54 protein-coding genes, 1 tRNA gene and 2 pseudogenes (2 of these 57 running past the window's edge) are annotated in these 56,532 nt (G+C 62.4%); 29 read left to right on the top strand and 28 right to left on the bottom strand.

Annotated features, from left to right (window positions below; all coding sequences use genetic code 11):
• On the top strand, positions 1 to 752 hold the 3' portion of the coding sequence (locus QMK32_RS07810; RefSeq protein ID WP_283474709.1) for an MMPL family transporter. It extends 1,243 nt beyond the left edge of the window; only the last 752 of its 1,995 coding nucleotides appear in the window; its start codon lies off the left edge, out of view; the stop codon is at positions 750 to 752.
• Positions 753 to 757: 5 nt separating this feature from the next.
• Positions 758 to 1,384 carry a lipocalin family protein gene (locus QMK32_RS07805; protein ID WP_502943553.1) on the top strand — a complete coding sequence of 209 codons (627 nt, stop codon included), beginning with the start codon at positions 758 to 760 and terminating at the stop codon, positions 1,382 to 1,384.
• Positions 1,385 to 1,461: 77 nt separating this feature from the next.
• Here QMK32_RS07805 and QMK32_RS07800 read toward each other — a convergent pair whose 3' ends face one another.
• Complete coding sequence (locus QMK32_RS07800) at positions 1,462 to 1,962, bottom strand: MarR family winged helix-turn-helix transcriptional regulator (RefSeq protein WP_283474156.1); 501 nt, start codon at positions 1,960 to 1,962, stop codon at positions 1,462 to 1,464.
• Positions 1,963 to 2,035: 73 nt separating this feature from the next.
• Here QMK32_RS07800 and QMK32_RS07795 point away from each other — a divergent pair, with 73 nt between their 5' ends.
• From QMK32_RS07795 to QMK32_RS07775, 5 genes and pseudogenes are all read left to right on the top strand, one after another.
• Entirely contained in the window at positions 2,036 to 3,415 is a 1,380-nt protein-coding gene (locus tag QMK32_RS07795; RefSeq protein ID WP_502943552.1) for an FUSC family protein, read from the top strand.
• Positions 3,416 to 3,487: 72 nt separating this feature from the next.
• Entirely contained in the window at positions 3,488 to 4,375 is an 888-nt protein-coding gene (locus QMK32_RS07790; RefSeq protein WP_283474704.1) for a neutral/alkaline non-lysosomal ceramidase N-terminal domain-containing protein, read from the top strand.
• Between the two features lie 15 nt (positions 4,376 to 4,390).
• Positions 4,391 to 4,693 (top strand): annotated as a pseudogene (locus tag QMK32_RS07785) (neutral/alkaline non-lysosomal ceramidase C-terminal domain-containing protein); the annotation flags it as partial.
• Between the two features lie 158 nt (positions 4,694 to 4,851).
• On the top strand, positions 4,852 to 5,331 hold the full coding sequence (locus QMK32_RS07780) for a DUF6764 family protein (RefSeq protein WP_283474703.1): 480 nt from the start codon (positions 4,852 to 4,854) through the stop codon (positions 5,329 to 5,331).
• A 141-nt stretch (positions 5,332 to 5,472) separates the two neighbouring features.
• Entirely contained in the window at positions 5,473 to 5,943 is a 471-nt protein-coding gene (locus tag QMK32_RS07775) for a MarR family winged helix-turn-helix transcriptional regulator (protein WP_269301289.1), read from the top strand.
• Positions 5,944 to 6,175: 232 nt separating this feature from the next.
• On the opposite strand, the gene QMK32_RS07770 is transcribed toward QMK32_RS07775, so the two are convergent.
• Together QMK32_RS07770 and QMK32_RS07765 are read right to left on the bottom strand one after the other, a co-directional pair.
• Positions 6,176 to 7,183, bottom strand: coding sequence for a hemolysin family protein (locus QMK32_RS07770; protein ID WP_283474155.1), 1,008 nt, complete (start codon positions 7,181 to 7,183; stop codon positions 6,176 to 6,178).
• A complete protein-coding gene (locus tag QMK32_RS07765) occupies positions 7,180 to 8,592 on the bottom strand; it encodes a hemolysin family protein (protein WP_283474154.1) in 1,413 nt (470 codons plus the stop codon). The genes QMK32_RS07770 and QMK32_RS07765 overlap by 4 nt, the downstream gene beginning before the upstream one ends.
• A gap of 150 nt (positions 8,593 to 8,742) precedes the next feature.
• Here QMK32_RS07765 and QMK32_RS07760 point away from each other — a divergent pair.
• The 6 genes and pseudogenes from QMK32_RS07760 to QMK32_RS07735 all read left to right on the top strand — a co-directional run.
• Positions 8,743 to 8,937, top strand: a pseudogene (locus tag QMK32_RS07760) (LLM class flavin-dependent oxidoreductase); the annotation flags it as partial.
• Between the two features lie 74 nt (positions 8,938 to 9,011).
• Positions 9,012 to 9,479 carry an SRPBCC family protein gene (locus QMK32_RS07755; RefSeq protein ID WP_283474153.1) on the top strand — a complete coding sequence of 156 codons (468 nt, stop codon included), beginning with the start codon at positions 9,012 to 9,014 and terminating at the stop codon, positions 9,477 to 9,479.
• 136 nt (positions 9,480 to 9,615) lie between these two features.
• The gene (locus QMK32_RS07750) at positions 9,616 to 10,836 is read left to right on the top strand and encodes an alkane 1-monooxygenase (RefSeq protein WP_283474702.1); all 1,221 of its coding nucleotides are present in this window, start codon (positions 9,616 to 9,618) and stop codon (positions 10,834 to 10,836) included.
• Entirely contained in the window at positions 10,836 to 11,003 is a 168-nt protein-coding gene (locus QMK32_RS07745; RefSeq protein WP_269301293.1) for a rubredoxin, read from the top strand. The genes QMK32_RS07750 and QMK32_RS07745 overlap by 1 nt, the downstream gene beginning before the upstream one ends.
• Before the next feature lies 1 nt (position 11,004).
• Positions 11,005 to 11,190 (top strand): rubredoxin, encoded by a 186-nt coding sequence (locus QMK32_RS07740; RefSeq protein ID WP_269301294.1) that lies wholly within the window; start codon positions 11,005 to 11,007, stop codon positions 11,188 to 11,190.
• Positions 11,191 to 11,213: 23 nt separating this feature from the next.
• On the top strand, positions 11,214 to 11,828 hold the full coding sequence (locus tag QMK32_RS07735; RefSeq protein WP_349307550.1) for a TetR/AcrR family transcriptional regulator: 615 nt from the start codon (positions 11,214 to 11,216) through the stop codon (positions 11,826 to 11,828).
• Here the strand turns inward: QMK32_RS07735 and QMK32_RS07730 are convergent.
• From QMK32_RS07730 to QMK32_RS07690, 9 genes are all read right to left on the bottom strand, one after another.
• Entirely contained in the window at positions 11,784 to 13,964 is a 2,181-nt protein-coding gene (locus tag QMK32_RS07730; RefSeq protein WP_283474152.1) for a thiamine pyrophosphate-dependent enzyme, read from the bottom strand. The two genes, QMK32_RS07735 and QMK32_RS07730, sit on opposite strands and share 45 nt — an antisense overlap.
• A gap of 8 nt (positions 13,965 to 13,972) precedes the next feature.
• Positions 13,973 to 14,764, bottom strand: a complete 792-nt coding sequence (locus QMK32_RS07725) for a TauD/TfdA dioxygenase family protein (RefSeq protein WP_283474151.1) — start codon at positions 14,762 to 14,764, stop codon at positions 13,973 to 13,975.
• Positions 14,764 to 15,798: a D-alanine--D-alanine ligase family protein gene (locus QMK32_RS07720; protein ID WP_283474150.1), complete on the bottom strand. Its 1,035-nt coding sequence runs from the start codon at positions 15,796 to 15,798 to the stop codon at positions 14,764 to 14,766. Before QMK32_RS07720 ends, QMK32_RS07725 begins: the two co-directional genes overlap by 1 nt.
• Positions 15,798 to 17,108: an ATP-grasp domain-containing protein gene (locus QMK32_RS07715; protein ID WP_283474149.1), complete on the bottom strand. Its 1,311-nt coding sequence runs from the start codon at positions 17,106 to 17,108 to the stop codon at positions 15,798 to 15,800. The genes QMK32_RS07720 and QMK32_RS07715 overlap by 1 nt, the downstream gene beginning before the upstream one ends.
• A gap of 5 nt (positions 17,109 to 17,113) precedes the next feature.
• Entirely contained in the window at positions 17,114 to 17,929 is an 816-nt protein-coding gene (locus QMK32_RS07710) for an O-methyltransferase (protein WP_283474148.1), read from the bottom strand.
• A complete protein-coding gene (locus QMK32_RS07705; RefSeq protein WP_283474147.1) occupies positions 17,926 to 19,140 on the bottom strand; it encodes a sedoheptulose 7-phosphate cyclase in 1,215 nt (404 codons plus the stop codon). The genes QMK32_RS07710 and QMK32_RS07705 overlap by 4 nt, the downstream gene beginning before the upstream one ends.
• Entirely contained in the window at positions 19,137 to 19,805 is a 669-nt protein-coding gene (locus QMK32_RS07700; protein WP_269301302.1) for an HAD-IA family hydrolase, read from the bottom strand. The genes QMK32_RS07705 and QMK32_RS07700 overlap by 4 nt, the downstream gene beginning before the upstream one ends.
• A 449-nt stretch (positions 19,806 to 20,254) precedes the next feature.
• Positions 20,255 to 21,814, bottom strand: coding sequence for an MFS transporter (locus QMK32_RS07695; protein WP_283474146.1), 1,560 nt, complete (start codon positions 21,812 to 21,814; stop codon positions 20,255 to 20,257).
• Between the two features lie 151 nt (positions 21,815 to 21,965).
• Positions 21,966 to 22,577, bottom strand: coding sequence for a TetR/AcrR family transcriptional regulator (locus QMK32_RS07690; RefSeq protein ID WP_283474145.1), 612 nt, complete (start codon positions 22,575 to 22,577; stop codon positions 21,966 to 21,968).
• A 407-nt stretch (positions 22,578 to 22,984) separates the two neighbouring features.
• Here QMK32_RS07690 and QMK32_RS07685 point away from each other — a divergent pair, with 407 nt between their 5' ends.
• The 4 genes from QMK32_RS07685 (at position 22,985) to QMK32_RS07670 (ending at position 29,141) form a co-directional block, all read left to right on the top strand.
• The gene (locus QMK32_RS07685) at positions 22,985 to 24,649 is read left to right on the top strand and encodes an FAD-binding dehydrogenase (protein ID WP_283474144.1); all 1,665 of its coding nucleotides are present in this window, start codon (positions 22,985 to 22,987) and stop codon (positions 24,647 to 24,649) included.
• Positions 24,650 to 24,760: 111 nt separating this feature from the next.
• On the top strand, positions 24,761 to 26,002 hold the full coding sequence (locus tag QMK32_RS07680) for an ATP-grasp domain-containing protein (protein ID WP_283474143.1): 1,242 nt from the start codon (positions 24,761 to 24,763) through the stop codon (positions 26,000 to 26,002).
• Positions 25,999 to 28,065, top strand: a complete 2,067-nt coding sequence (locus tag QMK32_RS07675; protein WP_283474142.1) for a hypothetical protein — start codon at positions 25,999 to 26,001, stop codon at positions 28,063 to 28,065. The genes QMK32_RS07680 and QMK32_RS07675 overlap by 4 nt, the downstream gene beginning before the upstream one ends.
• 71 nt (positions 28,066 to 28,136) lie before the next feature.
• Positions 28,137 to 29,141, top strand: coding sequence for a DUF3089 domain-containing protein (locus tag QMK32_RS07670; RefSeq protein ID WP_283474141.1), 1,005 nt, complete (start codon positions 28,137 to 28,139; stop codon positions 29,139 to 29,141).
• 5 nt (positions 29,142 to 29,146) lie between these two features.
• Here QMK32_RS07670 and QMK32_RS07665 read toward each other — a convergent pair whose 3' ends face one another.
• The 5 genes from QMK32_RS07665 to QMK32_RS07645 form a co-directional block, all read right to left on the bottom strand.
• On the bottom strand, positions 29,147 to 29,362 hold the full coding sequence (locus tag QMK32_RS07665; protein ID WP_283474700.1) for a hypervirulence associated TUDOR domain-containing protein: 216 nt from the start codon (positions 29,360 to 29,362) through the stop codon (positions 29,147 to 29,149).
• Between the two features lie 93 nt (positions 29,363 to 29,455).
• Positions 29,456 to 31,102 (bottom strand): ArnT family glycosyltransferase, encoded by a 1,647-nt coding sequence (locus QMK32_RS07660; RefSeq protein WP_283474140.1) that lies wholly within the window; start codon positions 31,100 to 31,102, stop codon positions 29,456 to 29,458.
• Positions 31,099 to 32,622, bottom strand: a complete 1,524-nt coding sequence (locus QMK32_RS07655) for a glycosyltransferase (protein WP_502943551.1) — start codon at positions 32,620 to 32,622, stop codon at positions 31,099 to 31,101. The genes QMK32_RS07660 and QMK32_RS07655 overlap by 4 nt, the downstream gene beginning before the upstream one ends.
• Positions 32,592 to 34,154, bottom strand: a complete 1,563-nt coding sequence (locus tag QMK32_RS07650) for an AEC family transporter (protein WP_283474138.1) — start codon at positions 34,152 to 34,154, stop codon at positions 32,592 to 32,594. The genes QMK32_RS07655 and QMK32_RS07650 overlap by 31 nt, the downstream gene beginning before the upstream one ends.
• Positions 34,151 to 36,136: a hypothetical protein gene (locus QMK32_RS07645; protein ID WP_283474136.1), complete on the bottom strand. Its 1,986-nt coding sequence runs from the start codon at positions 36,134 to 36,136 to the stop codon at positions 34,151 to 34,153. The genes QMK32_RS07650 and QMK32_RS07645 overlap by 4 nt, the downstream gene beginning before the upstream one ends.
• Positions 36,137 to 36,469: 333 nt before the next feature.
• Between QMK32_RS07645 and QMK32_RS07640 the strand changes: the two genes are divergently transcribed.
• From QMK32_RS07640 to QMK32_RS07630, 3 genes are all read left to right on the top strand, one after another.
• Positions 36,470 to 37,594, top strand: coding sequence for a beta-mannosidase (locus QMK32_RS07640; RefSeq protein ID WP_283474135.1), 1,125 nt, complete (start codon positions 36,470 to 36,472; stop codon positions 37,592 to 37,594).
• A gap of 75 nt (positions 37,595 to 37,669) precedes the next feature.
• The gene (locus QMK32_RS07635) at positions 37,670 to 39,094 is read left to right on the top strand and encodes an MFS transporter (protein ID WP_283474134.1); all 1,425 of its coding nucleotides are present in this window, start codon (positions 37,670 to 37,672) and stop codon (positions 39,092 to 39,094) included.
• The gene (locus QMK32_RS07630; protein ID WP_283474132.1) at positions 39,091 to 39,510 is read left to right on the top strand and encodes a MarR family winged helix-turn-helix transcriptional regulator; all 420 of its coding nucleotides are present in this window, start codon (positions 39,091 to 39,093) and stop codon (positions 39,508 to 39,510) included. The genes QMK32_RS07635 and QMK32_RS07630 overlap by 4 nt, the downstream gene beginning before the upstream one ends.
• A 15-nt stretch (positions 39,511 to 39,525) precedes the next feature.
• Here the strand turns inward: QMK32_RS07630 and QMK32_RS07625 are convergent, their stop codons facing one another.
• The gene (locus QMK32_RS07625) at positions 39,526 to 40,473 is read right to left on the bottom strand and encodes a YihY/virulence factor BrkB family protein (RefSeq protein WP_269301772.1); all 948 of its coding nucleotides are present in this window, start codon (positions 40,471 to 40,473) and stop codon (positions 39,526 to 39,528) included.
• Between the two features lie 172 nt (positions 40,474 to 40,645).
• Between QMK32_RS07625 and QMK32_RS07620 the strand changes: the two genes are divergently transcribed.
• Entirely contained in the window at positions 40,646 to 40,933 is a 288-nt protein-coding gene (locus tag QMK32_RS07620; protein ID WP_283474131.1) for a hypothetical protein, read from the top strand.
• A 67-nt stretch (positions 40,934 to 41,000) separates the two neighbouring features.
• On the top strand, positions 41,001 to 42,005 hold the full coding sequence (locus QMK32_RS07615) for a TIGR03617 family F420-dependent LLM class oxidoreductase (protein ID WP_283474130.1): 1,005 nt from the start codon (positions 41,001 to 41,003) through the stop codon (positions 42,003 to 42,005).
• A 12-nt stretch (positions 42,006 to 42,017) separates the two neighbouring features.
• Here QMK32_RS07615 and QMK32_RS07610 read toward each other — a convergent pair whose 3' ends face one another.
• On the bottom strand, positions 42,018 to 42,977 hold the full coding sequence (locus tag QMK32_RS07610; protein WP_283474128.1) for a DUF389 domain-containing protein: 960 nt from the start codon (positions 42,975 to 42,977) through the stop codon (positions 42,018 to 42,020).
• A gap of 96 nt (positions 42,978 to 43,073) precedes the next feature.
• The gene (locus QMK32_RS07605) at positions 43,074 to 43,664 is read right to left on the bottom strand and encodes a TetR/AcrR family transcriptional regulator (protein ID WP_283474126.1); all 591 of its coding nucleotides are present in this window, start codon (positions 43,662 to 43,664) and stop codon (positions 43,074 to 43,076) included.
• Positions 43,665 to 43,747: 83 nt separating this feature from the next.
• Here QMK32_RS07605 and QMK32_RS07600 point away from each other — a divergent pair, with 83 nt between their 5' ends.
• From QMK32_RS07600 to QMK32_RS07590, 3 genes are read left to right on the top strand one after another with little or no spacing between them, the layout of a single operon-like run.
• Positions 43,748 to 45,478, top strand: a complete 1,731-nt coding sequence (locus QMK32_RS07600; protein WP_283474124.1) for a cholesterol oxidase substrate-binding domain-containing protein — start codon at positions 43,748 to 43,750, stop codon at positions 45,476 to 45,478.
• Positions 45,475 to 46,641: an NADH:flavin oxidoreductase gene (locus QMK32_RS07595; RefSeq protein ID WP_283474123.1), complete on the top strand. Its 1,167-nt coding sequence runs from the start codon at positions 45,475 to 45,477 to the stop codon at positions 46,639 to 46,641. The genes QMK32_RS07600 and QMK32_RS07595 overlap by 4 nt, the downstream gene beginning before the upstream one ends.
• Positions 46,642 to 47,385, top strand: a complete 744-nt coding sequence (locus tag QMK32_RS07590; protein ID WP_283474122.1) for a glucose 1-dehydrogenase — start codon at positions 46,642 to 46,644, stop codon at positions 47,383 to 47,385. It begins immediately after the preceding gene.
• Positions 47,386 to 47,452: 67 nt separating this feature from the next.
• Here QMK32_RS07590 and QMK32_RS07585 read toward each other — a convergent pair whose 3' ends face one another.
• The 3 genes from QMK32_RS07585 to QMK32_RS07575 are packed head-to-tail and all read right to left on the bottom strand — an operon-like array spanning position 47,453 to position 50,024.
• The gene (locus QMK32_RS07585; protein WP_283474121.1) at positions 47,453 to 48,241 is read right to left on the bottom strand and encodes an SDR family NAD(P)-dependent oxidoreductase; all 789 of its coding nucleotides are present in this window, start codon (positions 48,239 to 48,241) and stop codon (positions 47,453 to 47,455) included.
• A 59-nt stretch (positions 48,242 to 48,300) separates the two neighbouring features.
• Entirely contained in the window at positions 48,301 to 49,284 is a 984-nt protein-coding gene (locus QMK32_RS07580; protein ID WP_283474120.1) for a phytanoyl-CoA dioxygenase family protein, read from the bottom strand.
• Positions 49,275 to 50,024 carry a class I SAM-dependent methyltransferase gene (locus QMK32_RS07575; protein ID WP_283474119.1) on the bottom strand — a complete coding sequence of 250 codons (750 nt, stop codon included), beginning with the start codon at positions 50,022 to 50,024 and terminating at the stop codon, positions 49,275 to 49,277. The genes QMK32_RS07580 and QMK32_RS07575 overlap by 10 nt, the downstream gene beginning before the upstream one ends.
• A gap of 133 nt (positions 50,025 to 50,157) precedes the next feature.
• Here QMK32_RS07575 and QMK32_RS07570 point away from each other — a divergent pair, with 133 nt between their 5' ends.
• Positions 50,158 to 51,018 (top strand): class I SAM-dependent methyltransferase, encoded by an 861-nt coding sequence (locus QMK32_RS07570; protein WP_283474117.1) that lies wholly within the window; start codon positions 50,158 to 50,160, stop codon positions 51,016 to 51,018.
• A gap of 33 nt (positions 51,019 to 51,051) precedes the next feature.
• Here QMK32_RS07570 and QMK32_RS07565 read toward each other — a convergent pair whose 3' ends face one another.
• From QMK32_RS07565 to QMK32_RS07555, 3 genes are all read right to left on the bottom strand, one after another.
• Entirely contained in the window at positions 51,052 to 51,450 is a 399-nt protein-coding gene (locus tag QMK32_RS07565) for a VOC family protein (protein WP_283474116.1), read from the bottom strand.
• A 323-nt stretch (positions 51,451 to 51,773) separates the two neighbouring features.
• Positions 51,774 to 52,196, bottom strand: a complete 423-nt coding sequence (locus tag QMK32_RS07560) for a phosphate acetyltransferase (RefSeq protein WP_283474114.1) — start codon at positions 52,194 to 52,196, stop codon at positions 51,774 to 51,776.
• Positions 52,197 to 52,398: 202 nt separating this feature from the next.
• A tRNA-Thr gene (locus QMK32_RS07555) sits at positions 52,399 to 52,470 on the bottom strand.
• Between the two features lie 90 nt (positions 52,471 to 52,560).
• Here QMK32_RS07555 and QMK32_RS07550 point away from each other — a divergent pair.
• On the top strand, positions 52,561 to 54,069 hold the full coding sequence (locus tag QMK32_RS07550) for a threonine/serine exporter family protein (RefSeq protein ID WP_283474111.1): 1,509 nt from the start codon (positions 52,561 to 52,563) through the stop codon (positions 54,067 to 54,069).
• Here the strand turns inward: QMK32_RS07550 and QMK32_RS07545 are convergent.
• Positions 54,039 to 54,293, bottom strand: a complete 255-nt coding sequence (locus tag QMK32_RS07545; RefSeq protein ID WP_084347229.1) for an MbtH family protein — start codon at positions 54,291 to 54,293, stop codon at positions 54,039 to 54,041. The genes QMK32_RS07550 and QMK32_RS07545 overlap by 31 nt on opposite strands.
• 104 nt (positions 54,294 to 54,397) lie before the next feature.
• Positions 54,398 to 55,207 (bottom strand): alpha/beta fold hydrolase, encoded by an 810-nt coding sequence (locus QMK32_RS07540; RefSeq protein ID WP_283474110.1) that lies wholly within the window; start codon positions 55,205 to 55,207, stop codon positions 54,398 to 54,400.
• 173 nt (positions 55,208 to 55,380) lie between these two features.
• Between QMK32_RS07540 and QMK32_RS07535 the strand changes: the two genes are divergently transcribed.
• A complete protein-coding gene (locus QMK32_RS07535; RefSeq protein WP_283474109.1) occupies positions 55,381 to 55,935 on the top strand; it encodes a general stress protein CsbD in 555 nt (184 codons plus the stop codon).
• A 17-nt stretch (positions 55,936 to 55,952) separates the two neighbouring features.
• Positions 55,953 to 56,532, top strand: partial view of a hypothetical protein gene (locus QMK32_RS07530; protein WP_283474108.1) — the 5' portion only. Its footprint extends 71 nt past the window's final position; 580 of the gene's 651 nt are visible here — the first part of the coding sequence; its start codon is at positions 55,953 to 55,955; its stop codon lies off the right edge, out of view.

Below are 56,532 nucleotides of genomic sequence, written 5' to 3'. Positions count from 1 at the left end.
TCACCTCGTTCACCCGTGGCGCCGACTCCGGCACCGGCCTGACTCGATGGTCCGTCGTATCCGACTCGCCGCCCGCATCCGAGGAAGCGTTCGCCGTCATCGAGGACCTACGAGGTGCACTGAAGGACATTCCCGATGCCGAGGCGCTCGTCGGCGGCAGTGACGCCCAAGCCCTCGACACCAGTGACGCCGCCGCCAGGGACCGTCTCGTCGTAGTGCCCGCCATCCTGATCGTCGTTCTCGCCGTGCTGCTCGTGTTGCTACGCGCAGTCGTCGCCCCGCTGGTACTCGTCGGCACGACGGTTCTCAGCGCACTCGCGGCCTTGGGCATCGGGAGCTGGGTGAGCCTGCACATCTTCGGATTCCCGGCTCTCGACGACAACGTTCCGCTGTTCGCCTTCCTGTTCCTGGTCGCCCTCGGCGTCGACTACACGATCTTTCTCGTCACGCGTACCAGGGAAGAGACGCCCGGCCACGGAACGCGTTCGGCCATCGTGCGCGCGGTGGGCGCCACCGGTGGTGTCATCACGAGTGCGGGCATCGTGCTGGCCGCAGTGTTCTGCGTGCTTGGCGTCCTTCCGCTCATCACGCTGACGCAGTTGGGCATCATCGTCGGCCTCGGCATTCTGCTGGACACCTTCGTGGTGCGCACGTTGGTCATTCCAGCCCTGTTCACCCTTATCGGCCCGGGGATATGGTGGCCGAACACATTCGATTCCAGCAGTACCGAACTGGTGGGACAAAAGGAGTGAAATCCATGAAGGTACATTCGATGCTCACACGCGCGCTCGTTGCCGGCGCGTGCGCCACGGGGATGCTGCTCGCCGGCGGAATCGCTCAGGCAGCACCTGCCCCGTCCGGTTCGGCCGGATTCGTACCCCTCGCCCCCATCCCGTCCCTCGATGTCGATCGCTACCAGGGCACCTGGAATCAGATTGCCGCTGTACCGCAGCCGTTCAACCTCGAGTGCGCGCGCGACACACAAGCCAAGTACACGCTGACCGATCCAGCGAATGTGCGCGTCGAGAACACCTGCACCACCTGGAACGGGGAGCAGAACAACATCGTCGGCAACGCCCGCGTCAATGACACGGTGACGAATGCCCAGCTGCACGTGAGCTTTCCGGGTGTTCCCACCCAGGAGAACCCCGAAGGGCCGACCAACTACATCGTCGCCTACATCGCGGACGACTATTCCTGGGCGTTCGTCGGAGATCCGTTCCGGACTTCGGGTTTCGTCCTGTCCCGCTCATCAGAAGCGAGCCCGGAGAAGTTCCGTGAAATCCGTGCCGTCGCAGAATCGCTCGGCTACAACTCGTGCCTGATCCTCACCTCGCCGACACCGGGCGGAGCGGCGGGGATACAGCCTCTCTGCACCGTCTAGGGCTTCGCATGTGGGTGGAATCAGCTCTCGGCGAGGGCGTTCCACTCACATGCGATCAGTCGCATCACTCGACCGCATTACTCGACGTTGAGCGCGACCTTCCGCAGCAGGTGCGCCAACGCCTCTGTTTCCTCCCGGTTCAACCCGTCGAGCAGTTCACGATCACGCGCGAGTCGTAACGGAAAGACGGTATCGACCAATTCGATACCGTCAGCGGTGAGTTGCAACAGCACAACTCGCGCATCGCGGTCCAGGCCGAGTCGCTCGACCAGACCTTCCTTCACCAGACGTTCCGAGATCTTGGTGGTGGATGCCCCACTGAGCATTGTCACCGAGGTCACTTCGCTCGCTCGTAGTGGTCGTCGGGCTCGGCGCAGCGCGCTCAAGACGTCGAACTCGGCCCTCGACACTCCACTCGGCGCGAGTGTGGAATCGAGTAGGTGGTTGGCCTGGGCGGCAATCCTTCCGATTCGCGCGAGAACCTCGATCGGCGAGGTATCGGTGTCCGGAAAAAGGGCGACCCACTCGCGCCGAACCTGGTCCACGAAGTCTCCGCCAGATTGCTGCACCGAGGTCATGCCATCCACCTTACGGCCCAGGTCACAGGCGGCAGCATTTACTTCACTAGTAAAATACTTATAAAGTATCCGGGTGCCTGTTTCCGATACCCGACTCGCCCACACCCGTTCTGCGCTCGCCCACGCCACTTCCCGAGCGGCCTGGCGCCAGGCGATGACGCTCGGGCAGGCCGATGCGACTATCGCTCCAGCCCTGCGCGTCGGCGCCGCCATCGCCGTCGTCCTCGTCGGTGGAGGCATTCTCGGCAGGCCCGAACTTGCCGGGTTCGCCGCGCTGGGCGCCCTGTGCAGTGCCTTCGCACGACACGAGCCGTACCCACGGCGCGCAGGAAAGTTGGCGCTCGTCGGCGGCTCGATAGTTCTCTGGGCGACGCTGGGCGCCGCGCTGGGCACGATGACGGACTCCTCTACCCTCGAGATAGTCGCAATCTCCCTGACGGCCGGAGTCGCGGCACTCGTCCTGTCGGCCTTCTCGATAACCGGACCCGGCCCTGTCATCCTCGTGTTCGCTTCGACCGCTGCTGTCGGGTTCGCGAGCGCAACCGGGGACGCGGCCGAAGTGTTCGTTTCGGTGTCCATCGGTGCTGCCATCGGATGGGTGGCAGCAATGCTCCCGGCATTGCTGCATCCGGTCGGGCCCGGTCAACTCGCGGTCGCCCGCGCTCTCGCGGCCACCGACTCCAGACAAGACGGCATCGCCCGAGCATCGATCGAACGCGCTCGCGTGATCGTCGCACTCAATGCCCGGCCGACCTCGCGCGCACACAGCCTCGGACTGACTGCTCTCCTCGACGACGCCGAGCACCTGCTCGACGCCTGGGCACGCGACGAAGATCCCACTCATGCAGCGGAACTCCTCGCTCACGAGCGCGCGCTGCGAAAGATGCGCAGGTACGACGCGTTACCGATGCGCGCTGCCGAGCTCGCCACTACACCTGAAAACTTCTTTGCCGTCGGCGTACGCATGTTGACCTCACGTGCACTTGTGATCAATGCAGCACGCATCGCCGTGGCATCATTGTTGGCCGCTTGGTGCGCAACTGCTTTCGGCTTCGAGCATCCGTTGTGGGCGACCATGGGCGCGATGGCGGCCATGCAGGGCATCACTTTTCACACGACGGTCGAGCGCGGCATCCAGCGGCTACTCGGGAATGTCGGCGGCGCTGCCATCGCCGCCGCACTGATTGCAGGTGCGTTCGGATACTGGCAGACGACGGTCGCCATCATCGTTCTGCAGATCGTTGCCGAACTCCTCGTCATGAAGAACTACGCCCTCACCACGATCGCCGTCACACCGATGGCGTTGCTTCTGACCGGCATAGCCGGACAGCTGTCCCCAGCCGTCGCGATCAGTCGGGTCGGCGACACCCTCATCGGTGTTCTGATCGGGATCGTCGTCGCTGCCCTCACCATCGGAATCGGAGATCGCCAGCACGAGAACGCACTGGCCTAGAGCGACACTACGTCCGGTGAGACGGTGTTACTGTGCAGTTCGAATCGACGAGCGTGGGGGCAATCGTAGTGAATTCAGGACTCGGTAGACGATCATTTCTCGCCGCCACCGGGGTCGCGGCAGCCCGGCACCGGTCCGACGACCGATGAATTCGAGAACACCCGCATCATCGGCATGCGCCAATTCGATACTGCGCGTGCGCAAACCGAGTCCGCTGCGAGCGCCGTCGGCACCGGCATCGATGTCCGGTGGACATATGCAGACTTCTCCGGATTCACCGTCCGACCGGAGTTCACCGGCGATGACCGCACACACACCACCAGCCCCGCAGCTCTCGGTGCCGCCTTCGCGGCGTCGAGCCAGGAAGACGGCGGTGGGCTGCCGGAGCTCGGCCTTCAAGAGGGCGAACGCGGCGGCAATCCCGCACTGGCAGCGCTCAGCTCGGTGGTGATGCCGCAGTGGCTACGAGATGCTTATGCTCCGAAGGACATCCTTCTCCCCGTCGGATCGATACCAGGAATCGTGCAGCAACAGCTTCCTTTTCACCTCGCGCGGCTGGGCGGTTTCTTCCTGTTCTCCTGCCCGTTCGAGCCGACCATCGTCGCGGGCTCACGCTTGCGGACAGCCCTGGCCGACACACTCGGCGTCGACGCCGATCAGATCGTCGTGCAGGGATACACCAACGGCTACGGCCATTATCTGACCACCCCCGAGGAATACGACCAGCAGGACTACGAAGGCGGCGCGACACCGTTCGGCCGTTGGCAACTGCCGGCAACCGTCCAAATCGCCGTCGACCTCGCAGCCGCTATGCGAGATGGCAGGGCCGTCGACAACGGCACTTCGCAGCCCGACCTGACCGGCGCGATACCGAACTCTCCCAGCGGAGTCGCGTTCGTCGACCTTCCGGCTCCTGGCAGGGCATTCGGCGACGTCCTGAGTCAGCCGGCCCCGCAGTAAGACGTCGGCGCACATGTCGCCGTACGGTTTTCCGGTGCGAACCCCAACTCGAATCTGCGACGCGACGACACCTACTTGGCTGTGGAGCGAGCCGACGGTGTGAACTGGGTTCGAGAGTACGACGACAGTGACTGGTACACCACCATCGTCTTCGACAACTCCGGGCCGATCACCGACACCACGATCGCGTGGGATGTCCCCGCTTCGCAGCAGTCCGGGCGCTACCGCATCGTGTATTTCGGTGATGCCCGGTCGATCGATGGCCGGCTCACACCGTTCACGGGAACCTTTGCCGAGTTCGAGATCCTGCCGTCGTGACCTTGCTGTGATTATTGTGTGACCGATACGTAATGGTCGCTTGGGTTGGCTGTGTCCCCGAGAGGGGAACGTAGAGGACGGTGCTGCGGCGGAACCAGTTCCACGCAGCACACCTTTACCAACGACCTATCGGGAGGCTCGACATGTCCACAGCCAGGATGACAGCAGTGAAGAGAAGTCTGGGCGGCGTAGCAGCCATCGGCACAGCACTGGCGTTCGCCGCACTCGTTCCTGCGACGGCGTCCGCCGCCCCGGTCGGATGTACGACCGCACCGGGCGGCAACGCTGAAGCGTCGCTGGTCGGAAGCTCACAGTGCGACAGTCAGGCCGACGCCAGCAGCGCGGCAGCCGGATACGGGTTCGAAGGCTGGGGATCGGCGAACGCCATGGCGAACGCAGCAGCACTCGCTCTCGGATTCAACGGCGGCACCGCCGTAGCGGACGGCACGGCAGGCGGAGGACCGGCGGCGATCGCTTTCGGACCGGGCAGCTTCGCGGACAACTCGGCCGTAGGGCCAGGGCTGTCCATCGCGATTGCCGGCCCAGGTGCCACCATCACGCTGACCCCCACCGGGGCCGTATGCCAGGGACCCGGAATCGCGGGGAGCTTCACCACCCTGCAGGGCTGCATCGGCTGACCTGATCTCAGCACAGGTTCTACGAAGAAAACTACGTTCTCGCGCTCCGCACCCGAGCGCGAGAACGTAGTTGTATTCACGCAGGTCCAGCGGCGCTTAAGCTACCGACATGCGTACCGGTGGCGTGCAGCAGGCGGATAGATGACTACCTCGGAGTTCAGCGAGGCGATGCTCGCTTTGACGAGAAGGCTGCGCAAGCAGCGGCCGGTGCACTACCTGACACCGAGTCAGATGCAGATTCTGGGCGACGTCGAGCGAAGCGGCGGATCGAGCGCCCCCGTCGACCTCGCTGCGATGCAGGGCGTACGGATCCAGTCGCTGACAAGTAATCTCAACGCCCTCGAAGCCGAGGGTTTGGTGACCCGTACCCCGGACACCGCCGATCGGCGAAGATTGTTGATCGTGATGACCGCAGAAGGAACGACCCTCGTCGCAGCGGACCGTGCACAGCGCGACAAGTGGCTCGCCGACGCGATGGACGGGGAGCTCACTCAGCTCGAACGCGATGTCCTTCATCTATCGGCTCCCATCCTTTGGAAACTCGCTCGACGGGCGGATTCCGCCGGGGTGATTGACCTTCCGGCGAGGCTCGTGAACCATGTAGAGCGTTAACCCATGAAGTGGCGCCTGTGCCGCGAACAACGAGGAGCTCGAGCGAGATGATGTCCTACCTTCTGTATGACCTGTTACTCCCCCAGGTCGGCCACGACATTGCAACGTATTGGGCAACGCTGCTGGTCATCAATCCAATCTGACACGCTCGAGAAAAAGCCACTCGGCCCCCGCAGGAGATAGTCCAGCGAGGGCCGAGTTTTTTGTGTTCTCACGCCTTCGGGAGTCGTCTTCAGACGGGCGAAGTAGCCGTCGGCAACAGCCGTGAGAGGACATCGGACAGCGTCACCACGCCGAGTGTCTGCCCTCCTTCGACGACGAGCGCAAGATGATTGCTCGTTTCGCGCATCGAGGCCAGTGCTACGTACACCGGAGTGTCGACCTTCAAGGTGAGTACCGGGCGAGTGATCTCGGAGAGGGTGACATCACCGTTGAGAGTGTCGCGAACATGGACCACACCGCTGACGGTTTCACTGTCGCGCACGAGAATTCGGAGGTGTCCCGACTCGATCGACGCTGCTCGGACGTCCGCGATCGTCGCCGCCGAGGACACTGACACAGGCAGACCCGGCGACATCAGAAGGTCACGAACCACCAGCTTCTGCAGGTCCAGCGCGCCGGAAATCTGCGCCGAGTAACTGCTGTCCAGCGCTCCGACGTTGACGGAGTGTTCCACCAGCTGGCGCAGGTCCTCGGCGTTCTGTCCCGAGGCGAGCTGTCCGGATGGTTCGACGCCGACCTTGCGTAGGCACCAGTTCGCCATACCGTTGAGAGCGAGAAGCATCGGGCGAGTGAGCCACATGAATCCGCGCATCGGAATGGCCAGCAACGTCGCGGACCGTTCCGGATGGGCGATGGCCCACGACTTCGGAGCCATTTCGCCGACCACGAGATGAAGAAAGGTGACGATGATGAGCGCAAGCACGAAACCGGCCACGTCCGACACCCAATACGCGATACCCCAGGACTCGAAAGCGGGTGTGAGCCAATGGTGTACGGCTGGTTTGGTGGTGGCGCCGAGGGCCAACGTGCACAGGGTGATGCCGAGTTGTGAACCTGCCAGCAGCACCGTCAGTTCGCTCGAACTACGCAGGGCAGCACGTGCCGACCTGCTGGTGCTTGCTGCATCCTCGAGCCGGTGGCGTTTTGCCGCGAGCAGCGCGAACTCGACGGCGACGAAGAAGGCACTTGCAGCGATCAGGCCGACAGTGACCGCCAGCACGATCCAGGGATCACTCATCGGTGGGAATCCTTTTCTCTGTCATCGGAGCGGTCGGTATCGCCGCTACGCGAATCACGTTGTCCCAGCTGGAGGCTGACCAGCGACGGTACGTAGTTGTCGATCTTGCGCACCTCGAGCACCACGTATCGCTCGGGTACTTCGTCGTCGTCGTTCACCAGGTCGGCCGAATCGGCGGGCAACTCGACTTCCACTCTGGTTCCGACGCTGGGCAAAGCTCCATGATGGGAGATGATCAAACCGGCGATCGTCTCGTAGTCACCGCCGGGCAGATCGTGATCGATGGAGCGTTCGACCTCGTCGATATGAACCTCACCGCTCATCGTCCAAGTACCGTCCTCCGCTGCAATCGGAGTCGGATCGACCTCATCGCTGTCGTGTTCGTCGGTGATCTCCCCGACGAGCTCCTCGGCCAAGTCCTCGATGGTGAGGACACCGGTCAAACCGCCGTACTCATCGATCACACAGGCGAGCTGATTGTTCGAAGACTGTAATTCGAGAACAGCGTCGGGAAGTGATTGCGTCTCCGGCAGAATCAAGGCCGGGCGAACGAACTCGCGGACTTCGGCGTCGGGCCGATCGACGGCGATCAGAATGTCCTGCAGATGCACCACACCCACGATGCCGTCGTCCTCGTCCAGCACTGGATAGCGAGAATGCTCGTGACCCATCGATGCCGTGACACTTGCCAGCGAATCGTGGGCACGCACGGTCGCAGCACGAGATCGCGGAATCATCGCATGCTCGACGGTTCGCGTCGGGAAGTCGAGGATGCGATCGAGGAGATCGGACAATTCGTCGGGCAGATCGCCGGAACCTCGCGACTCGGCAACGATATGTTCGAGGTCACGGAGCGTCGCGGAGTGTTCGACGTCGTGCACCGGCTCGATCTTCAGCACTTTCAGCAGCAGATTCGATGCCTGGTCGAAGATGGTAATCAACCATCCGAACAGCTTGAGATACATCGTTGTCGACAAGGACAGCCAGCGTGCGACCGGCTCGGGCCGGGCGATCGCGAAGTTCTTGGGAAACAGCTCGCCGAACAACATCTGGACGAACGTCGAGAACAGCAGCGCTATTACGGCACCGATACCTATTCCGACCGCGGTCGGAATACCGACCCCGCCGAGCATTGTGCCCAGGGATTGTCCGATGAGCGGCTCCGCGACGTAACCGACGAGAAGCCCGGTCACCGTGATCCCGAGTTGCGCGCCGGACAGCATGAACGAGGTGCGCTTGGTGACCTCGAGAGTGCGCCGCGCGCCCGGGTCGCCGGCCTCGGCGCGAGCTTTGAGTCGAGATCGGTCCACAGTCATGTAAGCGAATTCCTGCGCCACGAAATAGCCGGTGACGACCGTGATGAGGAAGACGACGAGGACGCCGAGCAGGAGGGTGAGCACTTCGCTCATTCGCCGGACACCGCCTCGCACATTGTCGACATCGTGCGTGGAGCCGCGTCCGGCCCGGGTCTATCGCTGTCCATGAATCCTCTGCTTGTGGGCGGGGTGGTGATTTGTCCGATTGTACCTGGCCATTCGAATGCCAGATCGGTCGCAGGCGGCGCTGCAGACGGCTTCGACATCATGCCGCCCGTCCTGCCGTCGAGCTTGGATCTCTTCGTCGACCACGTCGTGCCGATCCTGCAGGCTCGGGGACTGTTCCGTACCGAATACATCGCGGACACGCTGCGGGGGCATTACGGACTCGCGAGGCCGGAAAACTCCAACGCTGTTGCGGGGCTGAAACTGGGCTGAGAGGAATATGCTCGATCGCTTCGGGTACATACGTGCGCGAGAGGTAACGCCACAAGACTGGAAGCGAGCTCCCTTTGACCGAACAACTGACGGTTCGACGCGTGATCGACGCCCCCGCAGCATCGATTTTCGCGGCCCTGGCGAATCCGGAACTACAGGCCGAGCTGGACGGATCGGAGATGCTGCAGGGCGCAATCGACCCGATGCCGCTGACAACTGTGGGCGAGATGTTCGCCATGGAGATGTATCAGCCTGCGATCGGTGAGTACGTCATGGAGAACACCGTGTTCGTCTTCGAGCAGGATCGCCGGATCGGGTGGATCCCCAACAGGAAGGGCATGGAGCCGCGCGGAACCCGCTGGTCATGGGAGCTCGACGCTGTTACCGACGACCGGACCGCCCTCACCCAGGTCTACGACTGGTCACGCGTCACCGATATGGAGTTCCGCAGGGCTGCCAGGTTTCCGCGAGTGAAGGAAGAGCAGATCGTCGACACGATGCGCAAGCTCGCCCGGCATCTCGGAGTGCCGATCGAGGACTGAGACGAGAATTTCACTGCGTCGACAAATCTCCTCATTTGTCCATCAGGTTTACATATTTGAGGTATTGTCATCTACTACGTGACATGCACCACTTGTAATCCACGTCAGATGAGGAGTTTGCGTCGTGGCAACCCAAATGAGTCCCCAGTCGAGCGCCCCTATTGAGGAGTGGCACGACAAGAAGCGTTACCTATGGCTGATGGGGCTCGTGCCGCCCACCGCCGTCTTCTTCGCGACCGCAATGATCTGGGTCTTCAACCAACTCGGCTGGTCTGCGGTCTCCCCCGTGCTGTGGTGGATCGGGCCGATCCTCGTCTACGGGTTGTTGCCGGCGCTCGATCTGTTCTTCGGTCCGGACGGTCAGAATCCGCCCGACGAGGTCATGGAGCGTCTGGAGAACGACAAGTACTACCGCTACTGCACGTACATCTACATCCCCTTCCAGCTCGCGAGCCTCGCCTTCGCTTGCTACCTGTGGACAGCCGAGAACCTCAGCTGGCTCGGGATCGAAGGCGGCCTCGGGCTCGCCTCGAAGATCGGACTCGCCATCAGCATCGGCGTCGTAGGCGGCGTGGGAATCAACACGGCGCACGAAATGGGACACAAGAAGCCGAGCCTCGAACGCTGGCTGTCGAAAGTCACACTGGCGCAGACGTTCTACGGACACTTCTTCATCGAGCACAACCGCGGCCACCATGTTCGCGTTGCAACACCGGAAGACCCCGCGAGCTCGAAGTTCGGAGAGAGCTTCTGGCGCTTCCTCCCCCGCAGTGTGTGGGGAAGCCTGCGCTCGTCGTGGGAGCTGGAGAAGACCCGTATGGATCGACTCGGCAAGTCCACGTGGAACATCCGCAACGATGTCCTCAACGCCTGGCTGATGTCGATCGTATTGTTCGGTGGCCTCATCGCCGTGTTCGGCATCGAAATCGCGCCGTACCTGATTCTGCAGGCCGTCTACGGATTCGCGCTCCTCGAAACCGTCAACTACCTGGAGCATTACGGGCTGCTTCGCGGTAAGACGGCCTCCGGCAGATACGAGCGCTGCGCACCGGAGCACAGCTGGAACTCCGATCACATCGTCACCAACATCTTTCTCTATCACCTTCAGCGGCACAGCGATCACCACGCCAACCCGACCCGCAGGTACCAGACCCTGCGCAGCATGGAAGGTGCACCGAACCTCCCGAGCGGCTATGCAAGCATGATTGCCCTCGCCTACTTCCCACCGATCTGGCGAAAGGTGATGGACCACAGGGTGTTGGAGCACTACCTCGGTGACATCACCAACGTCAACATCGAGCCCAGCAAGCGCGCGAAGATCCTTGCTCGCTACGGTGCTACTCCAGAGGCACAGTGATGGCCGGCTACCGATGCCCCGTGTGCAACTTCGTCTACGACGAGACCGTCGGCGCACCGCGTGAAGGATTTCCAGCCGGCACCCCGTGGGCCGACATCGCCGACGACTGGCCGTGCCCGGACTGCGGCGTCCGAGAAAAGATCGACTTCGAACAGAAAGCAGACTGACATGTCCACCGATTTCAAGCTCTACCAATGCATCCAATGCGGATTCGAGTACGACGAGGAAATCGGCTGGCCCGATGACGGCATCGAGCCAGGGACCAAATGGGAGAACATCCCGGAGGACTGGAGCTGCCCCGATTGTGGTGCCGCCAAGGCCGACTTCTTCATGGTCGAGATCAGCAGGCCGTGACGGCGGGCGGTAATGTCGACGAAGTGACTGTGCGACCGGAGACGACCAGCCCTTTCAAAAGCGCTGTGACCAGCCTGATGCGCACCACTATTCTCGACGCGCTCCACTCTCTGCTCCTCGCGCACACCTGGTCGAACGTCAACATGACGGACGTCGCCAAGACTGCGGGGGTCAGTCGCCAAACCCTCTACAAGGAGTTCGGCACCAGAAAGGGTTTGGCGCAGGGCTACGCGTTGCGGCTCACCGACACCTTCGTCTCGGCCGTCGACAGCGCAATCTACGCCAACGAGAACGACAGCCTTCGCGCGTTGTATCTGGCCTTCACCCAGTTCTTCGGGCGGAGCGCCTCCGACCCACTCGTGTTGTCGATACTGACCGACGACCCACCTCCGGATCTACTTCGTCTCGTCACCACCGAAAGTGGAATTCTGCTCGAACATGCGGCATCTCGACTTGCCGAGACCTTCGAGCACAGCTGGATTCGGGCCTCACCGCACAACGCCGACGTCCTCGGCCGCGCCGTCGTGAGGCTGGCATTGAGCTATATATCGATGCCCCCGTCGAATTCCGCCGACGTCGCCGCCGACATGGCATCACTGCTCGCGCCCTTCGTCGACACCGTGAAGGATTCGGCCTGACGCATCGATGATGTCGTCCTCGGACAGCAGAACCTCGAGCGCCGCGTCGCCCAGTGGGATGAAACTGTCCGCGCTCGCCACCCTGCGGACGATGCCGTCGAAGCCTGCGTCGGCCAGCGCCGCGATCACTCCTTCACCGACTCCGCCCGTTCTACGAGTCTCATCGACCACAAGGACTCGACCGGTCGCACGAGCATGGTGTTCGATGTCGGCGATGGGCAGCGGAGCGATCCAGCGTATGTCCACCACGCGTACACCGATGTCGGCTTTTTCGAGCGCGCGAGCAGAGCGCAGGCTCATCCGGACACCGTTACCGAACGTAACGATCGTCAGATCGTTTCCCTCGCCGTACACCCGCGCGCGGCCGACCTCCACGGTCTCGGTCGGATAGCTGCTCATCCACTCCCCGTCACCGTCCTCGTACAGGTCTTTGTTGTGGTACAACGCAATCGGCTCTAGGAAGATGCACACCGCACCGTGGCGAACCGCTACGTCAGCGCAGGTCGACAACATCGAGGCAGCGTCGTCGGGGCGCGACGGCGAGGCAATGACGATCCCGGGGATATCCCTCAGTGCTGCAACAGCATTGTCGTTGTGAAAGTGTCCACCGAACCCCTTCTGATAGCCGTATGCAGCGATACGGACCACCATCGGATTTCGGTACTGCCGATTGGAGAAGAACTGCAGTGTCGCCGCTTCACCCCGAATCTGATCGGCCGCATTGTGCAGGTAGGCCAAGTACTGAATCTCCGCAATCGGCAGTAATCCAGAAATGCCCGCTCCCGCAGCGAGTCCGAGTATCGCCTGCTCGTCGAGAACGGTATCGAACACACGCGCAGGTCCAACACTGTCCAGCAACCCACGCGTGACGCCGTAGACACCACCCTTCCTGGCGACATCCTCCCCGAACAGGACTGCCTGTCGATAGCGTTCGAGAACCTCGAGCAACGCTCGGTTCACCGCCTGCGCCAACGTCAACGGAGCCCCTGGCCCCGCCACAATCGCTGCCGCAGACGATGTGGGGCCTGCCTGCGGCGTCGAGGCGACGTCGCGCATCATCTCCGAAAGCGGCTTCATCACCTCGGCCGCAGAACCGAGGTGCGGTAGTTCAGCGATCTCGCGTGCAGCCCCGATCACCAGAGCACGCTTGGCTTCGTAGCGTTCCAGTACATCCTCGGCAGAGAGGGCTCCGTTCTCGATCAGCCACCGTGCCGTGCAGAGAACAGGATCTCGCGCATGATCAGCGGAAATTTCCGAAGCTCCACGGTACGCAGATTCGACGTCGGATCCGGCGTGGCCCATCAATCGGACGGTGCGCAAATGCAGAAAAGCCGGCTTGCGGTGCGTACGCACCCAGGTCGATGCCGCCGTCGCCGTCTCGAGAACTTCGTGCAGGTCGTTGCCGTCGGCGTAGAAGTATTCGAGCCCATGTCGTTCGGCGAAGTTGGACGCGATCCAACCCGCCGGTGTCCGCACGCTGATTCCGATGCCGTTGTCCTCACAGACGAACAGCAGCGGCAACGGCACACCCTGGTAAGCCGAGTGGACGGCAGTGTTGATGGCGCCCAGTGCCGTCGAATGGTTGGCCGACGCGTCGCCGACACTGCAGATCACGACGGCATCCGCAGGCCACGGTGAGGGCACACCGAGCTTTTTCGCTCGTGGAATCGAGAATGCGACGCCGACTGCGCGGGGAAGATGCGAGGCAATGGTCGAAGTCTGTGGAATGACGGCAAGGTCGGCCCGGCCGAACACTTTGTGACGTCCACCGGACATCGGCTCGCTCGCCGCCGCGACGAGGCCTTCGAGGACGTCGCGTATCGGATCGCTGCCGCCTCCCTGGCGTGCACGTTCGAGATAGAAGGCTCCCGAACGGTAGTGCAACAACGCCGGGTCCGTCGGTCGTAGTGCACCGGCAACCGCTGCGTTGCTCTCGTGTCCGGCGCTACCGATCGTGTAGAAACCTCGGCCGATCGAGCGGAGCCAGCGCGCCGCGAGATCGAGATGTCTGCTGCCGAGCTGGGCATCGAACAGCTCGAGGATGCGGTCGGTCGAGGCTGACCGGCTCACCGAGCTGCTGCCTGAGCACAGGGAACCGACTCGATCCAGAAAGTACTCGTCGATCGGTTCGGCCATGGCTGATTCTAGCTATCGACGCGATGATCCACGCTTGTCGCGAACTCGGCCACCATTCCGCGGTGCATGACGCGGTCGCCGACGACACCGCTGTGGTCCGCGCGGTGCATGACGCATCGGTTGTCCCAGATGACCACGTCACCGGGTGACCACGAGTGTTCGAACACGTTCTCCGGTCGTGTCGAGTGCTCCACCAGGTACCGGATCAACGTTGCCGCCTCGGCGTCCGTTGTGCCACTCACCGCCACACAGCGGGCAGGCGCGGAAAGATACAGAGCCTTCCGTCCGGAAATCGGATGCACTCGGACCAGCGGATGCCGAGCCGACACATCCTCGAATCCATCCAAGCCGGTCACCACGTGCGTGACAGTTCGCCCGTCGATGTCGGCGCGGATCTCGGCAGGCAAGGTGTCATAGGCGTCGTACTGGTTACTGAACAGCGTCTGGCCGCCAGTGGTCGGGACTTGGACGGCTCGTAGCGAGGTGTAGGCAGGCGGGTGTTCGATGTAGGTGGTGTCGACGTGAAACGTCGACTTCGGTGGGGTCGATCTTCCGACATTGGTGATCACGTTGAGATCGGGATATCCAGCGACAGGGCTCTCCCCTTCGGTGAACATCAGGTCGCCGAAGGAACGAAGAAACGTCAGGAACTGGTCGTCGTCGATTTCGCGATCGGGCATGACTGCGACGCCGTGCCGAGAGAGAAGGGTCACGAACTCATCGACGTCCTCGGCACTCAAACGAGCGGGGTCGACCTCGGTGATGCGGACTCCGATGGGGCGCAGAATCTCGTGTTTCATCAGTCCCCCTCGCCTATTGCCAACGCGAACAGTTCGTCGAGAGGAATGCCTACCGCAGCCGCCATGACGGCGATGACGCTGCTCGGGGAGTACGAGCAGTAGAGACCTGCTTCGAGGAACCACGGGTTTCCGTGTCGATCGATACGGAAATCGAACAGGCTGTACTGACGGCACCCCAGCGCGACATGGCATTTTCTCGCGGCATCGAAGACTTTCTCGGTGATGGGATCGTCGCTCTCGACTATCCAGGCGCGGGTGGCCTCCTTGGCGACCAGGTACAGCTCACCGTCGTCGGTCCGGTCGAGTTTGTCGGCGCGGCCACGGATCGGATTCGATACCTCGTCGACGGCGTATTCCTCCAACGGTAGGCATACCAGGTCACCGTCGCGGACGATGATCCCGCAGCGCACCTCGCGGCCCAGTTCGATGTACGACTCGATGAGTGCCGATTGCGAGTATTGCAACGCTTCGTTCACGGCGGCGGCGAGTTCGGCCGGATCGCGAACCAGTGTCACACCCATCGAATTATCGGAATCGACGGGCTTGACCACGACCGGCACCATCGCCGTCGACAATTCTGTTTTCGTCATCTCGCCGCGGGAGACGAGAACCCCGTCCGGAACGGCGACGCCGGCTGCCGCGACGACAGCCCGGGCAATATTCTTTTCCGCCGTCATCGCCATCACTTCTGGCCGGTTCCCCACGTACGGAATGCCGAGCAGTTCGAACAGCGAGCGGTACGTTGTCATCCCGGGCCGGCAGAACATCTGAGGAACGACAACGTCGATTTGCCAGGTGGATATCTCCGAGATTGCGCGGCTCAATGAGTTAGGTTGCGCTGCCGCAATACTCGACGACTCGAGGTTTTTCGGAAAGCGCCAGCACCCGTCCGGTGTGACGAATGCGATCCGAAGACTGTAGGACGGGTGCTCGGCGAACGCATCGAGGAATCCCCCGGCGTAGACGCGTGACAGATCGGCGTTGAAGTCGTCGACTGCCGAACCCGCCAGGACCAGTACCGATGTCGGCGACATCAGTCCCCTCCATTCTCGACGAGTTTGCCGATGTTGAAATCTATTCGCGTCCAGCCTCGCCCGGACTTCAGGTTCTTCAGCAACAGTGAAGGAATCTGCAGGTGATGAACCAGCAGGTAGGGCAACGGGTCCCAACGTTCGTACACCGCATCGGTTCCGCCGAGAATCACTCGGAGTCGATGTCGGCGCCGCGGCTCGGTGAGCAACCGCCATAGTTCGTGGTAGATCCAGTACGTCGGACGCGAGGACAGGGTGGGTTCGACGACCGAGTGACCGTCCTCTAGGTATGCAGCAGCAAGATCCGGGTGGTCGTAGAACATGGTGATGGCCGAGTGCGTGCGCGGATTGCATTCGATCGCGTAGACATGCCCGTCGGAAGCCTCGATGAAATCGAAGGACAACTGGCCGGTGACACCGAGTGTCTTGACGAATGTCTCTACCCACGATCGAATCTCGGGTTTGTCGATCATCTCGTAGTTGACCTGGAATGCCGAGGACTCACAGCATGCGTAGACCTGCAACGCGCCGTTGCGCGCGGTTCCGTGCGTGCAGTATTCCTGGCCGGCGATGAACTCCTGCAGTATCCACGGGTCGTCCTCGTTCATGGCGAGGCTGCGGGCGAACTCGGCATTCTGCTTCGGGGTGCTGCCGGATAAGCGCGTCAGGTCCATCCGCCCGACGGGGTTGTAGGCGATGCGTTTGAGAATGTACTCACGTCCGGGAGGAAAATCGAACGTTTCGATCTGCTGCGGGTCAGTGATCCGCTTCCAGTGCGGAACCCGGAGTCCCATCGACTCCGCCATCTCCGAGAATCGTGATTTGTCGTCGAGCATGCGCACGGTCTCGGAGTCTGCGTGCACGACCTCGCAATATCCGTCGAGCACCTTCCGCGCATCGGCATCGTGAATGCTCGCCGCTGGACTCGCCACCGGAACGAAGACATCGACACCTTCTCGGACCACCACGTCGCGCAAGGCTTTCGCGTATCCAGGGTCGGTGGGCTCCGGCACACAGTAGAAGTGATCGACTGCCCGAGAGAACCGATGTCCGGTGAACCGATATTTGGGTGATTCGACGAGGACGACCCGGTGGCCGGTGAGATGGAACGACCGTGCCAGCTGGAGCGCTTTGGTCATCTTCCCACCACTGATCAGAACCGTCCGGCTCGGCGAATCCACCGGATGAGCGCGCGAATCGAAGGGCGGATCGAATCGCCGGGCAAGGGAATAGCCCACCACGGCAAGATCTAATGGCAGCGTGGCGAGCAAACCTGCCAGGGCCCCGGCCGTGCGCACCGCCGACGACGCCATGCCCATTACGCCGATATCCGTCGAACGAGAGTCACGCCGTCTCGCAACGGCAGAAGGACCTGCTCGACGCGGGGGTCGGCGCCAACATAGCGGTTGAAGTCTGCGATCGCGTCTCCGTTGCCGGTCCGACGGTCCGCCGCCGCGTACGGCCGGCCCTGCATCAACGTGTTGTCCACGACGATGACTGCGTCCGCGGTCAGCAGATCGGAGTCGAGCAGCATTCGGTAGTAGTCGAGATATCCGGTTTTGTCTGCGTCGACGAATACGAGGTCGAAGGGATGCGAGGTTCCGTTGAGCCGACGCAGAGTCTCCGAGGCCGGCCCGACCTCCACGACGATGCGAGCGCCCGCTGCCGATTCTGCAAAACTTTTCCGCGCGAAGTCGGCCACGTACTCGTCGACCTCGCAGGCCACTACTTCCCCGTTCGGCGGGAGAGCTTCTGCCATGGCCAGCGCGGAGTAACCGGTGAACATGCCGATCTCGAGCACTCTTCTCGCTCGGGTCATGTGCACCAGAAACTTCAGCAACTGGCCCTCGACCTGCCCGGACAACATTTCCTGCTCTACCGGTCGCGCAGCCCAGTCGGCAGTACGAGTCCGATGCGACAACGCTGCCAGCGCCGGGGACTCTTCCGTGGTGCAGAGTTCCAGGTACGGATCGAGCCCCATGGCCAGATCTCGCAGACGGGTGATCCGGCTCATCAGCTCGTCCGGAATCGAAGCAACATCTGCCAGCAGCTCGGTCACCTCTCGCAATTCTGCGGCAAGGATGCTCGACGGTGTGACCGGGCGCGGTTCTGTTCGAGAGTCGATCTCACTCACCGACTCTGGTCGGAGGTGAACATGTCTATTCCGTCTCCGCCGCGGTCGAAGTCCAAGCAGATCTTCTTGTGCAACGTCAACACGTCGGCGAGCTCTCCCGTAGTCACGTCGTTCAGGAATCGACATGCTCCGATCGGGTCGGGAACCGCCGCACGCAGAATGCCATCCCGAGTTTTCAGGATCGAACCGGTTGCCTCGGAGAGCAATTCGGACGTCAGATAGTCACTGTCGAGCGCGAGCCCGAGACGGGACATGGTCCCGAGTACTCGATCGCGCTCTTCGGAGGTTATGTGCCCGCGCTGCTCGGCAAGGGTGGTCGACAACGCCATGTCGATATTGATCGCATGTCCGTGAAAGAACGGCGCCGGTGGCGTCAATTCCAGCGTTGGACTCCAGGTATGCCCGAAAGCGATGACCCGGTCCAGTTCGATCTCGTGTAAGTTCGGCGCCTCCAGTTCGAGCATGGTGTCGATGGCCTGGTACGTCAGACTGTCTGCAACAGCGCGTAATTCGGCTGTCCCATCGAGGTGCCCAAATCTGGTGCGGAGTAGTTCCGGGCCGTGTTCATCGAGCATGTCGAAAATTGCACTGTTACCCACTACGGAGATCTTGATCAACTCCGCCATGCCGTTCCGGACTTGATCTTCCGGTAGCGAACGAAGGAACGAAAAGTCCAGCAGGACCTTCTGCGAAGCGTGGTAGGCGCCCAGACGATTCTTGTGCTTTCCGAAATTCACCGCGACCTTGATGGACACACTTGCATCGATCAGCCCGATCAGCGTCGTCGGGATTCTGATGTACGGGGTGTTGCGTCGGTAGCTCGCGCACGCATACCCGGCGACATCGGTAGTGAGCCCGCCCCCGACGACCAGGACCGGTTCGGTCCGGACGAGCCCGAACCTGTCGAATTCGCCCACGATCTGCTCGAACGTCTCGAGCGACTTGGCGGTCTCGGCGATCTTCACCGGAAGTACGGTCAGCGCAATGTCGTGGTGCCCGAAATACGTACGGATCTGCTCACCGTAGATTGCGTAGACGACCTCGTCGACGACCATGAGCGTCCGCCCGTACTGCCGGTAGCTGTCCGCCAGTTCCGTATTGCTCACCGAGAAGACACCGTCCACGTAGAGAAGGTCGTACTCGATCTTCTCGTATCCCTCGACGTGGAAGGCGCGCTCGGTGGCAGTGACCTGCGCTTGCATAGAGCTCATCGGTTGCCTTCGGTCAGCGCGCGGAGCCGATCCGCGTCGAGATGATCGACGGTATCCACCGCCGCCGAGAAGTCGCCCCCTACCGTGTTCGCGTTGGGAAACGCGATGCAGCGAACGTGTGCGGCAACAGCAGCAGCGACGCCACCGACGTTATCCTCGATAGCAACGCAGTTCTTCGCGTTCTCGCCCAGGCGGCCAAGGGCGAACATGTACGCCGCGCGATCCGGCTTGCCTTGCGAGACACTCGCGGAATCGACCACGACGTCGAACAAGTCGACGTCGACAGCGGTCAGAGCGCCGAGCAACGCGTTGACGTTTTCTGGGGAAGTGGTGGTCACGAGACCGACCTTGATGTCGTGCTTCTTCGCATCGGCGATCGTCTCGACGACGCCGGGGCGCGGGTCGACGTCGGAGTTGGCAAGCAGCTTCTGAAAGATCTCCGACTTCGTGGAATGCACTGCTGCGGAGTCGACTTCTTCACCGCGTGAGTGTGCATATTCGGCGATCCGAGCCGCGCCGCCGTTGCTCGCCAGCATCTCGATGTAGTCCTGACGCTCCCAGGTCCAGCCGAGATCGTGGGCGGCGAAGGCGTCGTTAAATGCTTGTCGTTGAATTTCGGACGTGTCGGCAAGTGTGCTGATCGATCCGAACAGGATGGCAGCCATCGGGTTCCTTCCGCGAAATGTGGTGACGTGCTTGGGGACTTGTTGCCAGTGTGGTGACGGCGAGTGTCATCCAGTCCGGCGCGCGCATCACGAATGAATAACGGAAAGTAACAGAACGATAACGCTGCTCGGTGATATTTCGTAGATCAGCGCCCTGCTCGATCTCGACGAAAGTCTCACCCATGAGATGACCGTTCGGCGCGGCAATGCGGTGATGGCTGGGTCTGCGGACCCGAATCGGCCGCTCATCGGATCGATCGAATCGCTCGAACGCTCCATCACCGACTCACCTCGGAGCGTAAGCCGACGTCGATCCACAGAAGGCGGCGACAAGGACCCATCCTGGGCCGGGGTGTAGCCCGACTGAAGCACAGGTACGTTCCATCAGCCGACCGGGTTGCTCTCACACCTAGCCCTGTGCGTTACCAAAGAGTCGAGGATGCGGTTCGCTACTTGGATCGCCATCCCAGCAGCACACCGTCGCCCTCGGGCCGCGACCAAGGCAAGAAGAAGCCGACGGCAAGTGCACACGCCAACGAGGCACCTACTGTGATGTACGAGGCGAGCTGAAAGCCCTCCAGCGAAGCAGCTTTCATGGCGTAGATCAGCTCCGACTTCTGACTCGCGAAGATCGAGTTGGTCGGAGCCTTCGCAATCTCGATGACACTGATGACGGTCTCCCGAGCAAAACTCTTCTGATAAGGGTTCATGACTGCGTCGGGAAGTGCGTCGATCCGCGGCCCGACCTTGGTCGTGTAGATGGATGCGACGATCGAACCCAGCACAGCAACCCCCAACGTGCCACCCACTTCCCTGGTGGTGTCGTTGACGGCCGATCCAGCACCAGCCTCGTCCAGCGATACCGAGGACATGATCGATTCGGTGGCCGGCCCCTGAACTATCGCCAGCCCAAGTCCCATGAGGACCATCGAAATCAATACCGGACCGACATAGGGTGTTTCGACTTTCACTTGCCCGGCAACGAACATCCCGATACTCATCACGACCAAACCGAACACGATCACCGAGGTGGTTCCCACCCGCTGCGCGATGACGGTGGCGAGTGGCGCACCGACGGCAATTGCGACGGCGAAGGGAAGCGAGTGGATACCGAACTGTAGTGGGCTGAGTTCCATCACTCCCTGAAAATACTGGGTGATCATGAAGAGGAACCCGAACATACTGAAGTAAGCGATGGCTATGGACAACGCGGGCAACGAGAATCGCCGAATTCGGAACAACTGCATGTCGAGAACCGGCGAGGGGTGGCGTAGTTCCCAGAAGACGAACAGAACGAGGCTCGCAATCGCGACCCCGTAGGCCGCCAAACTGATCGGAGACAGCCAACCCTGATGCGGGGCTTCGATTATCGCCCAGACCATCACGGTAATGGCCGCAAGAGAGAGCGCAATTCCCAGCGGATCATACTTCCCGACATGTGAGGCTTTGGATTCCGGCACAAGCATCAGCGCCGCCACCAGAACGATCAGTGCCACCGGTACATTGATCCAGAAAACCGAGTGCCAGGAGAAGTGTTCGAGCAGAAATCCACCCGCAGTCGGCCCGATCGCAATAGCGAACCCCGCCATAGCTGTCCACGCCGCGATGGCAAGCGCACGTTCCTTGGCGTCGTCGAAGATATTGATGATCAATGCGAGTGTCGCTGGGAACACAGCCGCGGCGCATACTCCCATCGCCGCGCGCGCAGCGATCACCTGACCGAGGTCGGCCGCGAGAGCGCCGCCGATCGACATCACAGCAATACCGGCCAGGCCGACCGCCATCACTGTGCGGCGTCCGTACCGATCACCCAGGTGCCCGAAGGCCAGCAGCAGACCCGCGAAGGTGAGCGTGTAGGCGTCGACCACCCATTGCAGGCCGCTGATGTTCGCATGCAACTGCACGCCCAGCGACGGCAACGCCATATTGACGACGGTGTTGTCGAGTACAACCAGCAGCTCGGCTGCGCAAATCACCGAGAGCGCCAACCAGCGTTTTCTGCTGGACATCTGCACTCGTTTCACAGCGATGCTGTTCGAAGAATGAATCATGATGACCCCTTCTGCTATGTCGTGCGACATAGCAATGAAGGTGAAAGTATCCGTTACTGCGCGTTATAGCAAGATTGCAGCTCGGCAGGTAGCGTCTCACTACCGGCTTTTAGGAGCGGCTGTGAGGCCCCCGTCGCGCGGCCACTGCCTGGTCGAGGACGGTCTCCACCCAGGGCACGAGTTCAGCCTCGACCCGATCGAGCGCGCGGATGCTGCGTTGGCCCTTTGCAACTATCAGCGCCCCCTCGATGGCCGAGATCGCGGTGGTCGCGAGGGACGAAGCCCGCTGCTGGGACAATCCTCGCTGCCAGAGCGAAGCCGCAATCGTGTCTTCCCAGGAGGTGAACGACTCCCCCGCGGCCGCGAGTGCAGCCGGTGAGTTCACACCTTCCAATGCTGCTGGAGCCACCGGACAGCCCGCGGTGTAATCGGTCGCGACAAGTTGCTCTCGAAATCCGCCGATGATTGCAGCGATGGTTCGCGCAGGGCCGTCTGCCGCGAGTCCCGATGAGATTGCAGCCCCCATCATCGCGCCCGCTGCGCGCGTTGCTTCCTCGACGATCTGCGGCTTACCCTGCGGAAAGTGATGATAGATCGAACCGCGGGGGGCGCCCGCATGCTCGATGACATCAGCGAGCGAGGTGGCCTGGACTCCTCGCGCACGGAACAACAGTGCCGCACTCCGCAGCATGTCGTCCCGAGCCGTGCTCTTATCTACCATCGGTGCTCCCATCGCTATGCCGGCGATCATAGGCCCGTTTTCCACGTACCAGTTGGCCGTTACGGACAGTTACACCTAAGATTCGTCACAGTTATGGTCTACGACATAATTGACCTGTCCTTCTCGCGGATGGTCGCTCGTCTGCGAAAAATGCTCGAGACTCTCGCACCGACGCAAGCACTCGCTGAGCGTGGCCGCGGACCACTCCGAAATCGGCCCGTTTCACGTTCGCCGAAGTATGGACTCGACGGAAATTCAGTCGCTCGGCTCCGCCACGTCTGACACAGGTTCTCGTCGCTGAGCATCGCAACACGCCTTGCCGCGGAACTCTATTGTCGAGACCGACACGACATGGTCCACTGGCGTGCGGGGAACCGTGTAGGCGAACAAGGGGAAGAGGTTCGATGATGGATGCGGACGTAATCGTGGTCGGTGCTGGTCTGGCAGGTCTGGTGGCCACCGCCGAACTGGCCGACGCAGGCAAGCGAGTGCTTCTGCTCGATCAGGAACCGGAACAGAATCTCGGTGGCCAGGCCTTCTGGTCGCTCGGTGGCCTGTTCATGATCGATACCCCCGAGCAGCGCAGGATGGGTATCAAGGATTCCCCCGAGCTGGCATTGCAGGACTGGCTCGGCACCGCGACGTTCGACCGCGACATCGACGATCCCAAGGGTGAGGACTACTGGGGTTACCAGTGGGCACAGGCTTACCTGGAGTTTGCGGCAGGCGAGAAGCGCTCGTGGCTGCACGCGCAGGGAATGCGATGGGTTCCCATCGTCGGTTGGGCCGAACGCGGCGGCTACCTCGCCGAGGGCCACGGCAACTCGGTGCCACGCTTTCACCTCACCTGGGGAACGGGCCCCGGCGTTCTCGCCCCGTTCGAACGGCGTGTCTGCGAGGCAGCAGCAAAAGGCTTGGTGCGCTTCGGATTCCGTCATCGCGTGGACGAGCTCACCATGACCGACGGCGTCGTCGACGGCGTCCGAGGGGCAGTTCTCGAGCCCAGCGCCTCGGTCCGGGGTTCGGGGAGCACGCGGGTCGAGGTCGAGGAGTTCGAGTTCCATGCCGGTGCGGTGTTGGTCACCGCCGGTGGAATCGGCGCCAATCACGATCTGGTGCGGGAAAATTGGCCCGCCCGATTGGGCACACCCCCGACGTCGATGATCTCCGGGGTACCCGAGCACGTCGACGGACGCATGCTCGGCATCACCGAGCGTGCGGGTGGTCGGTTGGTCAACAAGGACCGGATGTGGCACTACACCGAGGGGATCAAGAACTGGGATCCCATCTGGAAGAACCATGGGATTCGCATCATCCCCGGCCCGTCATCGATGTGGTTCGACGCACGCGGACAACGATTCCCGGTCCCTAACTTCCCCGGCTTCGACACTCTCGGCACGCTGAAAACAATTCAGGACAGCGGATACGACTACTCGTGGTTCGTTCTCACACAGAAGATCATCGAGAAGGAGTTCGCGCTCTCTGGATCCGAGCAGAACCCCGACATCACCGACAAGAACCTCAAACTCGTTCTCGGGCGGGTACTACCCGGAGCGAGCGGACCGGTCGAGGCATTCAAAGAGCACGGCGAGGACTTCGTCGTCGCAAAAACGGTGTCCGAGCTGGTCGCAGGCATGAACAAGATCACCGGCGACAATCTCATCGATGCTCGCGATCTGGAGCGGCAGATCACCGCACGAGACCGTGAAACGGACAACCCGTTCACCAAGGATCTGCAGATATCCGCGATTCACAATTCGCGACGCTCCCGTGGCGAGCGGATAGCTCGCACTGCGTCGTTGCACAAGATCCTCGATCCCAAGTCCGGTCCGTTGATCGCAGTGCGACTGAACATCATCACCCGTAAGACCCTCGGCGGCATCCAGACCGATCTCGACGGACGCGTGCAGAATTCGGACGGGACCACGGTGCCTGGACTATGGGCAGCCGGTGAGATCGCCGGGTTCGGCGGCGGCGGTGTACACGGGTATCGATCGTTGGAGGGCACCTTCCTCGGCGGCTGCATATTCAGTGGTCGGCAAGCCGGACGTGCATTGGCACAGGGAGTGTGAGCGCGGCCGTCAGACAGTGCGCCGAGAGGTAGCCCGTCGGTCGCGAAGTGCACACTCTGTACCGTGGAGCGGAGGACTTCGACCGCGGAACACCGATTGGGAAGGATCTTTATGTCTCAGCCTGCACGGCTCGAGAAGAATCCGGACAAGGGCTACGTAGCACTACTCGGCTGGAGCTTGCCGGCTGTGGAAGCCCTCGACAAGTTCGACCGCAGGTATGTCGTCGTGGCACCGGATTGGGCCGAGCAATACTGCACTGAGCACGATATTCCCTATCTTCCGTGGAACTTCGAACGTCTCAACGACCGTTCGCTCGAGATCGCCGAGACACTGCGCGATATGGGTGTCGACGTCGCGATCCCGCTGTACGAGGAAACTGTCGAGTGGGCCGGTGCCATCAACTCGGTACTGCTGGGCAACCCACGCCTGTTCGGGCAGGCGATGTTGTTGCGAGACAAGTCCCTGATGAAGCGTCGTGCACAGCTCGGTGGGATTCGCGTCGGCATTTTCGAGGAGGCCCACGACCGTGAAGATGTGATTCGCTTCCTCAAGCGCGTCAACCAAACTCTCCTCAAGCTCGACGGCGACCCGAACGACCCGATTCATGTCAAAGCGTTCGACAAAGCAGGGTGCCTCGGCCACCGGGTGATCCGGACACCGGATGAAGTCGATTCCATTCCCGACGAGGAATTCCCGGCGCTGATGGAATCCCATCTCGACGGCTGGGAGTTTGCCGTCGAGGCGTGGATCCACAACGGAAAGATCAAATTCCTCAACATCTCCGAGTACGTGACCCTTGGATACTCGGTGTTCGTACCCGCGACTCCCGAGCTCGAGAAGTACCGTGATCAGATCACCGTGCAGATCGAGAAGCTGATCAAGGCTTTCGACATCGAATTCGGGTTCATTCACCCCGAGTACTTCGTCACCAGCGACGGCGAGATGTACTTCGGTGAAGTTGCTTACCGGCCACCAGGTTTCAAGGTTTTTGAGCTGCTCGAGCGCGCCTACGGATTCAATGCGTACCAGGGCCTGGTACTTTCGTTCGACCCGAAGACCACCGAGGAAGAGATCGACGCCTTCTTCCCCAAGGAGGTCGTCGACGCCACCGGTGTTGCCGGCTGCTTCGGTGTGTACCCGCGTCGACGCGTGGTCAGCAATCTCGTCATTCCCGACGTCACGTTGGACGACGACTACTACGAGACGAACGACCTTTCGGCACCCGTCGAGGAGACCGTCACCAAGCGTACGGCTTTCGGTACGCACTGGGGCTTGCTGTACTTCTTTGGCGAAGATCCGTATCGGATGCGCGATCTGCTCAAACAACAGGAAGAACTGGACTTCTACGTGTGAGGCAGGAACTCGGGGACGACCACACGCCACTGGCACAGTCGACGGAAGAACCGGCGGCCACCAATGCGACCACAGCGGCCGATCGAGCATTGGCTTCGCGTCTCGCACAACTCGATCACGCAGCCGAGGCGTTCGCCACCGCGCCGGAGTTCACCAAGAGCTCCAAGCTCCGACGCGTCCTCGACTCACTGCATCGTGTGCTGTCGCAACCTGGCGGTTGTGCAGCGATTCAGGAGCGTGCAGAGCTCCTCGAGAACGCGGGACTGTTCGCCGGATCGGACTGGGCGCAGCCGGACATCCTCGTTCCGGCGTTCGTCGGCCCGAGCCTGCGTAGCGGAAACAACGACACCGTTGTGCTCGAAGCGACGAGCGAACTTCGCATGGTGGCAATAGTCGCCAGCGAGTACGAACACCCGGCCGTGACGCCGGAAGATGCTCGCCGGTTCCTGTCCCAGGTGCTCGCTTTGAACCTCGAAGTGTTGTTCACAGCGCCGTCGGAGGCAGAGCGAGTTCGGCTCGGACGCACCGCTCATCTCATTCGCGATCTGTTCGGTTACGTCGCCGAACAGATCGGCTACGACAGCGTTCTCGACGAACTCCTCGAAGAGATTTGGCGTGTGTTGCGTCAACGCCCGATTCAGGTGGACAACGTCAAGACGATGGTCACCCGCATTGCGATCTACCGCGACGACCCCACCGTGGATCTCGGTACGTCCGGGCAGGGTCTCGACCGGTTGACCACGGCTTTGTTCGGCACTACCGAAGCATGCCGGGAAGACCCCGGAGTCGATGTCTACCGGTCACGGCTTGCGGTGATGGATTCGGAAGCTCTGCAGTTCGAAGCACGCGGTTTCGCCCGCGCAATGCACGACACCGGGTTGGTCTCGCCCTATCACGCGACCCTTGTGCGTTATCTCGTGGAGAACAACAGTTACGTACTCGCCGAGGCGCTCGGACTGTCCGACACCGGCCGGACGTGTCTGCAGCGATATCCGGAACTGGTTCAGCGCCTCGTTACCGAGACCGTGTACCCGGAGACAGCGCAATGCCTGTACGGCCTGGCGCTGCTTCTCGACCGAGGGACGCTCTACGAGCCACCGGTTGTCCCGTCACTGTGGCGGCAGATTTCGTTGAAGCTGTCACCGAAGGTACGCGAGAAAATGCTTGTCGCGTTCGGTCCAGGTCCCGATCCGGAGTCGCGGTTGCTCGGTGGCCTGTTGTCGATGCTCGGCCAACCACTCGGCGTCGGCCAAGGAGACAATCCCACGTGCCAGTCTGCGCGAGCACTGTCGATGTGGGCGTACAACGACCCGGACTACCTACTGCAGATGGTCGTCTGGGCTGCACGTGACGACGAGATCGTCATGCACTTCGAAGGGCAACCGATCTCCTCGACCGACAGCATCGGCGGGGTCGCGACCACCGATCCGATCGACCTCGATCCGGTTTCGTTGCTGTTGGTACCGCACCTCGACCGAATTTACGCAGAGATGGTCCGACGATGCGCCGACCGTGAAGGCGACCCGCATCGCTGGGTCAATCCGGAGTTTCACGGCTGGTGGTCTGCTCGGGAGTTCCACATCAACGTCGACGTCGCCACCGGAAATCTGATCGATCTCGACGGCTTCATTCGGCAGTTTCACGCCTCCTATCACCCGACGTACAACGGTGGTCAGCCGCTGATTCACCCGCAGCCGGCCGGTGTCGCCGTCACCGACAGTGCGGCCCGCTACATCGGCTGGCATGCGATCGCCATCCTGCGTGTCACCGCAGATCCCGACGGCATCATGCGGGTCTATTTCTTCAACCCGAACAACGACAGCGGTCAGGATTGGGGCGACGGAGTCGTCGTCGGTACCGCAGGAAACGGTGAACGAGCCGGTGAAGGGTCACTGCCGTTCGACCAGTTCGCCTCTCGTCTCTACATCTTCCACGCCGACCCGCTCGAGGAAGGTGAGCCGGACAAGATTCCGGCGACAGATGTCGAGAACATCATCGGATTCATCGAACGCAGTTGGGGCGTAGACAGGTTGCCTCGGGGCGTGAGCGAGGAAGGTCGGTAGTTTCGGAGGCGTTTCCGGGCCGTTTTCTGGACTCCCCGTGGCCGGGCGCCTGCCCTGCTATCGTCACTCTCGTGCCGATCCCACGCCCCGCCGGCCTGGTGCTTCGCGCCGGTGTGCTGGCCATGATGTTCTTCGCCATAGTGGCTTCGCCGGTATCCGCCGAGCCTGCTCCCGCATCGACGACAACCTGGCTGTGTCAGCCCGGCCAGCAAGGCGACCCGTGCGGCGGTAGGTCAGGCGCTCCGATCGACTGCTTCTACGTCTACCCCACTGCATCACTGCAGCAGAGCACCAACGCGAACTTCGACACCTCACCCGAATTACGCGCGGTGGCGGCCTTGCAGGCCGCGCCCTTCGGGGAGAACTGCAACGTATGGGCGCCGGTGTACCGGCAGACCACCCTGCGCGCATTGTTCGCTGGGACGGCGGAAGAGCGCACCGCCGCCGGGAATCTCGCATACGCCGATATCGAGAATGCTTGGGACGACTACCTTGCGCACCACAACAACGGCCGTGGCGTGGTTCTCATCGGACACTCCCAGGGCACTTTCGTCCTGCGGAAACTGATCGCCGATCACATCGACGGTCAGCCGATCCAATCGAAACTGGTCTCGGCGCTTCTGATCGGCGGGAACGTACTCGTCCGCAAGGGCGAGGGTGTGGGAGGCGACTTCGATTCCGTGGCCGCATGCACCGAGTCCACGCAGACAGGCTGTGTCGTCGCCTATTCGGCATTCTCGAATCCCGCTCCTGACGACGCGAGGTTCGGTCTGCCGCCGACCACGGCCGGTCCCGACGTCGAGGTGTTGTGCACCAATCCGGGGTCGTTGCGCGACAATGCCGACGCTCCCATCCGCGGAATTTTTGCGGGTCTGGAAGTCGACGGCTTCCATGCTCGGTGCACAACCGGCGAGGGACCGCGCGTTCTCATGGTCGACGGACCCGGGGCCTCGCTCATCCCGGCTGTGCCTGCTCCGAACTGGGGAATTCACCAGGTCGACATGAATGTTGCCCAGCGAGACCTGGTAGACCTCGTCGAAGTTCAGGGCGCGGCGTACGCCGCCGCCGGTCGGTGATCGAGTCAGGACTTCGGGTCCAGGGCGGAAGGTTTGTGCACCGCATCCTTGCCTGACTTGTCACTCACTACGCGATATTGAGGTTGGTCTTTCGATGCCTTGACGGTCCTGCCTGCAGCTTCGGTCTCGGAGGTGATCTTCTCTTCCACCGTGCCCTCGGCAGTACTGCCATGGCTGTTCCATTCGACCTTGTCGCCCTTGTGAAACTCGTCTCCGGCCATCATCGGTCCTCCTGTGTAAGAAACGTAAGACGCTGTGGACGGCGCATACCCACCGGAGCACCCACCAATCCATCCCTGCATCGCCGGGTGGCGCTATTCGACGACCTCATAGATCCGCCAGTTCGGTTGATCTGCACCCGTAGTGGGAACCTCGAAGGCGAATGTAGAAATGGTGGCACCGTTGTCGTAGATCGTCGGATACCTGCGGTTGACTGCGTCGGATTCGCCACGTCCGGTGTTGGGAACCGTCAGCAGGTACTTCACTCCCGCTGCACCCGGATCGTTGAGAGTGGTGGTGAAATCCTGGTCGGAGGGCACGACGAACTGCGTAGGATTCGACGACGCCGCGACCACCGCGAACCCGTAGACGGTGTCCAGAAGAACTGATCCTTCGGGCAGATTCTGTGAATCCAGATATGCGGCGAGTTCGCGTTCGGTGGCGAACGAGTCGATGATCGAGCGAGCTTCGACTGCCTGGGCATCTTCGGCGGAGGGGGTCGGGTCGAGGATATATCCCAGCGCATACTCCTGGGGGGCCAGCTTCGGCTGCATCATCGCCCAACCGGTGACCGGCACAGCCAGCACCGACAACACCACCAGCCCGACGCCGACCCCGGCAGGCACCATCGCACGTACCGGCCGGGGACGGTGGAATGCACCTTCTCGCCGCGTGTGCGGATTGCCTCGCGGCGGAACCAATTGCACCAATGCGACCACGGCAAGCGGTATCGCGCAGATGTAGAACCGCAGAAAGCCGAACGTGGAGCCTCCGATGAAGCTCACGGCCTGGAATGCGAGTACCGCGCCGAACACGACCGGCCCGACCAAGAATTCGAGATCGCGTCGCCGTCGTGCGAGGACCGCCGAAACCGGCAGGGCCACCAGCAGCGCAGGCCCCAGCACGACAATGGCTGTTACCGCGAACACTGTGTTACCCAGCGCTGTTCCGGTCGAACCTCCGGACTGTGCCAGAATCGCGGCATTACCGTAGCCAGAGGACAATTGGGCCAACGCTTCCCCGGTGATCAACCAACTCGTCCCGGTCCACACCACGAACGCGGCAAAACCCGGTCCTGCCACGAGCACCCCGTCGAGCACAGCGCGGCGAATCATCGTCCGCCACTGCGCTCGACCCCGTCGCATCACCGTGATCACCGCGACCAGCACAGCGGCACCCGCGATAGCGACGACGCCGTCGTAGCGTGTGAGGTAGGCCAGTGCCAGCGCGATACCCGCGACGACCAGATCGTGGACGTCGTCGGTATGTACCCAGCGGATCAAGCGCCGCACCGCCCAGCAGACGAAGAACAGAAACACTGTTTCGCTCATGCCGTTCGCGCCGTAGAAGACGATCATCGGGTTGATCGCGAACACCACCGTGAGGAGCGTGCAACACCGGGTCGAGAGGCCCCGATCTCGACAGATTCCGTACACCATCACCACTGCGCCCGCCATGAACGCTGCCGAGACCAGGATCCCGGAGATGTTCCACCGGGTGATCGCCGACCACCACGAAGACAAAGCAACGATCGGCAACTGCGCCAACGCAGTCAACGGGGTGAAGATGAATCCGATAGCGGACACATGTGGATCGCGGCTCAGGAGCACCGACTGCGCAGCCGAGGTCCGCGACAATGCGTCGCCGAGCAAATAGCCGAACTTCAGGCTCAGTGTCAACCCGATCGCAACGTAGCCCGCCAATGATGACGTGAAGACGATCCACGGTGCGCGAGAACTCACGTGAGAGTCTCTTCGGTCTCGACGGCTGTCGCGGTCGGCGTGTTCAGTCCGTGAAATGTCTTCTCCCAGTAAGACGGGTTCCGAATGAGCTGCCAGCATCCCTTGATCGCGGCAACGCTCATCATCACCCAGTACAGCGGCATCGTCAGGCTCGGGACGAGAAGGTAGGCGTTGTCGCTTTCTCTACTGGCGATCAGGTACATGTAGATGGTGGCGACGTTGCCGATGATCAGTGACACCAACGAGAAGTAGTAGATGTACGGCGGAAACAATGCGGCAATGAGTTCTGGTTGCCCGAGAATCCAAGCGGCCGTGGTGAACCAGAAGATCATATTGATGCAGGCGCTGATCGGAGTGCCCGCCAACAACAACGTCAGCCGGTAGGTGCCGACCGGACCCAGTGCACGCACGGTAGCGACGGGTCGGCGCATATGCACCAGCCACGTCTGAAGGTAGCCCTTGTACCAGCGTGAACGCTGTCTGACCCAGTTGATCGGGTCACTGTTCGCTTCCTCGAGCGTGATCGAATCCAGTACCGCGGTGGAGTAACCGGACGCGGCGATACGAACTCCGAGATCGGCATCCTCGGTGACGTTGAAGCCGTCCCACGCGCCTACCTGCTCGATGACGTCGCGTCGTAGATGATTGGATGTGCCGCCCAACGGGATCGGTGAGGTGCTGCGCATCAAACCGGGAAGCAGGTAGCCGAACCACAACGCGTAGTCCGCGGTGAACCATCCGGTCAGCAGATTCTGAGAGCCGTTGTGGAATGCCAACTTTGCTTGTACGCAGGCCACGGTATCGGGCAGGCGGTCGAACGCGGCGATGACCCTGCGCAGCTGCAGAGGTTCGGGGAGATCCTCGGCGTCGAAGATCGTGACAATGGTTCCGGTCGCGAAATGCAGTCCGTAGTTGCATGCCTTCGGCTTGGTACGCGGGTCTCCGGCCGGGACGAGTATTACCTCCACGATCTGGCTGACACCGCTGCGCGCCGCCGCGTCGATGGTGACGTCGTCGTCTTCTTCCAGCAGCAGCAGAACTTGTAGTTTGTCCGGCGGATAGTTCAGGTTGGTCATGGCGGCGATGAGGTCGCCGACAACCTCGGGCTCGTTGTATGCCGGGACCAAGATCGTGTACGCGGGGAGAAGTTCGTCCGGAATCGCGAGTGCTTGCTCATCGGTGACCGTCACGATCGCCGTTGCATCCAACCCTCGGGAGAAGATCAGCAGGCGGTCGAACATCATCGCCAGATAGCCCAGCGTGCACACCACCGTCAACACCAGCAGCGTCGGAACAGGATTCAATAGGGCGCTCACCAAGGTGAGGACGGCGATGGAGATGGTGGTGTACTTCTGCCACGGCACGAAGGCGATCGCGGCCGACGCCAGTGGGTTTCGGCGGGCGAGTCCGTTGATGGCGTCGTCGAGCGCCTCTGCGCGAAACTCCGCTGTCTCCTCCCCGACGCGCGGCGGCGTCCGCGGCGTGCTGCTCACTGTCCACCTCTGGTACCGATATTCCATTGCGCCCGAACGAGACCGGTACCGAACGCGGTCAGCAGCGTGCGGTCTTTGTACTCCGGGTCGGTGTCGGCGATGATGGAATTGCCGCGTAGGAAGGTCGCGAGACTGGTACCGATGTTCGACGCCATCGACGGTATCGGCCTGGGGAACGTAGCGCCGTCCTCGTGGTTGTCCACACTGATGATCGTTACGCGCTGGGTGACGTCGCCGCGCACCCAGGTGAAGACCAATTTCGTCCAGGTCAACAACAGAGCGTCGCTGACCGAGGTGTAAAGGGTTCCGGTGACTCCGTGCCCGAGTGGCACCTGCAGTGCAGCGCTGGTGCGGGTGTTGCTCAGCCGATACAGGGTGCTTTCCGGATAGATTGCCAAACTGGCTCGGTTCGTGGTGGAAAGCACGTCCACCACCACAGTCCGTGGTCGTGATTCGATGTCCCACTCGGGATTTCCGTCTTCTGCCTTCATCGTCTGCCGGGTCAGCGTCGCTGCTTGCCCAAAGTACGAGCGCACCCAGTCGTACGATTGGATCGCTGTCCGGTTCCACCCGGTCGGCGGAGCCAACGGTACGGACGTCGATCCCGGAGGGCCGGCGGTATCCGGGATCACCGTTGTCTCGGGCAGCGGGAGGAAGAGCAGGATCACCGCAGCAACGATCACCAGAATCGCCGAACTCGCCGACCGTTTCGCCGAAGACGAGGACATGCCCTTCGGCAACGGTTTCTTGCTCTCACCGCGCCTGGAGAGCAGATAGAACCCCAGCCCGATCATCATCGACGAACCGACCGTCGGGATGAGCTGCAACAGAACGATGTCGATTCGAGGCCAGAGGGCCAAGATGAACGCCAGCACTGCGAACCCCGTTGCCACCGTGCATGCGAATCCGAGCCACGCTCTACGACGAGTACGCCCGACGGCTATTGCGCCCGCGACGCCGCCCAACACCACCAGTACTGCTCCGTAGGCGAATCGACTTCCACCGGCATTGACGGCGACCAACCGATACATCAATGGGCTCAAAGCCAGCAGCAGCAACCACACCGACCAGAACCGGCCGACCGGGCGAAGACCGAACAGCAGGATCGCGCCGCCGAAGAAGAAGACCAGCGCCGACAGAACGTCGAGGTGCGCGAGTGCGTACTGCTCGGCGTAACGCGGCAACCACAGGGCTTTGACGGCGATGGCTGCCAGCAACGCGAGACCGCCGACGATGACGTCGGTTTGTCGATCATGAATCGGCAACTCCCCGGCGCGACGGCGAGCCACTCCCTGCGCCGCTACGGCCGCCAGAAACGGAAGCACGAAAATGTACGCGGTGATGGCACCGTTCGACGCTTCCTCGATCACCCGCTTCCAGGTAGGAAAGTATGCGACAACGACGCACGCCAAGAGCAGGAGCCACCGAAGAACGATCAGAGTGGCCGGGTGCGCAGTCCATCCCGTCTTCTCCGGTACTGAATCGACCACTGCGACATCGTCGTTGCTCGAGTCCCCTTTCCCGGTGTGGTCGGGGCCGGCCTCGGCATCGGCGGTCATGACACCGGTGAATCGCCGCGGCGGTGGCGACGGTGCGTGGAGCGACGAGAGCGCACAACCAGTACGACCGCACCTACGAGGGCGACGAGGAATACCGCGCCGGCAATTCCGAGAAGCGTCACACTCATGCGATCGACGCCCGACCCGCTGGCCTCCGTCGACTCCGACACCTCCGATGAGTCCCCTGCCAGGTCTCCGCTCGACAACGACACCGGCTCGATTCCCGGTACAGCGAAGAGAATGTCGCCGCTGCGGCCGAACCAACGCGACGGATCGGCGTCGAGCCAACCCAGAAGTGCGTCGAGCCGGCCCCCTTTGCCTGTCGACGATGCCACCAACAATGCCGCGTTGTTCGCGGTCGTAGTCACCTGCAGGCTGGCGTAAGGCACCCCCGGATCGACGGTGAGCGAGGCGTCGGTGTCGGTGGATTCCGGCGTTGCGATCGAGAACGTCGTAGCTCCGGACGAGGACAGCGGCAATGAAAGCGAGTCCGGTAGAGCACCGTCTGCGGCAATCACGACGGCCGGGTCGGAGCTGGCGAGCGCGTCGTCGAGAGAAACGACCTGCGGCATGATCGGCCTGGAGGACAGGCGCTGCAGTCCGGTCACGACCGAGACGGCACGGGCGGTATCGGCGAGGGTTTCCTGGGTCATCGCTACGTCGAATTGCGGCATCAAGGCTTGCGGCAGCGATCCGAATCCCAGCGGAGCCGGCGTCGAGGAAGGTCCGGATCGGACGACAGTGGAACCGTCGACGGTGATCGTCGACGCTGCCTGCGTGTTACATCCAGCGGCCGAATCCGTTGGGCGGGCCAAGCTCACATCGACGGTGGTAGCTTTCCGCAGCTCGGCGTTCGGGATCTCGACCCACTCATCCAACCGACCCGAATCGTCGGCGGACCACGATGCGATCGTCTTACCGCCTACTCCGGCAGTGATCGATCCGACGCCCGGGGTGTAATTTCCGGTCAGATGCACCGACACATCCGAGACCGAGCGGCCGAGGCGTGCTTGATCGAGCGTGAGCGACGCAGTCGCGGTGGCGTCGCCTTTCCCTGTGACAGTCCCGATTCCGAGATCGTCGAGGGTCGTCGAATCGGGTGCGAGAACAGCTCGAGGAGCCGACGCCCCCGCGAGTGCTTTGGTCGTCACCGCCAAGTCGGCAATGTTGCTGGTGATCAATCGAGCCTGGTCGGTCAGTGCCGTACCGCTACCGGTGACGAACAACCGTGGAGGTGATTGATCGACCGGAAAGATCAGTTCTGCTGCGGCGTCCTTGTTCTCGGACACGACGACGGACCGTTCGAAGATCTGGTCCGGTTGCGAACCCTGCAATTGGGTGTCCGGACGGACGAGAACCCGAACGGGTTGCGCGCCGTAGTAGTCGATCACCGACGTCGTCAACGTCAACACTGCCGAGATCATGTCGCGGTTCGGCTGGGCAGGCATGAATACGGTGAGCTGTCGGAGTACCGGTGGCAGGAACTCGGAAATCGTTCGAGGGATCGACGGCGCCCCGGTGTAATCGACTCGGGCGTCGAGGAGTCGCAGCTGTGCGTCGGCGGCATCCGGGCAGAAGCCGGCGTCGGGAATCAGCGTCGACGCGAGGTCGAGGGTCACCGCTCCGTCGACAACGGGAACCGCTGCCAGCGGGATGGAGACGGGGATCGTCGGCGCGTCGCCCGCGAGCGCGATACGCGAGATCGGTCGGTTACCGGATTCGACGTCGATCCAACCTCGATCGAGCCAGGCCGGGACGGTGAGCACCGCGTTCAACGACGACGGCCCGGTCCCCGGTGGCACCGGCACGGTGACGCGAGTACGGCCGTCCAGCCCATTCAGCGCAATCGAAGCGCCCAGGCCGGTCTCGCTGAGGGACAACGAGATCGGGTTCGTCTCTTCTGGGTCTTCATCCTGTGCTTGCGCGATTCCCGGCACGGAAGAAAGGACCATCATTGCAACAATCCCGCTGATCGCGGCCATTCGAGCAGTACAGCGAGAAGGCACACCAATAGTCGACGACATCAAATAGTCCGGCCCTTTAAGTGGAAGTGACATCTTTCGAGATCATTATGACCGATAAGGATTGGACAGTCTCGACGTGTGTCCGATTTTATCTTCACCCCAGTTGACCAGTACATGAGACCCCGGAAGGTCGTGCGAATAAACAATATTACTGACCAGTACATCTATGAATTGCGGTATCGGAGGATCCTTTTATGGGATTACCGGGCTCGAATGGGTTAATAGCGTTGATATGCCATTCACCGGGAGCGGAATTACCGACTGCAAATACACAGGCCTATCATCTGCTCTATGCACAGCCTGGTTCGTTTCTGTCGAGTCGCTGCCGTCCTGGCGTGCGCTGGCCTGCTCGTCGCCGTCACCGGTGCAGCACCGACAGACGCCGCTCCTGCGCCGGGTGCCCGCGTGAGCGCGAGCGCCGACGGTCTGGCACTGGACGGCGCACCCTGGTGGCCGACAGGTTTCAATGCCTACCAACTGGCTACGGATTGGTCCGTCAATGCCGGATGCGGAGCCATGGTCGATCTCGACAGCTACTTCGCGGCGCTTCCTACACACTCGCTGACGCGCTTCGACGCGTTTCAAGCTCTCGCGATCAACCGCTTCACCGGCAACCTCGACTTCGGCCCCATGGACGCAGTCTTCGCCGCGGCCGAAGCGCACGACCAACTTCTCATCCCCGTCTTGTCACCTCAGGACGGCGCGTGCGAAGACAACGCCTTCAAGGACAGACAGTGGTACATCGACGGCTGGACGACGCCACCGCCTTCCCCCACCGCAACAGCGCTTCTGAGCTTCGAGCAGTGGGCCGACACCGCCGTCGCGCGCTGGAAGGACTCACCCGCACTTGCCGCGTGGGAGCTCGTCGGCGAACCGGAAACGAGCACCTGCGTCGACGCGAGCTGTTCTTGGGAGACTCGAACCTGTGCCTCCGACGCCGATGACGTTCTGCGCAGCTTCTTCGATACCGCCGGCGCACGAGTGCGCACCCTCGACCCACGCACCTTGATCACTGCCGGGCTTACCGGCGGCGGCCAATGCGGAAGCCAGGGCGACGAATACCGCTATCTGGCACAGTCACCCGTCGTCGATGTTCTTCAGTACCACGACTACGGCGCCGACGGGGTCGCACTGCCCGGCGATCAGTGGAACGGACTCCAGCGTCGGATCACGCAGACGGCACAGGTCGGTAAGCCACTTCTGGTGGCCGAGATCGGCGAGCTCGCGGGATCCTGTTCGACTGTGGAAGATCGCGCCGCGCACATCGAGGCGAAAATCGACGGTCAGCGGGCGGCAGGTACCGCTGGGGCACTGCTGTGGGCGTTCGTTCCGGACCCGAGACCGACCGAGTGCACGTTCGACATCGGGCCAAGCGATCCGCTCTGGCAGGTCCTCGATCAGGGAACCTCGAACTAGCCGCTTGCACAAGCATCACTCGAGTATTCATACTCGAACTAACATTTGTAGGTGTACAACTATCGGGCGGTCCATATGACTGAGTCTTCGTCACAGCGCCGATACCTCGTGCTCGGCATCTGCTGCCTCAGCCTCTTCCTGGTCAGCATCGACAACACCATCGTCAACGTCGCACTTCCGTCGATTCGGGCCGAGCTGAACTCGTCGGTGTCGGGTCTCCAGTGGATCATCGACGCCTACACCCTCGTCCTGGCGTCACTGTTGATGCTCGGCGGCTCTACCGCAGATCGTTTCGGGCGCAAGAAGATCTTCATGATCGGCACCGGATCCTTCATTCTCGGATCGCTACTGTGCAGTGTCGCGCCGTCGCTGGGCTGGCTGGTGGCATTCCGCATGGTTCAGGCCGTCGGCGGATCGATGATGAATCCGGTCGCGATGTCGATCATCACCAACACGTTCGACAACCCCAAGGAACGCGCAGGGGCGATCGGCATCTGGGGCGGCGTCGTCGGCGTGTCGATGGCTGCGGGACCGCTGCTGGGCGGGGTGCTGGTGACGTCTGCAGGGTGGCAGTCGATCTTCTGGGTGAACGTCCCGATAGGACTTCTCGCGTTGGCATTGACGTGGAAGTACGTCCCGGAATCCAAAGCACTCCATGCGCGCAGGTTCGATCCCGCGGGTCAGATACTCATGATCGCGTTGCTCGCCGGTCTGGTGTTCACGATCATCGAAGGCTCGGCAATGGGCTGGACCTCCCCACTCATCCTCATGACGGGCGCGGTGACCCTCGCATCGCTCGTCGGGCTGATCCTGACGGAATCCAGACGCACAGAACCGCTCATCGAACTGTCGTTCTTTCGCAGCGTCCCGTTCAGCGGCGCCACGATCATCGCCGTGTGCTCGTTCGCGTCGCTGGGTGGCTTCCTGTTCCTCAACACTCTGTATCTGCAGGACGTCCGCGGTTACTCCCCACTGCACGCCGGGCTGTACACGTTGCCGATGGCCTTGATGACCCTCGTCTTCGCCCCGATCTCCGGTCGTATCACCGGATCCCGCGGGCCGCGGATCTCACTGGTGGTCGCCGGGCTCGGCTTCATCGTCTCTGCCACGATGCTCACCCGTCTGACTGCGGACACGTCCTTCGGCTGGCTTGCGGTGTCGTACATCATTTTCGGTATCGGCTTCGGTGTGGTGAATGCCCCCATCACCAACACCGCGATATCGGGCATGCCGCGCAGTCAGGCCGGCGTCGCATCCGCAATCGCATCGACGAGCCGGCAGGTCGGCCAATCACTCGGAGTCGCGGTTGTCGGATCGATTGTGACCGCGGGTCTGGTCGGCAGCTTCGAGGACGGTTTCATCGACGCTGCGAGACCTGCCTGGACTGTCATGTTGTGCGCCGGTGTCGTGGTTCTGATTCTGGCCGTCGTCACCACCGGAGGGTGGGCACGCAGCACCGCGCACGCCGTCGCCACCCGTTCGAAGGAGTTGGTCTCATGAGTGCCCCTGACGTCTGGGCCGACCTGCGTAGCCTCGTCCTCGAGGTGTCCGATCCACACCGCGCCGTCGTCGCCGCGACCGGAGAGAGCTTCTTCAGAACGAAAGTTCTCCGACGGCTCCTGCACGGACCGATCTCGGCGGGCGAACTCGCCGAACAACTCGGCTCCGATCCGCCGTACCTGTCGATCACTCTTCGTGACCTCGAAGCCAGAGGCCACCTCAGACGCACTGAGGACCCTGTCGACCGACGTCGACGCGTCGTGGCCCTCACCGACTCCGGGCGTGAACTCGCGCGCGTGGCGAACGATGTCCTTGGAACACCGCCTGCGGCCTTGACCGCTCTGGACGAGGCGGACCTCGCGACTCTGGCGCGCATTGTGTCTTCGATACTCGGAGACTCGGCCACCTCTGCGTAGGCCTGCCTGCGTCCGCTAGTTTTCGTAGGTGACGACGATGTCCTGAAACCCCTTGTTCCGCTGCGCTTCTGCCTGGCCGGTGTAAGACTTCTTGTCACCCTCGGTGAGTTCGACGTTGTCGGTGAACGGCGTCAGCAGCGCACGAGGATGCAGTCGGTCGACTCGGACGGCATTGATCTCGATACAGAGAACGATGAGTACCGATGCGACATAAAGGAATCCGAGCAAGCCGAGAACGATCGCGAAGACTCCGTTGCTGGTGCTGACATTACCCACCACATATCGGATGTAGATTCCGCCGAATGCTTGCAATGCCTGCCAGATCACCGCGGCGACGATCGCCCCGGGCAGTACGTCCTGGATGGTCAACGCGCGGGGCGTTCCGATTCTGAACGCTACGGAGAAGACTGCGGCGTTGACCACGACGGCGCCGATCAGGGCAAGCGTGCCACCTGCAAACCCGAAGATGCCGGACGACGCGACGGCGTTGAGGACGGTCAGCCCGATGATGGCGGTACCGACAGTGCTCAGCAACAGCAGACCGCGCAGTCGTGCTCGCAGCGGGTCCGGCTGTTCGTTGCGCGGAACGGACCATGCGGTGTTCATTGCGTATTGCGCCGCAAGCGAGATGCCGAGGCCGCCGTAGAGCGAGCCGACTATGCCGATCACAATCGCCGTCACGCCGCCGCTGAGGCGGTCCGGTTCGCCTAGTTGATCTCCGATGACAGGTATCTGACTCATGGCGGAGTCGAGAATGCTGGCCTGCAGGTCCGGATTACCGGCAAGCACGATGCCCAGCAGCGTGGTGAACAAGAGCAGCAGCGGAAACAGTGACAAGAACGCGTAGTACGCGATCAGGGCGCCAAGATATCCGCCGCGGTCGTCGAGGAATTTGTACACCACTGCCAGCGGGAATCCCGCCGATGGATGCCTTCGTTGAAACTCGTCCATTCTTGCCAGCATCATCGGTCGAATCCAGCCATGCTTCTCACACTCCTTCGCCGCGCCACTCGCGACCGGATCACGCATACCCACTGCTCATCCATCCAACACCGCCACCGACCAGTACCGTCGGACTGCTCTGGCACCATCGAAGACATGAGAGCTGTGACTAGGGCTGGAGCTGGGAGGCAGGGTGAGTGACGACCGCGAGTACACCGAGGATGGACACTTCATCGTGATCGAGGGTCGGCGCTGGAGAGCGACCGACCCATCCATTCCCGAGGACCGCAACGCCGAACTACGGTCGATTCTCATGGCCTGGCGACGCGATGTTCGCTCCACCGGGGGCGCCGCCGCCTCCCGTGCGGGGGTGCAGGCTGCGAAAATCGCGCTGGGAGAACGAGGCACACCGTGGTGGCAGCAGTCGGAATCCGAGCGGCGCGCCCGGTGGGAGAAACACGTCCCGCGACCGGAAGCGTGATCAGCCAACCGTAAGGTCGCTGTGGAAAGCATCGCGTGGCACGAGCATCTGGAGCACCTGGATAGACATGGAACTAGTTTCTTCACTACCCGCCGATACCCCGCTCCACCAGGTTGCCGATCGCGTCAGGCGCATAGAGGATCTCGGTTTCGACACCGTGCACATTTCCGAAACCGTCAGGGATCCGTTCGCGGTAGCTGCTTTGGCCGTCGAGCACACCTCCACGCTCGTCGTCCGGACGTCGATGGTGGTGGCGTTTGCGCGTAGCCCGATGGTGACGGCGTTGGCGGCCTGGGATTTGGCGAGCTTCTCCGGTGGCAGGTTCCAGTTGGGGTTGGCGACTCAGGTGCGGGGGAACATCGTCGGCCGGTATTCGATGCCGTGGACGGACCCTGTTGCGCAACTACGTGATTACATCGGCGCTGTTCGGGCGATCTTCGTAGCATTTCGCGACGGAAACTCGTTGGATTACGAGGGCACGCACTACACGTTCGACCGCTTGCAGCCATATTTCAATCCGGGTCCGATCGACGTCCCATCTCCAGAAATATGGACGGGCGGAGTCAATGCTCGGATGTGCAGGCTCGCAGGCGAGATTGCCGATGGCTTTGTCGCTCATCCCACGAGTTCGCATCCGAAGGTACTCGAACAGATCACCATTCCCCATCTCGAACGGGCCGGTCGAAGGCCTCGCATCATCGCGGTCCCGAAGACGATCACCGGCCGCGATGCGGCCACGGTCGTATCGGCCCGGGAGCCTGCGCGAAAAGAACTTGCGTTTCTGTACTCCACCCCGGCATATCGCGTTGCTCTGGATGCTCTCGGACTGTCCGAGGTCGGCGAGAAGCTGACCGCTATGTCCCGCGCGGGTGACTGGGCTGATCTCGCCGGTGTAGTTACCGATGACGTCCTGGACGTGCTGGTCACCCAATGCACGTACGCGGAGCTGCCTGCAGCGTTTGCATCGAAGTACGAAAATCTTTGTGACGGTATCGCTTTGACAGTCCCATCGGATCGCGCCGATGACGACGAGTTCCGCGACATGTGCGCGAAGCTTCGAGTCCTGAAGTAATTCGTGGCGAGCTCAGCGACTCCGGAAGCGGTCGATGGCGGCGGCGCGACGAGCAGAAAGTCGTGCCCAGACGCTCTGCTGAATTGCCAGAGTGGCCCAGCCTGCCACCGCCATACCGGTGATATTGAGCAGCAATTGAAGAGTGCTGCCCCAAATTTCCGTACCGACACCGAACGCTATTCCGAGCGCGACGTTTCCGGCGGCAGGCACCGTAGTCACCGAGATGAACACCCCGGACAACCCACCCGTCTTCGCCGAGGTGATCGACAGAACCCCTGCTGCTGCCGCGATCACTGCCACGATGAACGACCATTTGTCCGGTGAGTAGATGAAAGCGGTGCTCGGTCGAGGTCCTGTGACGTCATCGATGACCACCCAGCCCACCGCGCGCGCCACAAGTACGAAGAGAGTGGTCGTAGCGATCGAGAGAACGAATCCGACCACCAGGGTCCTGCTCGCGCGGACCAGCAGCGTAGGTCGCTTCCGCACCAGCGCGACACCGAGAGCTGCGATAGCCCCGAACTCCGGACCGAGAACCATTGCACCGATTATCAGGATCTGCGAATCGATGACGATCGCGATCGATGCGAGCAACGTGGCCATGCCCATGAAACTCAGGTAAGTCCAATTCAGTTCTGTGTCGTCGTACGACCGCTGCGCCACATCCGCCCACACCACCGAGTCTGCGCTGCTGCCCGGAGTTCGCTTCTCTGCTTCGAATCCCGAGCGCGAGAGCCAACTACGAACCGGCTCGATATGAATGCTGCCATCCTGATGCACCCCGAGATCGCGTAGAAAGTCGATGATCTCGTTCGCTCCCTCCCGTGCGATATCGGCGACGACGAGGTCACCGACAGGTTCGACGGAAGCCTCGCGTGTCACCGCGATACCGCTGACAGCGGGACTGTCGACAAGACATGCGAGCACGTCCTGAGTCAGTATCGAGGGCGAGAGGATACGCAGGTGCAGCATGCCCATATTCTGCGCACAGCCCGGACGGACCCCAACATCGAGTCCCCCTCGATTCATCCGCAGTCGACATCGGCGAGATACCGGAATCTTCGATAGTCAGGGTCGATCGATCGCGCGCAGTAGAAGTTCTTCGATCCGAAGATGAACTGAATCAGTATCATCCTCTGTCGCAATGATACTGAGAAACAGTGAGGCTCCGGCTGCCATCGCGATCAGCGCTCGAGCGTCGAGCACGGCGTCGTCCGCTGCATCCAGCGATGAACCCGCGGAGAACAGTTCGGCGGGAGGCCCGCTGAAACTTTGCCAAAGCTGACGACGAAGATCCTCGTTCCGAGTGAAGGTGCTGATCAGACCCGGAACTGCTGCGCGCACTTCAGGTTTGGCGAACAGCTCGCGGCTGCCCGTCGCCACCCATCGCACCCAACCATTCGGGTCCGTCCCGTCGAACGGTTCGAGGTCGGGGGTTGCTCCGAGGATCGAGTGCAACACCAACTCGGCTTTGGACGACCATCTTCGATCGATCGTGCCGCGTCCGACGCCTGCACGGGCCGCGACGCCACGCATGCTCAGGTCTTCCCATCCGAGCTCCATCAGTAGCTCGCGGGTAGCCGACAACACTCGGTCGTCGACGCTGCTGTCTCGGGGGCGACCTGCCCGCCCCTTGCCGCTACTGCTGTCCGGATTCATGAAATTTCGTCACACTCATCGTCAATCGTCTATCGTCTATTGTGGTGCCGCTGGCATCGTAATGCTGCAATAGGGGTTACTGCATGGTTGAACAAAACGTACACGGGTCGCTGTCACGGCGCCGCTTCTTCGGCGCTGCGGCCGCCACCGCGGTAGCAGCCGCAGTCGCGGGGTCCCAATGGACGCCCGCTGCTGCTGCGCCGGTCGGCGAGGCCTCGCTCACGGTGCCGCCCGAGTTCCCTGGGGGGATCGACCTCTATCAGCAGAGCTACGTGAACTGGTCCAAAGAGATCGTCTTCGATCACGTCTGGACATGCGCACCGCGGGGTGAAGGCGAGGTAGTGACACTGACCAACTGGGCCGCGAAGCACGGCTACACGCTGCGAGCACGAGGCTCCATGCACGGCTGGAGTCCGTTGACAGTGGTCCCCGGATACCCCGCCGACAAGGTAGTTCTTCTCGACACGACCGCGCACCTGGTCGGCGTGAACGTAGATCCGACGGGGTCCCCTGCCACGGTGACCGCTCAGGGTGGCGCGAGCCTGCTGTCCATATTGACCGCACTCGAAGGCCACGGACTGGGCTGGTCGAGCATACCGGCCATCGGCGACATCACCATCGGCGGCGCTCTCGCTATCGATGCGCACGGCGCCACCCCTCCGGCCGACGGAGAAAGTGCAGTTCCCGGAACCAGCTTCGGTACCGTCAGCAATCTCGTCACCGCCCTGACGGCAGTGGTCTGGGACGACTCCTCGAGAGAGTACGTCGCGCGGGTATTCAACCGTTCCGACCCAGCCATTCGTCCACTGCTCACTCACCTGGGCCGCACCTTCATCACCTCGGTCACGCTCCAGGCAGGCGCCGACAAACGCCTCAGATGTCACAGCACCTTCGATGTCGGCTGGCAGGAGCTGTTCGCGCCGGCAGGCTCACCGGGCCGGACTTTCGAGAAGTATCTGGCCGAGTCCGGAAGCGTCGAGGCCATCTGGTTCCCGTTCACCCAGGAGCCATGGCTGAAAATCTGGAGCGACGAACCGAATCGCCCGGCACAATCGCGGGAAGTGACCGGACCGTACAACTATGCGTTCTCCGATTTGCTCCCCGAGCCGCTCACCGACGGGTTGGGCGTGGCGGCGACACAGCTCGCGGCCGGCACACCCGCATTCGGTGCGTCGCAGCTCAGCGCAGTAAAAGCCGGCATGGCATTCACCGGTACCGGCGACATCTGGGGCACATCGAAGAACGTCCGCTTGTACCTCCGCGCCACTACGTTGCGAGTGACTGCGGGCGGAGGCGTGGTGCTCGCACGTAGGTCCGATGTCGCCACGATCATCCACGACATGGCCAGCTGGCTCGATGAGCGGCTCACGCATTACAGCTCGCTGGGTCAGTACCCGGTGAACGGCCCGTTCGAGGTGCGCTTGTGCGGTCTCGACAATGACGCGGATGTGGCCGTGGAAAGCTCGGGCCCGCCGTCTCTTTCAGCGGTGTCCCCCGTGCCCGGCCATCCGGAATGGGACACGGCAATCTGGCTGAACGTGGTCTCTTTCCCCGGCACACCAGGTATGCATGCATTCTTCCGCGAGATGGAACTGTGGATGCATGGACACTATTCAGGTTCACTCGGAACCATGCGGCCCGAATACTCGAAGGGCTGGGCGTTCACCAACGACCGGTCCCACGCCGACACCGAGTTCCTGACCCGAACACTCCCCTCCCGGTACCCCGAGTGGGAGTCCGCCTCCGCAGCATTCGACGAGTTCGACCCACGTCGAATCTTTCGGAATCCCTTCCTCGACAAGGTAATGCCATGAAAATATTCGAAACTGCCTATCTCGGCCCCCTCACGCTACGTAACCGTGTCATCAAAGCCGCGACCTTCGAAGGACGTACCCCGGAAGCTCTGGTCACCGATGAGCTGATCGATTTCCACCGGGCCGTCGCTGCCGGCGGTGCCGCCATGACCACCGTCGCCTACTGCGCATCCTCGCCCGAGGGCAGAACCGACCGTCATCAGATTTGGATGCGCCCGGAAGCTGTTGCAGGACTGACACGTCTGACCGAAACCGTCCATGCCGAGGGCGCCGCCATCTCCGCTCAGATCGGTCACGCGGGACCTGTTGCGAACTCGAAATCCAACCGTGCGACGGCATTGGCCTCTTCGTGGCAGATCAGTCCACTGAGCATGCGGCTGACGAGGACGGCGAGCGCATCCGACCTCGATCGCATCGTCGCCGATCATGCTCGCGCAGCCAGAATCGCCGTGCAGTCCGGATTCGATGCTGTCGAACTGCATTTCGGGCACAACTATCTCGTCAGCTCATTTCTCAGCCCAGCGCTCAACCGCAGATCCGACCAGTTCGGCGGAAGCCTCGAAAACCGGGCGCGCGTCGCACGGGCCGTAGCGTCGGCCGTGCGCGCCGAAGTAGGCACCGAGATCGCCGTCACGGCGAAGTTGAACATGGACGACGGAGTACCCGGCGGCTTCTGGCTCGACGAGAGCCTTCAGGTTGCCCAGTGGCTGGAAAGCGACGGCTCGCTCGATGCGCTCGAGTTGACCGCAGGTAGTTCGCTGAAGAACCCGATGTACCTCTTTCGCGGAGATGTACCGTTACGCGACTTCGCGGCGTCGTTCCCACAACCGCAGCGAGCAGGTATCCGCATGGTGGGCAGCAAGTTCTTGCGCGCCTACCCCTACAAAGAGGCTTATCTACTCGAACAGGCACGTCAGTTCCGCAGTGCAGTGGACCTCCCGCTCATCCTTCTCGGCGGCATCTCCACGCGGGAAACGATGGACCTCGCCATGACCGAAGGATTCGAATTCGTGGCGATGGCGCGCGCACTTCTGCGTGAACCGGACTTGATAAATAAGATGCAGAAAGAGGAAGTCACCTCCTCTCTCTGCATACATTGCAATCGCTGCATGCCTACCATCTACAGCGGCACGCGCTGTGTACTCGTCAACGAAGGAGCCTGAATGAACCGTTTGGAAGGCCGAGTAGCGCTGGTCACCGGTGCTGCACGCGGAATGGGCCTGGCCCACGCTGCAGCGATGATCGCCGAGGGCGCGCGCGTAGTCCTGGGCGACATTCTCGACGAGGAAGGAGCCTCGGCAGCAAGCGAATTGGGCGACGTCGCACACTACGTGCATCTCGACGTCACTTCGGAGGAAAGCTGGGCCGAGGCCGTCGCGGCGATCACCGAGAAGTTCGGACCGGTGACCGTGCTGGTCAACAACGCCGGGATAGTGGGCGGCAACCTGATCACCGCCTACGAAACCTCCGAGTGGCAGCGCATTCTCGACATCAACCTTTCCGGAACGTTTTTCGGTATCCGTGCCTGCGCCCAATCGATGATCGATGCAGGCGGCGGCTCGATCATCAACATCTCCTCCGTCGAAGGGTTCCGCGGTAGTCCCGGACTGCACGGCTACACCGCCACGAAGTTCGCAGTGCGCGGACTGACGAAGTCGGTTGCACTCGAGTTGGCGCCGAAGAATGTGCGGGTCAATTCGATTCACCCCGGCTTCATTCATAGCCCGATGACCGAAGGCATCCCCGAGGACTTCCTGCAGATCCCACTCGGTCGTGGCGGCCAAGCCTCCGAAGTGTCCTCGATGGTCGTCTTCCTGGCCAGTGAAGAGTCCTCCTACTCCACCGGGTCCGAGTTCATCGTCGACGGCGGCCTGATGGCAGGCGTTCCACACCGCACCTTCGACTGAATCACCTCGTACACCGGCGGGCGCACAGTGCGCTTGCCGGTGTACGACGTTCCGGGACAGGCGTCCCTCATGACCGCAGGTACGACGCACCGTTGATGTCGAGGACCGTGCCCGAGGACCACATGGCCTCGGGTGAGGCAAGGTAGACGACACCGGCTACGACGTCCTCGGGGGTTCCGACGCGGCCGAACGGGCTCTGGTCACGGATCGCATCTCCCGTCGGGCCTTCCAGCTTGGTGTGCTGTCGCTCGGTGGCGATGAAGCCGGGCGCCACCGAGGTCACGCTGATTCGATGCGGAGCCAACGCCAACGCCATCGACTGCCCGAACGCATGCAAAGCTGCCTTGCTCGCGCCGTACGCCGGGTGCTCGGGCTCACCCCGAAACGCACCTCGCGAGCCCACATTCACGATCGCTCCCGGCGCTTGTCGCTCTATCAGGTGGTTGGCCACAGCCCAGGTCACGTTGGCTGCACCCAGTAGGTTGACGTCGACCATGGTTCGCCAACTCGATACCCACTCGTCGTACGACGTCTCCGCCACCGAGTGACGGTTGCGCTCCGACGGCGCCACAGCCGCGTTGCACACCAAAACGTCCAGCGCTCCGCCGACACCCGCGATCGCCTCCGAGACGAGTGACAGCGCAGCCTGAGGGTCCGCCAGGTCGCCCTGCACGAGCGCATGCCCCTCGCCGGGAAGCTGCCGGAGTGTCTCCTCGGCCTCTTCCCTGCCTGTCCGATAATGCACGGCGACGCGATCGCCACGCTCGGCGAACGCCTGCGCGACGGCGCGTCCGATGCCCCGCGAAGCGCCTGTCACCAACACGCCCCTGGCCGGACGGAATGCAAGGTCTGTCATGACTGAACAGAGTGCCCCCGACACCTACCTAATTCAACTTCGGCGGGACTCGATGGCGTTCAAGCGAAGTGACGGCCGACCACCGGGTTGAGCTCCGAGGCCGCAAGGCCGCCGGGCTCGACGCCTGGGAGGAACTCGCGCCAGGTTCCGCTGATCAGAGTCGGTGACGACGTCACTCGTGCGCCGTCGGCGAAATAGGTGGTGGCCAGCGCCCGACGCGGCTGCGTGGTCAGGTTGGGGCCCGCGGTGTGGAAGCACAGAGCCGAGTGGAAAGACACCTCGCCCACCGCGAACGGCCCGGACTCCACCGCGACGCCGCGATCGACGAAACGCTGGGTGACGGCCTCGTCGTACGAGGTCCCAACCTTGTCGAACTCCAAGTCGGCCACCTCGCCCAGTACCTCGCGGCCGCGAGCGAACGACAGTGGACCCATCCGGCCGGGGATCGCCGACATCGGCATCCAGGCCGTGACCGCCTGAGTGGTCTGCAGTGGGAAGTGCTCGGCGTCGTGGTGCCAGGGCGTGCGGCCGCAACCGGGCTCCTTGGACAGCGCGTTGTCGTGATAGAGCCGGACGCCGGATTCGTCGAGCAGAGTCGCGGCCAGGCCGCCGATCCGGGGCGACAGCGCCACGGCGCGCATCAGATCATCACGCAGCCACATCTGCTCCAGCGCGGTGAACCGGCCGGCGACGTCTTCGCCGTGCTCGGCGCGCAGCAGTCCCTGGAGGTGCTCGGCGAGGCGTCGTACGACGGCCGGCGACAGCACTCCGGGCAGCCGCACGAAAGCCTCCCGCGCGAAGGCCTCGATCGCGGCTGGGTCGAGGTCGTAGGGCTCGGCCAGCTCGCGCTCGACCTGCTCGTCGGTGGCCGCCGGGGCGTCGGGCAGGCCCGGGCCGTCGACCAGTTCGGTGGGCACCTGGTCATTGGCGGCCAGTGTGACGTACCAGTCCCACCAATCCTGATCGTCGCCCGCCCAATCCTGTTCGATGCCGCCGTCCCGGTTCTGCTCGGGGAGCCGGTCGTTGGTCTTGTTCAAAGCCACAGCAGGGCCGCCTCGTGGGAGAAGGTGTAGGCGCCGGACTTCTCGCGGCAGGAGGCTAGGTAGTCGCCCAGCACGGGTGCCGACTCCATCTCCTCCAGCGACACGGAGTCGTCGAAGGCGCAGCGCTGCAGGAAGCCCTCGGCGACTCCGCGATCGGAGGTGCCGGTGGTGTAGGTGATGCGCTGCTCACGCACGTCGGCGCCCGCTCGGACCAGCGCGTCGCGCACCTGCTCGGCGCTCGTGTAGGGCGTCGCCTGGCGCACGCCGGCGCGGAAGGCATCGTAATAGGCGAGGTAGTGGGAAGCCGCCGTGGCCTGCGCGACCAGGCCCAGACCGCCGGGGGCCAACGCGGCTACGAACCGCTCGGCCGCGACATCCAGCTCGGCGGGCGGCAGGGCGTAGAGCGCATGGGTGGCCCATACGACGTCGTAGCCGGTGTGATCGGCGGGGAGATCCTGCAGTGTCATCACCAGGTCGTTCCTGGCCACGAACGGCGGGCCCAGCGCGCCGCGCGCCTCGGCGACCGAGAACGCCGACGGGTCGAGCAGGTCGTAGGCCAGCTCAGGCAGCGCGGAGAGGTCGGTGTAGCGGCGCAACGCGGTGGGAAACTTGCCGCTGCCGCAGGCCACGTCGAGCAGTGACCAGCCGTCGTGCGCGCATTTGCCGAGCAGGCCGGGCCAGTCGGCGGCCAGCGCCAGCTGGCGGTAGTCCTCGGTGGCAAGGGCGTAGAACGCCTCCATGCCCGTGCGACCGGCCTCGCTCCAGTGCTCGAGACTCCGGTCGGCTGTATCTCCGCTACTCACACGAGTCCTCGTCTCTCTCAGAAAGCCGACCTCAATGCACCGGGCGGGGCGTCGTGGTTGACTCGTTGTGATGTCCAACGTAGCTCCGAACCCGTCGATCGGCACCGCAGCCGTGCTCCTCGACGACTTGCGCGCCGAACGGCGTGGCGCTCCGGCCCTGGCCGGCCTCGAGCCCGACTCCTACGCCCGCGACCACGCGGCCTTCGAGCGACTCTCCGACCAGCGCGGCCTCATCGCCGAGCACCTCGCAGGCCGGCTGGCCAGTATGGGGGACGGACCAGTCTCGGTGCTCTCGGTGGGCTGCGGTGACGGCTCGCTCGATGTCCAGCTCGCCAAGGGTCTGGTGCTGGCGGTGCCGGGCCGACCGGTGCGCTACGTCGGCATCGAACCCTGGTCCGGGAGCGCGAGGCTCTTCACCGCCAACATGGCTGCGCTGGAGGCCGACGAGCTCAGCGTCGACGTGCACGTCGCGTCTTTCAGCGACGCCCCAGTGGACGAGACCTTCGACGTCGTGTTGTTCGTGCATTCGATGTACTACGTCACCGATGTAGAAGAGACCCTGCGTGGCGCCCTGGAACTGCTGCGATCCGGCGGCGAGCTGTGGGTGCTAAACGCACCGCGAGGCGCTCTCAACGCCCTGGTCGACGTGCTCGCCCCACCGCTCGAGGGACACCGGCAGTGGTTCAGCGCCGACGTCGAGAAGGCCTTCGTCGACGCCGGCATCGCCCTCGACGAGATCGTCACCCTGGACGCACTGGTCGATCTCGCCTCCGCGAGCGAGCGGGTGCTCGACTTCGCGGTGCAGGCTCGGCTGACCCCCGAACTGCGCGGGCCCGTGCGGGTCTATCTCGACGCCGTCTCGGTACCCGGCGCCGACGGCAGGCCCCGGGTGCCGCACCCGGTCGACGTGTTCGCCGCGGCCCGCCGCTGACCGTCAAAAGAAGGACCTACGCGCTACGGGCACTCACGCAGGCGGGGCGAAGAACTCGAGTGCGATGTTGTCCACGTCTCGGAACGAGATACCCAAACCGTATCCTGCGTGTTTGATGCCGGAGTGCTCGATCTTCAACTCGTCCAGCCTGTCTCGCCACTGGACCAGTTCTTCCTGGGAACAACCGAACGCGATGTGATCCAGGCCCGCGCGGCGTTCGTCGAACGGCCCCTCAGCCGTCGAACCGTGGTGTGAATGTAGCCCGAACAGCATGCCGTTCGCGAGTGCGAAAACCGAATGATGGAAGGTTCCCGACTCTTCGTCCTCGTCCAGAACCGGGCGGGAATCGAACAACTTCGAATACCATTCGACGCTCTTCTCGAGGTCTGTCACCGTTATTGCAACGTGGGCCAAGCCTGGAAAACTGGACATTTTCGGTGGACCTTTCGGATGGGCGCTCGCACTACCGTGAACCTAATCGAGACTGTTGCACGGCGAGACGTCATGGACGAAAGCTGCCCATTCGGGTAGGTGCGAAAAAGCCCATGCCTCCGTACCCGAACGGGGCACAGAGGCGATCACGAACCGCTTCGAATTCAATTGCAGGACAGCAGCATCAAGTGGAATTCATGCAAAGCCGACTCCAGAGTCGTGCACTTCCCCGAACCCTGCTCCCAGATGTGGATGGCCAGCTGGAATCCCAGCGCTACGTCGGCGGCGTCCGACAGTTCGGATTTCTGCGCCGCTGGTGTGGTCTATTTTTCGGCGAGACCTGTTGCCGCTGCGAGATATTCACGCGAGTCTCGAAACGTCTGCGCCACACCGCGTCCCGCGACGGCTCGGTACCGACTGATCTGATCGTCATCGAGAAGATCGAGCGCCGTGGTGGAATCCGCGTGCATCCAACCGCCGTCTCGCACCAGTTTGTGGGCGCGTTTGCCCTGTAGGGCAGAAATTCCCTCGACTCTGATTCCCTTCGGATCGGTCGACGCTGCTATGTAGTAAGCCTTCTTCCCGGGGTAACCGGCCTTGACCTTCGCGCGCAACCGCAAGACGGCATCGGCCGCGTCATCGATGGCAGACAACTGCTCGTCGGAACCCGATTCGGCAGCAGAGACTCGCGCAATCTCCGCATCCAGTCCAGCAAGCAAAGTGGCGAGGTACTCGAGGTCGCTCATCAACTCATGATGCCTTACGACAGCGATCTCCTACACCAGGGGACTGACCCAGGTGGTTGCTGACTGCGCGCCATATATGCACACTATCGGCCGCTATCGGTGGGATCCCGTCGATAACCGTCGATAGTGTGCACTGAGGCACCGAGCGACCACACGAAAAAGGCTCCGACCACACCATCTGGTCGGAGCCTTTTCGCTGGAGAGCCTCCTAACGGGATTGAACCGTTGACCGCTCGCTTACAAGGCGAGTGCTCTACCGCTGAGCTAAGGAGGCGTTGGTGCTGAGCCAGCATATCCACTCACTCCTCGCTCAGTAACAGCAGGTACCTTGTGCGTGGATCACCCCAGCTATGTAAAGACGGTCATGACTTTCCTGCAAGACGTGACGGCCTCGCTCAGCCGTCTCACCGGCGAGCGTCGCGCCACCATCGACACCCCTACGGCCGCACCTTCACCACTGCGGCCGATCGACCTCACCGACGATGCTGTGGTGGCAGAAGTGCTGGATCTGGCGGTACGCGTCGGTGAGGTGCTTCTTGCGTCGGGGACTTCCGCGATGGATACGGCATCCCAGGTGCAGTACATCGCGGCCACCTACGGCCTCGCTCGCTGCGATGTCGATGTCACCTACAACTCCATCACGATCAGCGCTCACCGCGGCCCGACGCGGCCGCCGGCGTCGACGATGCGGATCGTGGAATATCGGTCGATGGACTTCACGCGTCTGGCTGCCGTGGACAACTTGATCCGGGATGTCCGCGTCAAGATGGTGTCGCCGGCGGTTGCGCGCGAGACGTTGGACGCCATCACCAAGGCGCCGCACCCGTACAACCGTTGGATCGCGACACTTGCTTGGTCTGGCATGGCAGCGGCGATCAGTGTGTTGGTCGGTGGCGATGCGCTGGTGGCGGTGGTGAGCTTCTTGACGACGATGGTCATCGACCGGATCGGTCGAGTCCTGAACCGGGTGGGTCTGCCGTTCTTTTTCCAGCAGGTGGTCGGCGGGTTCGTTGCGGCGACCCCGGCCATCACGTTGTACAACTTTCAGGAGCAGCTGAATATCACGATTTCACCGTCGTTGGTCATTGCGGCGGGAGTGACGGTTTTGCTGTCGGGACTGTCGTTGGTGGGCTCGGTGCAGGACGCCATCACCGGGGCACCGATCACTGCGTCGGCGCGATTCTTCGAAGTTCTGATGATGACGGGCGGGATCATCGCCGGTGTTGCGACGTCGTTGAAGATCGCCGCGATCGTCGGAAGCGATCTGCCGCTGATCACCAACAACCCGCCCCCTGGCATCGACGAGTTGCCGACGAAGGTACTGGCGGGTGCTGCAGCCTCGTTGTTCTATGCGCTTGCCTGCTATGCGGAGCGTCGTGCGTTGACAGCGGCGTTCCTCGGCGGCTTCGCTGGCGCCCTGGTCTACCTGCTCATTCAGACGCTGTCCACCGGGCCGATCATCGCGTCGGCGTTCGCAGCGACCGTCGTCGGTCTGGCCGGTGGTCTCATGGCTCGTCGCGCGCTGATTCCGCCGCTGATCGTCGCGGTCGCCGGCATCACGCCGCTGTTGCCGGGTCTGTCGCTGTACCGAGGCCTCTACGCGTTGCTCAACGACCAATTGCTGCTCGGCATCAGTGCGTTGCTCGCAGCGTTCGGTATCGGTTGCGGCCTCGCGGCTGGGGTCACGCTCGGCGAGTGGGGAGCGCGTACGTTGCGTCGTCCACGCATCTTGGCTCGCACCGAAGAATTGCTACGTCCTACTCTTCGACGCAGAGAAGAACCGCGCCGTCCGGTTGTTCGCCGGCGACGCGGTCCAGTCGAGCTCAAGAAGAAGAAGAAAATTCAGGCCTCAGGGGTTCCCTCTGCGGACTGACGTGCAGCTGCGTCGGCCTCCATTGCTTCACGGAGGCTGCGGGGGCGCATGTCCGTCCAGTTCTTCTCCACGTACTCCAAGCATGCTGCGCGGGTGTCTTCACCGAAGACGACCTTCCAGCCCTGGGGGACATCGGAGAATGTGGGCCACAACGAGTGCTGGTCTTCGTCGTTGACCAGCACGAAGAAGCGTCCGTCTTCGTCATCGAATGGATTGGTACTCATCTCGCCTCACTCGTCGCAAACGTATTGTTATCGGCAGTCTTCTGTGTGAAGTGCCCCCGACCCTAGCAACGCACAGTATCGCACTCGAGTGCTGACGCTGGAGGTCAGCTTCGGAGAAACTCCAGCACGGCGCTGTTGATCGCCTCGGGCCGCTCCAGATATCCGAAGTGCCCGACGTCGGGAATCTCGACGTATTGGGCGTCGGGGATCACCTTCGCCAGCTCGGCGCTGAGGTACGGGGGGATCATTCGGTCGTGCTCGAATCCGACCGACAAGCAGGGCACTGAGATCTTTCCGTACGCTGCACCTCTGTCGAAGTTCTCGTCCATCCCCAGCTGAGCCCGCACGCCGGGTGATGTGGGAGCCGTCGAGAATTCGAACAGGTCGAGCCAGTCACGCGCCGATCGGGAGTCGGCGAGTGTGGTCGGGGACAGGTTCATCACGGCTGTGATCGCCGCGGCGTACTTCGGTGGCAAGGCAGTCCTGGCGTCGGCGAGTTCCCGTTCACCTTCGCCGAGGGTCTTCTGAAACTCGTCGAGACGGGCATGTCCGGCGAGGAATACAGCTTTGCGGACCAGTTCGGGTCGCGTCAGCGCCAGTTCCTGCGCGACGCGTGAGCCCATCGAGGTACCGACGACATATGCCTTCTCATGGCCCTCACGAATCAGTTCGATGAGTCCGGCGGTATCGGCTACGAGATCGTCGATTTTCATACCCTGCGCACTCTCCGACGAGGGCCCTATCCCACGATTGTCGAAATAGCAGACGCGGTAGCCGGCTTCGACGAGTTCGGGGACCTGATGCAGGTCCCATACTCGTCCCGGGCTTCCTGTGCCCATGATGAGAACGACCAAATCGCCAGAACCTTTGACCTGGTAATTCAGCGAAATCCCGTTCACGGTTGCGATCGGCATGTAACTCCTTTGCTCGTCTGCGGCTGGAGGAAAGCTTACGACCGAGCGCACGGGGTGGTCGACCGGCGGGTTTCCGGCTTGACTCGGTCGGGTAGTCCACCATGGTTGCGAGCTCGGCATGTAGGACGCTGTCGAGCGAATTCCACCGGGGAGTAGAAGCGAGGGTCACTGCAGTGAGCAATGAGAACGCATCCGAAGAAGCCCGCAAAGGCCTGTTCGACGCGGTCAAGGGCAAGGCCAAGGAGGTTGTCGGGGCAGTAACCGGCAACGATTCCCTCACCACCGAGGGGCAACTTCAAAGCGCACAGGCCCGCGAACGCGCAGAGGCGAACGCCACCGAGATGGCAGCCCAAGCGCAATCAGAGGAGGCTGCCGAGGATCTCGCCGCCGTGCGAAATACCGCCGAGCAACAGCGCGATGCGGCCAGCGCGAGCGCCGAGTCCTCGGCAGAAAGCGCTCGTAGAGTCCAGCAAGCACAGCACGTCGCGGCCGAGAAGGAAAAGCATCAGACCGTCCGGGACGAGGTTGCCGACGCCGAGGTCGACGCACGCGCCGAACAGATCGAGGCGCTCGCAGAGGGCCAGGCCGACGCCGCAGCCGCGACACAGGACGAATTGAAGGCCGTGCAGGAGCATGGCGAAGAAGTGGCCGAGGCCGATGCTGCCCGGGCGGCAGCAGACCGTGCTCGACGCAACGCCGAATCATTGCGCGAAGACATCAACCCGTGAACAGGAGCAGTCCTTCCATGAACGTACTCAGCATTCCGCTGTCCATTCTCAGATTTCAGTACAAGATAATCCGAATCCCATTGCACCTGTTCGAAACCAGCGTCGTGCAGACGTGGAGCACCGACGCACCCGCTCGCATTGCGTACGAGCGCACTGTCGGATCGCTCGACAAGGCCGTCGGCAGCGTGCTCGGTGACAAAGATGTCGAGCAACGTGGCGAAGCTCAGGTCCACCTCAGCGAAGAGTTGGCCAAGGCCCGCAAGCTCGAAGCCGACGCCGACGCGACCCAGGCAGTCGCCGATCAGAAGCTGAGGGCCTCTCGCGAAGCAGCCGAGAAGGAACGTAAAGCTGCTGCCTTAGCCGCAGACGACGCTGCACGAGAGGCGCGTGAGCAGGCCGAACAGCGCAAGCAGCAGGCCGCTCAGGAAGCCGAAGCGACAGCTGCCGCGGAGAAGAAACGCGCCAACGAGGTGGCCGAGTCCCGGGCGGCCCAAGCCCGCGCAGCGGAGAAGAAGCAGCACGAGCAGATCGCCAAGTCCGAGAAGGCCGCGGCCGCACCTGCAGAGTCCGAACTGGCGGACGCCGCTGAAAGCAAAG

The sequence above is a fragment of the Rhodococcus sp. H29-C3 genome, assembly GCF_030063405.1.
Lineage (GTDB): Bacteria > Actinomycetota > Actinomycetes > Mycobacteriales > Mycobacteriaceae > Rhodococcoides.
Note: the sequence above shows the minus strand (reverse complement) of the source record. Positions and strands in the feature narration are given on the sequence as shown.

Excerpts from the sequence above, each read along its gene's own strand:
- QMK32_RS07655 (WP_502943551.1), bottom strand. The coding sequence starts at position 32,622 with ATGGAATATCGGTACCAGAGGTGGACAGTGAGCAGCACGCCGCGGACG.
- QMK32_RS07805 (WP_502943553.1), top strand. The coding sequence starts at position 758 with ATGAAGGTACATTCGATGCTCACACGCGCGCTCGTTGCCGGCGCGTGC.
- QMK32_RS07690 (WP_283474145.1), bottom strand. The coding sequence starts at position 22,577 with ATGGTAGATAAGAGCACGGCTCGGGACGACATGCTGCGGAGTGCGGCA.
- QMK32_RS07630 (WP_283474132.1), top strand. The coding sequence starts at position 39,091 with ATGAGTGCCCCTGACGTCTGGGCCGACCTGCGTAGCCTCGTCCTCGAG.
- QMK32_RS07715 (WP_283474149.1), bottom strand. The coding sequence starts at position 17,108 with ATGGCGTCGTCGGCGGTGCGCACGGCCGGGGCCCTGGCAGGTTTGCTC.
- QMK32_RS07560 (WP_283474114.1), bottom strand. The coding sequence starts at position 52,196 with ATGAGCGACCTCGAGTACCTCGCCACTTTGCTTGCTGGACTGGATGCG.
- QMK32_RS07635 (WP_283474134.1), top strand. The coding sequence starts at position 37,670 with ATGACTGAGTCTTCGTCACAGCGCCGATACCTCGTGCTCGGCATCTGC.
- QMK32_RS07565 (WP_283474116.1), bottom strand. The coding sequence starts at position 51,450 with ATGTCCAGTTTTCCAGGCTTGGCCCACGTTGCAATAACGGTGACAGAC.
- QMK32_RS07645 (WP_283474136.1), bottom strand. The coding sequence starts at position 36,136 with ATGGCCGCGATCAGCGGGATTGTTGCAATGATGGTCCTTTCTTCCGTG.
- QMK32_RS07600 (WP_283474124.1), top strand. The coding sequence starts at position 43,748 with ATGGTTGAACAAAACGTACACGGGTCGCTGTCACGGCGCCGCTTCTTC.
- QMK32_RS07745 (WP_269301293.1), top strand. The coding sequence starts at position 10,836 with ATGGCCGGCTACCGATGCCCCGTGTGCAACTTCGTCTACGACGAGACC.
- QMK32_RS07665 (WP_283474700.1), bottom strand. The coding sequence starts at position 29,362 with ATGGCCGGAGACGAGTTTCACAAGGGCGACAAGGTCGAATGGAACAGC.
- QMK32_RS07590 (WP_283474122.1), top strand. The coding sequence starts at position 46,642 with ATGAACCGTTTGGAAGGCCGAGTAGCGCTGGTCACCGGTGCTGCACGC.
- QMK32_RS07575 (WP_283474119.1), bottom strand. The coding sequence starts at position 50,024 with ATGGAGGCGTTCTACGCCCTTGCCACCGAGGACTACCGCCAGCTGGCG.
- QMK32_RS07680 (WP_283474143.1), top strand. The coding sequence starts at position 24,761 with ATGTCTCAGCCTGCACGGCTCGAGAAGAATCCGGACAAGGGCTACGTA.
- QMK32_RS07610 (WP_283474128.1), bottom strand. The coding sequence starts at position 42,977 with ATGCTGCACCTGCGTATCCTCTCGCCCTCGATACTGACTCAGGACGTG.
- QMK32_RS07585 (WP_283474121.1), bottom strand. The coding sequence starts at position 48,241 with ATGACAGACCTTGCATTCCGTCCGGCCAGGGGCGTGTTGGTGACAGGC.
- QMK32_RS07740 (WP_269301294.1), top strand. The coding sequence starts at position 11,005 with ATGTCCACCGATTTCAAGCTCTACCAATGCATCCAATGCGGATTCGAG.
- QMK32_RS07595 (WP_283474123.1), top strand. The coding sequence starts at position 45,475 with ATGAAAATATTCGAAACTGCCTATCTCGGCCCCCTCACGCTACGTAAC.
- QMK32_RS07725 (WP_283474151.1), bottom strand. The coding sequence starts at position 14,764 with ATGAAACACGAGATTCTGCGCCCCATCGGAGTCCGCATCACCGAGGTC.
- QMK32_RS07705 (WP_283474147.1), bottom strand. The coding sequence starts at position 19,140 with ATGAGCTCTATGCAAGCGCAGGTCACTGCCACCGAGCGCGCCTTCCAC.
- QMK32_RS07730 (WP_283474152.1), bottom strand. The coding sequence starts at position 13,964 with ATGGCCGAACCGATCGACGAGTACTTTCTGGATCGAGTCGGTTCCCTG.
- QMK32_RS07770 (WP_283474155.1), bottom strand. The coding sequence starts at position 7,183 with ATGAGTGATCCCTGGATCGTGCTGGCGGTCACTGTCGGCCTGATCGCT.
- QMK32_RS07640 (WP_283474135.1), top strand. The coding sequence starts at position 36,470 with ATGCACAGCCTGGTTCGTTTCTGTCGAGTCGCTGCCGTCCTGGCGTGC.
- QMK32_RS07570 (WP_283474117.1), top strand. The coding sequence starts at position 50,158 with ATGTCCAACGTAGCTCCGAACCCGTCGATCGGCACCGCAGCCGTGCTC.
- QMK32_RS07605 (WP_283474126.1), bottom strand. The coding sequence starts at position 43,664 with ATGAATCCGGACAGCAGTAGCGGCAAGGGGCGGGCAGGTCGCCCCCGA.
- QMK32_RS07695 (WP_283474146.1), bottom strand. The coding sequence starts at position 21,814 with ATGTCCAGCAGAAAACGCTGGTTGGCGCTCTCGGTGATTTGCGCAGCC.
- QMK32_RS07765 (WP_283474154.1), bottom strand. The coding sequence starts at position 8,592 with ATGAGCGAAGTGCTCACCCTCCTGCTCGGCGTCCTCGTCGTCTTCCTC.
- QMK32_RS07545 (WP_084347229.1), bottom strand. The coding sequence starts at position 54,293 with ATGAGTACCAATCCATTCGATGACGAAGACGGACGCTTCTTCGTGCTG.
- QMK32_RS07615 (WP_283474130.1), top strand. The coding sequence starts at position 41,001 with ATGGAACTAGTTTCTTCACTACCCGCCGATACCCCGCTCCACCAGGTT.
- QMK32_RS07775 (WP_269301289.1), top strand. The coding sequence starts at position 5,473 with ATGACTACCTCGGAGTTCAGCGAGGCGATGCTCGCTTTGACGAGAAGG.
- QMK32_RS07540 (WP_283474110.1), bottom strand. The coding sequence starts at position 55,207 with ATGCCGATCGCAACCGTGAACGGGATTTCGCTGAATTACCAGGTCAAA.
- QMK32_RS07685 (WP_283474144.1), top strand. The coding sequence starts at position 22,985 with ATGGATGCGGACGTAATCGTGGTCGGTGCTGGTCTGGCAGGTCTGGTG.
- QMK32_RS07625 (WP_269301772.1), bottom strand. The coding sequence starts at position 40,473 with ATGCTGGCAAGAATGGACGAGTTTCAACGAAGGCATCCATCGGCGGGA.
- QMK32_RS07550 (WP_283474111.1), top strand. The coding sequence starts at position 52,561 with ATGACTTTCCTGCAAGACGTGACGGCCTCGCTCAGCCGTCTCACCGGC.
- QMK32_RS07780 (WP_283474703.1), top strand. The coding sequence starts at position 4,852 with ATGACAGCAGTGAAGAGAAGTCTGGGCGGCGTAGCAGCCATCGGCACA.
- QMK32_RS07700 (WP_269301302.1), bottom strand. The coding sequence starts at position 19,805 with ATGGCTGCCATCCTGTTCGGATCGATCAGCACACTTGCCGACACGTCC.
- QMK32_RS07800 (WP_283474156.1), bottom strand. The coding sequence starts at position 1,962 with ATGACCTCGGTGCAGCAATCTGGCGGAGACTTCGTGGACCAGGTTCGG.
- QMK32_RS07720 (WP_283474150.1), bottom strand. The coding sequence starts at position 15,798 with ATGTCGCCGACATCGGTACTGGTCCTGGCGGGTTCGGCAGTCGACGAC.
- QMK32_RS07750 (WP_283474702.1), top strand. The coding sequence starts at position 9,616 with ATGAGTCCCCAGTCGAGCGCCCCTATTGAGGAGTGGCACGACAAGAAG.
- QMK32_RS07650 (WP_283474138.1), bottom strand. The coding sequence starts at position 34,154 with ATGACCGCCGATGCCGAGGCCGGCCCCGACCACACCGGGAAAGGGGAC.